The organism is Streptomyces sp. NPDC093252, assembly GCF_040683675.1.
Classification (GTDB): domain Bacteria; phylum Actinomycetota; class Actinomycetes; order Streptomycetales; family Streptomycetaceae; genus Streptomyces.
In genome coordinates, this window is sequence record NZ_JBFBEM010000019.1 from 114,176 (window position 1) to 163,118 (window position 48,943).

Annotated in this window: 44 protein-coding genes (1 of these 44 only partly in view); 24 read left to right on the top strand and 20 right to left on the bottom strand. The window is 73.3% G+C overall.

Annotation, left to right across the window (positions count from 1 at the left end):
• Positions 1 to 728, bottom strand: partial view of a histidine kinase gene (locus tag AB0O01_RS32640; protein ID WP_365319125.1) — the 5' portion only. The gene continues 583 nt to the left of window position 1, outside the view; the window shows 728 of its 1,311 coding nt (coding positions 1-728); it begins with the start codon at positions 726 to 728; its stop codon lies off the left edge, out of view.
• Positions 729 to 908: 180 nt separating this feature from the next.
• On the opposite strand from AB0O01_RS32640, the gene AB0O01_RS32645 reads away from it, so the two are divergent.
• Positions 909 to 1,103, top strand: coding sequence for a hypothetical protein (locus tag AB0O01_RS32645; protein WP_365319127.1), 195 nt, complete (start codon positions 909 to 911; stop codon positions 1,101 to 1,103).
• Between the two features lie 61 nt (positions 1,104 to 1,164).
• Here the strand turns inward: AB0O01_RS32645 and AB0O01_RS32650 are convergent, their stop codons facing one another.
• The 3 genes from AB0O01_RS32650 to allB form a co-directional block, all read right to left on the bottom strand.
• Positions 1,165 to 1,791: a dihydrofolate reductase family protein gene (locus AB0O01_RS32650; RefSeq protein ID WP_365319128.1), complete on the bottom strand. Its 627-nt coding sequence runs from the start codon at positions 1,789 to 1,791 to the stop codon at positions 1,165 to 1,167.
• A gap of 202 nt (positions 1,792 to 1,993) precedes the next feature.
• The gene (alc, locus tag AB0O01_RS32655) at positions 1,994 to 3,130 is read right to left on the bottom strand and encodes an allantoicase (RefSeq protein ID WP_365319130.1); all 1,137 of its coding nucleotides are present in this window, start codon (positions 3,128 to 3,130) and stop codon (positions 1,994 to 1,996) included.
• A 61-nt stretch (positions 3,131 to 3,191) separates the two neighbouring features.
• A complete protein-coding gene (gene allB, locus AB0O01_RS32660) occupies positions 3,192 to 4,571 on the bottom strand; it encodes an allantoinase AllB (RefSeq protein WP_365319132.1) in 1,380 nt (459 codons plus the stop codon).
• Positions 4,572 to 4,832: 261 nt separating this feature from the next.
• Here allB and AB0O01_RS32665 point away from each other — a divergent pair, with 261 nt between their 5' ends.
• Positions 4,833 to 5,627 carry an IclR family transcriptional regulator gene (locus tag AB0O01_RS32665; RefSeq protein WP_365319134.1) on the top strand — a complete coding sequence of 265 codons (795 nt, stop codon included), beginning with the start codon at positions 4,833 to 4,835 and terminating at the stop codon, positions 5,625 to 5,627.
• A 101-nt stretch (positions 5,628 to 5,728) separates the two neighbouring features.
• Here AB0O01_RS32665 and AB0O01_RS32670 read toward each other — a convergent pair whose 3' ends face one another.
• Positions 5,729 to 6,043, bottom strand: a complete 315-nt coding sequence (locus AB0O01_RS32670) for a DUF5955 family protein (RefSeq protein WP_365319136.1) — start codon at positions 6,041 to 6,043, stop codon at positions 5,729 to 5,731.
• Between the two features lie 232 nt (positions 6,044 to 6,275).
• Between AB0O01_RS32670 and AB0O01_RS32675 the strand changes: the two genes are divergently transcribed.
• Entirely contained in the window at positions 6,276 to 6,884 is a 609-nt protein-coding gene (locus AB0O01_RS32675; RefSeq protein WP_365319138.1) for a nucleotidyltransferase family protein, read from the top strand.
• A gap of 279 nt (positions 6,885 to 7,163) precedes the next feature.
• Positions 7,164 to 8,789, top strand: coding sequence for a malate synthase A (gene aceB / locus AB0O01_RS32680; protein ID WP_365319140.1), 1,626 nt, complete (start codon positions 7,164 to 7,166; stop codon positions 8,787 to 8,789).
• Here the strand turns inward: aceB and AB0O01_RS32685 are convergent.
• The 5 genes from AB0O01_RS32685 to AB0O01_RS32705 all read right to left on the bottom strand — a co-directional run bounded on the left by AB0O01_RS32685 (position 8,786) and on the right by AB0O01_RS32705 (position 12,327).
• On the bottom strand, positions 8,786 to 9,064 hold the full coding sequence (locus AB0O01_RS32685; RefSeq protein WP_365319142.1) for a SelT/SelW/SelH family protein: 279 nt from the start codon (positions 9,062 to 9,064) through the stop codon (positions 8,786 to 8,788). The genes aceB and AB0O01_RS32685 overlap by 4 nt on opposite strands.
• Complete coding sequence (locus AB0O01_RS32690; protein WP_365319143.1) at positions 9,061 to 9,975, bottom strand: HipA family kinase; 915 nt, start codon at positions 9,973 to 9,975, stop codon at positions 9,061 to 9,063. The genes AB0O01_RS32685 and AB0O01_RS32690 overlap by 4 nt, the downstream gene beginning before the upstream one ends.
• Before the next feature lie 17 nt (positions 9,976 to 9,992).
• Positions 9,993 to 10,796, bottom strand: a complete 804-nt coding sequence (locus AB0O01_RS32695) for an SDR family NAD(P)-dependent oxidoreductase (protein WP_365319144.1) — start codon at positions 10,794 to 10,796, stop codon at positions 9,993 to 9,995.
• Positions 10,797 to 10,930: 134 nt separating this feature from the next.
• Positions 10,931 to 11,860, bottom strand: a complete 930-nt coding sequence (locus AB0O01_RS32700) for an MBL fold metallo-hydrolase (RefSeq protein ID WP_365319146.1) — start codon at positions 11,858 to 11,860, stop codon at positions 10,931 to 10,933.
• On the bottom strand, positions 11,857 to 12,327 hold the full coding sequence (locus AB0O01_RS32705; RefSeq protein WP_365319147.1) for an SRPBCC family protein: 471 nt from the start codon (positions 12,325 to 12,327) through the stop codon (positions 11,857 to 11,859). The genes AB0O01_RS32700 and AB0O01_RS32705 overlap by 4 nt, the downstream gene beginning before the upstream one ends.
• Positions 12,328 to 12,584: 257 nt before the next feature.
• Between AB0O01_RS32705 and AB0O01_RS32710 the strand changes: the two genes are divergently transcribed.
• Entirely contained in the window at positions 12,585 to 13,862 is a 1,278-nt protein-coding gene (locus tag AB0O01_RS32710) for a beta-ketoacyl-[acyl-carrier-protein] synthase family protein (RefSeq protein ID WP_365319148.1), read from the top strand.
• Entirely contained in the window at positions 13,859 to 15,094 is a 1,236-nt protein-coding gene (locus AB0O01_RS32715; RefSeq protein ID WP_365319149.1) for a beta-ketoacyl synthase N-terminal-like domain-containing protein, read from the top strand. The genes AB0O01_RS32710 and AB0O01_RS32715 overlap by 4 nt, the downstream gene beginning before the upstream one ends.
• A 272-nt stretch (positions 15,095 to 15,366) precedes the next feature.
• On the opposite strand, the gene AB0O01_RS32720 is transcribed toward AB0O01_RS32715, so the two are convergent.
• The 3 genes from AB0O01_RS32720 to AB0O01_RS32730 are packed head-to-tail and all read right to left on the bottom strand — an operon-like array spanning position 15,367 to position 17,768.
• Complete coding sequence (locus AB0O01_RS32720; RefSeq protein ID WP_365319151.1) at positions 15,367 to 15,624, bottom strand: acyl carrier protein; 258 nt, start codon at positions 15,622 to 15,624, stop codon at positions 15,367 to 15,369.
• 57 nt (positions 15,625 to 15,681) lie between these two features.
• Positions 15,682 to 16,647: an aromatase/cyclase gene (locus tag AB0O01_RS32725; RefSeq protein ID WP_365319153.1), complete on the bottom strand. Its 966-nt coding sequence runs from the start codon at positions 16,645 to 16,647 to the stop codon at positions 15,682 to 15,684.
• Positions 16,644 to 17,768, bottom strand: a complete 1,125-nt coding sequence (locus tag AB0O01_RS32730; RefSeq protein ID WP_365319155.1) for an acyltransferase domain-containing protein — start codon at positions 17,766 to 17,768, stop codon at positions 16,644 to 16,646. Before AB0O01_RS32730 ends, AB0O01_RS32725 begins: the two co-directional genes overlap by 4 nt.
• A gap of 164 nt (positions 17,769 to 17,932) precedes the next feature.
• Between AB0O01_RS32730 and AB0O01_RS32735 the strand changes: the two genes are divergently transcribed.
• Genes AB0O01_RS32735 through AB0O01_RS32745 form a run of 3 tightly spaced genes read left to right on the top strand, consistent with a single transcriptional unit; the run spans position 17,933 to position 21,467 of the window.
• On the top strand, positions 17,933 to 19,504 hold the full coding sequence (locus AB0O01_RS32735; protein ID WP_365319157.1) for an alpha/beta fold hydrolase: 1,572 nt from the start codon (positions 17,933 to 17,935) through the stop codon (positions 19,502 to 19,504).
• A complete protein-coding gene (locus AB0O01_RS32740; protein WP_365319158.1) occupies positions 19,501 to 20,733 on the top strand; it encodes an NAD(P)/FAD-dependent oxidoreductase in 1,233 nt (410 codons plus the stop codon). The genes AB0O01_RS32735 and AB0O01_RS32740 overlap by 4 nt, the downstream gene beginning before the upstream one ends.
• Positions 20,730 to 21,467, top strand: coding sequence for a class I SAM-dependent methyltransferase (locus tag AB0O01_RS32745; protein ID WP_365319160.1), 738 nt, complete (start codon positions 20,730 to 20,732; stop codon positions 21,465 to 21,467). The genes AB0O01_RS32740 and AB0O01_RS32745 overlap by 4 nt, the downstream gene beginning before the upstream one ends.
• Before the next feature lie 59 nt (positions 21,468 to 21,526).
• On the opposite strand, the gene AB0O01_RS32750 is transcribed toward AB0O01_RS32745, so the two are convergent.
• The 3 genes from AB0O01_RS32750 to rfbC all read right to left on the bottom strand — a co-directional run bounded on the left by AB0O01_RS32750 (position 21,527) and on the right by rfbC (position 24,598).
• Positions 21,527 to 22,486: an NAD(P)-dependent oxidoreductase gene (locus AB0O01_RS32750; protein WP_365319161.1), complete on the bottom strand. Its 960-nt coding sequence runs from the start codon at positions 22,484 to 22,486 to the stop codon at positions 21,527 to 21,529.
• 124 nt (positions 22,487 to 22,610) lie between these two features.
• Positions 22,611 to 23,795, bottom strand: coding sequence for a nucleotide disphospho-sugar-binding domain-containing protein (locus tag AB0O01_RS32755; protein WP_365319163.1), 1,185 nt, complete (start codon positions 23,793 to 23,795; stop codon positions 22,611 to 22,613).
• Between the two features lie 116 nt (positions 23,796 to 23,911).
• Positions 23,912 to 24,598, bottom strand: a complete 687-nt coding sequence (rfbC, locus tag AB0O01_RS32760; RefSeq protein ID WP_365319165.1) for a dTDP-4-dehydrorhamnose 3,5-epimerase — start codon at positions 24,596 to 24,598, stop codon at positions 23,912 to 23,914.
• A 162-nt stretch (positions 24,599 to 24,760) separates the two neighbouring features.
• Here rfbC and AB0O01_RS32765 point away from each other — a divergent pair, with 162 nt between their 5' ends.
• From AB0O01_RS32765 to AB0O01_RS32775, 3 genes are all read left to right on the top strand, one after another.
• A complete protein-coding gene (locus AB0O01_RS32765) occupies positions 24,761 to 25,852 on the top strand; it encodes a winged helix DNA-binding domain-containing protein (protein ID WP_365319166.1) in 1,092 nt (363 codons plus the stop codon).
• Between the two features lie 301 nt (positions 25,853 to 26,153).
• A complete protein-coding gene (locus AB0O01_RS32770) occupies positions 26,154 to 26,972 on the top strand; it encodes an AfsR/SARP family transcriptional regulator (RefSeq protein ID WP_355747094.1) in 819 nt (272 codons plus the stop codon).
• Positions 26,973 to 27,026: 54 nt separating this feature from the next.
• Positions 27,027 to 27,455: a nuclear transport factor 2 family protein gene (locus AB0O01_RS32775; RefSeq protein ID WP_365319168.1), complete on the top strand. Its 429-nt coding sequence runs from the start codon at positions 27,027 to 27,029 to the stop codon at positions 27,453 to 27,455.
• Between the two features lie 47 nt (positions 27,456 to 27,502).
• Here AB0O01_RS32775 and AB0O01_RS32780 read toward each other — a convergent pair whose 3' ends face one another.
• Positions 27,503 to 28,093 (bottom strand): hypothetical protein, encoded by a 591-nt coding sequence (locus AB0O01_RS32780; protein ID WP_365319169.1) that lies wholly within the window; start codon positions 28,091 to 28,093, stop codon positions 27,503 to 27,505.
• Between the two features lie 393 nt (positions 28,094 to 28,486).
• Here AB0O01_RS32780 and AB0O01_RS32785 point away from each other — a divergent pair, with 393 nt between their 5' ends.
• The 3 genes from AB0O01_RS32785 (at position 28,487) to AB0O01_RS32795 (ending at position 31,507) form a co-directional block, all read left to right on the top strand.
• Positions 28,487 to 29,488: an ATP-binding cassette domain-containing protein gene (locus AB0O01_RS32785; protein ID WP_365319171.1), complete on the top strand. Its 1,002-nt coding sequence runs from the start codon at positions 28,487 to 28,489 to the stop codon at positions 29,486 to 29,488.
• Positions 29,485 to 30,291, top strand: coding sequence for an ABC transporter permease (locus AB0O01_RS32790; RefSeq protein WP_355747082.1), 807 nt, complete (start codon positions 29,485 to 29,487; stop codon positions 30,289 to 30,291). The genes AB0O01_RS32785 and AB0O01_RS32790 overlap by 4 nt, the downstream gene beginning before the upstream one ends.
• Positions 30,292 to 30,361: 70 nt before the next feature.
• The gene (locus tag AB0O01_RS32795) at positions 30,362 to 31,507 is read left to right on the top strand and encodes a glycosyltransferase (RefSeq protein ID WP_365319173.1); all 1,146 of its coding nucleotides are present in this window, start codon (positions 30,362 to 30,364) and stop codon (positions 31,505 to 31,507) included.
• 75 nt (positions 31,508 to 31,582) lie between these two features.
• Here AB0O01_RS32795 and AB0O01_RS32800 read toward each other — a convergent pair whose 3' ends face one another.
• Both AB0O01_RS32800 and AB0O01_RS32805 read right to left on the bottom strand, forming a co-directional pair.
• A complete protein-coding gene (locus tag AB0O01_RS32800) occupies positions 31,583 to 32,701 on the bottom strand; it encodes a DegT/DnrJ/EryC1/StrS family aminotransferase (RefSeq protein WP_365319175.1) in 1,119 nt (372 codons plus the stop codon).
• A 1-nt stretch (position 32,702) separates the two neighbouring features.
• Positions 32,703 to 33,674, bottom strand: a complete 972-nt coding sequence (locus AB0O01_RS32805) for an NAD-dependent epimerase/dehydratase family protein (RefSeq protein ID WP_365319177.1) — start codon at positions 33,672 to 33,674, stop codon at positions 32,703 to 32,705.
• 246 nt (positions 33,675 to 33,920) lie between these two features.
• Between AB0O01_RS32805 and AB0O01_RS32810 the strand changes: the two genes are divergently transcribed.
• Positions 33,921 to 34,634 carry a class I SAM-dependent methyltransferase gene (locus tag AB0O01_RS32810; protein ID WP_365319179.1) on the top strand — a complete coding sequence of 238 codons (714 nt, stop codon included), beginning with the start codon at positions 33,921 to 33,923 and terminating at the stop codon, positions 34,632 to 34,634.
• 172 nt (positions 34,635 to 34,806) lie between these two features.
• Positions 34,807 to 35,463, top strand: a complete 657-nt coding sequence (locus AB0O01_RS32815) for an NAD(P)H-dependent oxidoreductase (protein ID WP_365319181.1) — start codon at positions 34,807 to 34,809, stop codon at positions 35,461 to 35,463.
• A gap of 244 nt (positions 35,464 to 35,707) precedes the next feature.
• On the opposite strand, the gene AB0O01_RS32820 is transcribed toward AB0O01_RS32815, so the two are convergent.
• A complete protein-coding gene (locus tag AB0O01_RS32820) occupies positions 35,708 to 36,673 on the bottom strand; it encodes a WYL domain-containing protein (RefSeq protein WP_365319183.1) in 966 nt (321 codons plus the stop codon).
• Positions 36,674 to 36,755: 82 nt separating this feature from the next.
• Here AB0O01_RS32820 and AB0O01_RS32825 point away from each other — a divergent pair, with 82 nt between their 5' ends.
• From AB0O01_RS32825 to AB0O01_RS32855, 7 genes are all read left to right on the top strand, one after another.
• Complete coding sequence (locus tag AB0O01_RS32825; RefSeq protein ID WP_365319185.1) at positions 36,756 to 37,577, top strand: NmrA family NAD(P)-binding protein; 822 nt, start codon at positions 36,756 to 36,758, stop codon at positions 37,575 to 37,577.
• A gap of 127 nt (positions 37,578 to 37,704) precedes the next feature.
• The gene (locus AB0O01_RS32830) at positions 37,705 to 39,177 is read left to right on the top strand and encodes an NDP-hexose 2,3-dehydratase family protein (protein WP_365319187.1); all 1,473 of its coding nucleotides are present in this window, start codon (positions 37,705 to 37,707) and stop codon (positions 39,175 to 39,177) included.
• 34 nt (positions 39,178 to 39,211) lie between these two features.
• On the top strand, positions 39,212 to 39,556 hold the full coding sequence (locus AB0O01_RS32835) for an antibiotic biosynthesis monooxygenase family protein (protein ID WP_365319189.1): 345 nt from the start codon (positions 39,212 to 39,214) through the stop codon (positions 39,554 to 39,556).
• A complete protein-coding gene (locus AB0O01_RS32840) occupies positions 39,553 to 41,832 on the top strand; it encodes an excinuclease ABC subunit UvrA (RefSeq protein ID WP_365319190.1) in 2,280 nt (759 codons plus the stop codon). Before AB0O01_RS32835 ends, AB0O01_RS32840 begins: the two co-directional genes overlap by 4 nt.
• A 159-nt stretch (positions 41,833 to 41,991) precedes the next feature.
• Complete coding sequence (locus AB0O01_RS32845) at positions 41,992 to 43,206, top strand: cytochrome P450 (RefSeq protein ID WP_365319192.1); 1,215 nt, start codon at positions 41,992 to 41,994, stop codon at positions 43,204 to 43,206.
• A 127-nt stretch (positions 43,207 to 43,333) separates the two neighbouring features.
• A complete protein-coding gene (locus tag AB0O01_RS32850) occupies positions 43,334 to 44,377 on the top strand; it encodes a ketoacyl-ACP synthase III family protein (protein ID WP_365319194.1) in 1,044 nt (347 codons plus the stop codon).
• Between the two features lie 49 nt (positions 44,378 to 44,426).
• The coding region (locus tag AB0O01_RS32855) for a beta-ketoacyl synthase N-terminal-like domain-containing protein (RefSeq protein ID WP_365319196.1) at positions 44,427 to 48,943 on the top strand (4,517 nt) is incomplete at its 3' end.

Genomic DNA, 48,943 nt, shown 5'->3' on the forward strand with positions numbered 1-48,943 from the left:
CCCGCGTGCACGCTGAGCAGGGTGAGCCGGTGGGCCAGTACGTCGTGCATCTCCCGGGCGATGGCCTCGCGGGCCAGGCGCTGGGCGCGGTCGGCGCGCAGTTGGGCCTCGCTCTCGGCGTGCCGGGCGCGGTCGCGCAGGCTGAGCATCAGCTCGCGCTTGGAGCGGGCGAGGCGGCCCCAGCCGATCACCCCGAGCAGCAGCAGCACCGAGAAGCCGATGACCACCAGGTAGGGCATCTCGGGGTCGGGGCGCAGCCAGTAGAAGACGGGGGCCTGGAGCAGGCTGACCCCGCCGATCCAGGCCACGTACCGGAAGGGGCGGTGGACGGCGACGGTGAACAGCGCGACCAGGTACGCGCCGCCCGAGGTGCTGGAGACGAAGCAGACCGCCAGCAGCGCGACGGCCAGGCCGACCGGCCAGCGGCGGCGCAGCCAGACCGCGGCGCAGGCCAGGGCGCCGAGAAGCTGGTCCAGGGCGGCCAGCGCGGGCGACAGGCCGTAGCTGCTCATGCTGTCGGCGTCGAGCAGGCCGATGGTCGCGGCCAGCAGGAACAGGGAGAAGTCCACGATCCAGTCGCGCGCGGTCCGGCGCGGGCGCCCCGACCGGACCGACCGGGGGGCGTCCGGGTCCAGCTCGTGCACGACGGCGGACGGCAGCAGCCATCGGCGGCGCGCGAACGAATACCCGGACGGCGGCTGTGCCGCGTGCTGGACCTGACCTCTCACGGTCGACAAATCTACGCAGTCCCGTGCCCCGGCACCGTGTCGCGCGGGTGATCTCCGACCAAAGTCGCGGTGACCGATACTTTCGGCGCGGCGCGCGCGGCGGGGGCGGGACTTCCGGCGCCCCGGTCCGCGCCCGGCGGCCGATGCCCGCCCGGTGCCGGGCGCGGGAGGGTCGGGGGCATGAAGCGGTTGCTGGAGATTCTCGGGTTCTTCGTCCTGGCGCAGGGTGTGCTGGGGCTGGTGCGGCGGTTCACCGGCTGGGGCGGGGGGCTGGTGCACCGCTTCCTCGCCGACTACGAGGTCTTCGCCAGCGTCGTGCTGATCGTGCTGGCGTTCGCCCTCTTCGCGGCGGCGGAGAGCCGGCGGGGACGCTGACCGGGCGGAACATGGCGACCTGGACGGCCTGGTCAATTGGGTCGATCGGGTCGACCGGTCGTCACGCCTCGTCCGGCAGGGTGAACTCTCCGTAGAGGGGGCGGCCGACGCGCTCGTACGTCTGGATGGAGACGCCCTTGGAGGTGATCCGCCCGCCGCCGTGCCGGAACGCGGTCGGCAGTCCGCCCTCGCCGAAGAGCCGCCGCCCGGCGCCGAGCACCACCGGGAAGGTCAGCAGATGGAGGGTGTCCACCAGGTCCTCGGCGAGCAGCGAGCGCGCCAGCACCGCGCTGCCGTGCACCTGGACCTCGCCGTCGGTGCGGTCCTTCACCTCCTGGACCTCCTTGGCGAGGGCCGGGCCGAGGACGGTGGTGTGCGCCCACGCGGGATCGGTGAGGGTGGTGGAGGCGACGTACTTCGGCAGCGCGTTCAGGGGCGCGGCGACCGGGTTGCGGGGGTCGGTCACCCGGGGCCAGTAGTCGGCGAAGATGTCGTAGGTGCGGCGGCCCAGGAGGAAGGCGCCCACCCGGCCGAAGGCGTCGGCGACGAAGACACTGAAGTCCTCGTCGGCGTAGGGGACGGTCCAGCCGCCCTGGGTGAAGTGGTCGCGGGTGTCCTCGTGCGGCGATCCGGGGCCCTGGTGGACGCCGTCGAGGCTGACGAACGCGGTGAGGACGAGCTTGGACATGGGGGCCGCCTCTCGGGGTGCGGTCGGTGCGCCTGGTGCACTGTCTCGGCGCGCTTGTCTCGGTGCGTTGTGCGAGCGCGCCTGTCTCGGTGCGCGCTGTCAGGGCAGACCCCCGCGACCGCCCGAACTCATCGCCGGTCCCGGGCACCCTCCATTCAACGCCCGCGCCGACCGCATCGCGCGCCGGGATCCGGGGGGCGTGCTAGCCGCCGAGTTCCCGGTGGCGGGTGCGCAGGGCGGCGAGGCCGCGGGCGGTCGGGGTGCCGTGCAGGTGGAGGCGGGAGATGCCGCCGTCGGGGTAGATGTCGATACGGGCGTGGGTGGCCGCCGGGGACGGGGCCGGGAGCGGGAAGCGGTGGGCGGTGTCGGGCTGGAGGCGGGTGCGCGGCAGGATCTCCCGCCACTCCCCCGCGTCGCCGCCCCCGCCGTCCGCCTCGTTGCGGACGGAGACCGAGGCCCAGCCCGCGCTGTTGCCCTTGAGGTAGGCCGTGTCGATGCCGATCGCGCGGATCTCGGACTCGGCGGTGAGCCGGTAGCCGATCCAGTCGTTGCCCCGGTCGCGGCGGCGGCGGGTCTCCCAGCCGTCGTCCATCTTGCGGGAGCGGCCGGGCTGGATGGTGTGGGCGGCGGGTGAGTAGAAGAGGTCGGAGGCGTCCTCGACGCGCCCCCCGTTCTCCAGGGCCACCACGTCGAAGACGGAGAGTGCCGCGAGCCACTCCGGGTCCGGGGCGACCTCGCCGTGGACCCGGAGCCGGGCTATCCCGCCGTCGGGGTACTGGCTGACCCGAAGGTGGGTGAAGCGCCGCTCCGCCGACACCGCGAAGCCGTTCGCCGCGTGGCCGCCGACCGGGGTGCGCGGCACCAGGGTGGTCCACTCAACGCCGTCGGCGAGGAGGTCCTCCGGGGCGGGCGAGCCGTCGGCGGCGGTGCCCTCGACGGACACGGACTGGGGGTAGTTGCCGCGGAAGTGGGCGGTGTCGACGACGATCCCGTGGACGACGCCGGGGGCGCCGAGCCGGATCAGCGCCCAGTCGTGGTCCCCGTCGGCGGGCCAGGGGTGCCCGGCGGAGGCACCGCGGCGGCGCCGGGTCTCCCAGCCGTCCATGACCTTGCCCTTGTGCCCGAAGTGCTCGGGGTCGAAGACGGCCCGGCCGGGCAGCAGCAGATTCTCCCGCTGGGCGAAGAACTCGTCGTTGGCGGCGACGACCGAGGCACCGAGCCGGCGGTCGGCGAGATCGGCGTGGCGGGTGAAGGGGAAGTCGGCGGTGCGGTGGTCCGCGTACGGGTCACCGCCTCCGTAGGGCTGCGCGTCGCCGGTGAAACTCGGAATCGCCGTCACGGTGATCTCTTCTTCCTTTCGGGGACGGGGACGGGGGTGGGGGGGTGCCGGTCGGGGGCGCTCACGCGGGGCGGGTGAGGAGGTGTCCCCGGGGCGGGGTGAACTCGCCGTCCGCGTAGATCCGTTCGCCGCGCAGCCAGGTGGACCGCACGACGCCGGTCAGGGTGCGGCCCGCGTAGGCGGTGACCCGGTTGCGGTGCTGGAGGGCCGCCGGGTCGACGGTGAACGTCTCGTCGGGGGCGAGGACCGCGAAGTCGGCGTCGCGGCCGGGGGCGATGGCGCCCTTGCGGTGGTCCAGTCCGGCCAGGGCGGCGGTGCGGGCGGACATCCAGCGGGCCACGTCCGTGAGGTCGTGGCCCCGGGCGCGGGCGGCCGTCCAGACCGCGGGCAGGGAGAGCTGGAGGCCGGAGATACCGCCCCAGGCGGTGGCGAAGTCGGCGGTCTTGAGGTCGGCGGTGGACGGGGAGTGGTCGGTGACCACGCAGTCGATGGTGCCGTCGGCGAGCGCCGCCCACAGCAGGTCCTGGTTGGCGGCCTCCCGGATGGGCGGGCAGCACTTGAACTCGCTGGCCCCGTCCGGCACTTCCTCCGCCGTGAGGGTCAGATAGTGCGGGCAGGTCTCGACGGTCACCCGGACGCCCTCGGCGCGGGCCGCCGCGATCAGCGGGAGGGCGTCGGAGGAGGACAGGTGCAGGATGTGCACCCGGGCGTCCAGCCGCTTCGCGGCGGCGAGCAGCGCGGCTATGGCGGTGTCCTCGGCGGCGCGGGGGCGGCTGGCGAGGAAGTCGGCGTACCGGGGGCCGCCGTGCTGCGGGGCCCCGGCCAGCCGGTGCGGGTCCTCGGCGTGCACGATGAGCAGCCCGCCGAACCCGGCGATCTCGGTCAGCGCCCGGTCCAGCCCGGCGCGGTCGAGGTGCGGGAACTCGTCCACGCCCGACGGGGACAGGAACGCCTTGAAGCCGAACACCCCGGCGTCGTGCAGCGGGTGCAGGTCCGCGGTGTTGCCGGGCAGGGCGCCGCCCCAGAAGCCGACGTCTACATGGGCCTTGTCGGCGGCGACCGCCTGCTTGACGCGGAGGTTCCCGGCGGTGGTGGTGGGCGGGAGGGAGTTGAGCGGCATGTCGATCAGGGTGGTGACGCCACCGGCCGCCGCCGCGCGGGTCGCGGTCCAGAAGCCCTCCCACTCGGTGCGGCCGGGGTCGTTCACATGCACATGGGTGTCCACCAGCCCCGGCAGCAGCACCTGCGCGCCGAGGTCCACCAGGCGCCCGCCTGCCTCGGCGTCATGGGGCAGGACGGCGGTGATGGTGCCGTCGGTGACGGTGACGGACGCCGGGCGGGTCCCCTCGGGGGTGACGACCCGGGTCGAGCGCAGCACCAGATCGGCCACCCGCGCGGCCACCCGCGCGCTGTCGTCGTCTGCACTGTCGTCGTCGGACACACGCCCCCCTCTCCATTCAACGTTTTGTTGAAGTCGATTCTGCCGCTGGAGTCTTCACTCCCGTCCGGGCCCCGTCAAGAGGCACCCTTCTCCCACAGTGCACCCGACCCGCGCATCTGGACGTTTCCGCAAGGCGGAATTACGCTTCCGATCAATAGAACCCAGAGAGAGCCCGGGGGAACCCGGCTCCGCACCGGCGGGCAGCCGACCGGCCGCCGGGTAGGCTTCTGCCCTTCCTGCCCGCCCCGAAAGGAACGCGCCGTGCCGACGTCGAGCGCCAGCACCACCGACTCCGCCCCCTCCCGGCCCAGCGGTGGCGTCCAGTCCCTTGAGCGCGCCTTCGACCTGCTGGAGCGGATGGCGGACGCGGGCGGCGAGGTCGGCCTCAGCGAACTCTCCGCGAGCAGCGGCCTGCCGCTGCCCACCATCCACCGTCTGATGCGCACCCTGGTCGCCTGCGGGTACGTACGCCAGCAGCCCAACCGGCGCTATGCGCTCGGGCCCCGGCTGATCCGCCTGGGTGAGTCGGCGTCCCGGCTGCTGGGCACCTGGGCCCGCCCCTACCTCGCCCGGCTGGTCGAGGAGACCGGCGAGACCGCGAACATGGCCCTGCTCGACGGCGATGAGATCGTGTACGTGGCGCAGGTGCCGTCCAAGCACTCCATGCGGATGTTCACCGAGGTGGGGCGGCGGGTGCTGCCGCACTCCACCGGGGTCGGCAAGGCGCTGCTCGCCGGGTTCCCGCCGGAGGAGGTGCGGGCGCTGCTGGCCCGGACCGGGATGCCGGCCGCGACGGAGAAGACGATCACCACGGCGGACGGGTTCCTCGCGGCGCTGGAGGACGTACGGCGGGTGGGGTACGCGGTGGACGACAACGAGCAGGAGATCGGGGTGCGGTGCCTCGCGGTGCCGGTGCCGGATTCGCCCACGGCGGCGGCGATCTCCATCTCCGGGCCCGCGGGGCGGGTGACGGAGGAGGCGACCGAGCGGATTGTGCCGGTGCTTCAGGGGGTTGCCCTGGAGTTGTCGGAGGCACTGGCCAGTTCGGGCGCCTGACGGGGGGTGGGGTTCGGCGGGGGGCGGCGGGTGCGGGTTCGTGGTCGCTTCCCGCGCAGTTCCTCCCCCAGAGGGGGTACCCCCAGCGCCCCTGAAACCCCTTAAGTCCTCGGCGTTGCGCCGAACAGTTCCACCGCTCTCCTCACCTCTCCCAAGCCCCTCGACAGGGCGCTGACCGAGCCGATGGCCGCTGCGATGAGGAGGAGGGAGCGGCGCAGGCGCGCGGGCTCCGGTGGGCCGTGGGTGACCATGGCGGCCAGGGCCGCGAGTTCGTCCTCGGCGATGGTGCGGTCCGGGAAGTCGGCGGGATGCGCGGCGAGTTCGCGGCGCAGCCGGGACACCGCGGTCCGTAGCTCCCTCGCCCTCGGATCGTCACCACTGTCCGTCACGGGCTTCTGCCCCAAGCTGTTGAACACAGTTCTCCCCCTGCGCACGCGCCCGTGCGCTGTCCCTGCGTGTTCCCGCCCTGTCGCCCGCCGGAGGTGGTCGGCACCTGCGGACGCGGGTCAGTAAACGCCACCCCGAGCGGCGCGCGCCACCACGCGGGCCGAAATTCAGTCCGCCGTGCGCGCCCCCGGCGCTCCGGGGAACGCGCGGTTGACTCCGCCGCGTGCGCCCCCGGGCGCACGGGTGGGGTAAGCAAGAGCCATGACGGAACGGGAAGAGGGCGCAGGCCCGGTCGCCGGGGTGCTGCTCGCGGCGGGCGGGGGGCGGCGGCTCGGCGGGCGGCCCAAGGCGCTGCTGACGCACCGGGGACGGCCGCTGGTGGAGCACGCCGCGCAGGTGCTGCGGACGGCCGGATGTGAGCGGGTGCATGTGGTGCTGGGGGCCGGTGGGGCGCAGGTGCGGGAGCGGGCGACGCTGGACGGGTGCGTGCTCGTGGACAATCCGGACTGGGCGCGGGGCATGGGGTCCTCGCTGCGTGCGGGGCTGGCCTCGCTGGCGGGGACGGGGGCCGGGGCGGCGCTGGTGCTGCTGGTGGACCAGCCCGGGATCGGCGCGGAGGCGGTCCGCCGGGTGCTGGGGGCGTACACGGGCGGGCGCTCCCTCGTCTCGGCCGCCTACGACGGCGTACGTGGGCATCCGGTGCTGTTCGGGGCGGCGCACTGGGCGGGGATCGCCCGGAGCGCGAGCGGGGACCAGGGGGCACGGGCGTATCTGAGGGCGCACGAGGCGCAGATCGCGCTCGTCGAGTGCGGGGACGTGGCGCGTGCCTACGACATCGACACCGAGGACGATCTCGGCCACCTTGAGTGAGGGGGATGGCACCCTGCGCCACTTTGGCTCGAATCCATGATTCTCGATATCGACAGACCGTTGAACTTCCACCATGAGGAAACTACTATCCACTGTTCAGAAGGGTCGCCCGTCCCTCCCGGGCGGGTGCCGCCCCTTTTGTCTGCCTGGGCACGCGGTGCCACGCATGCCTGTGGCGGTGATGCGCAGGGTTCACCGAAGTAACTCGCTGAAGTAACTCGCTGAAGTAGCTCGCCGAAGTAGCTCGTCGAAGTAGCTCGCTGAAGGAAGTGACAGCTCATGTCCGCACCAGCGCCGTCTCCGCTGGCCATCGTCGACGCCGAGCCCCTGCCCCGGCAGGAGGAGGTCCTCACCGACGCGGCGCTCGCCTTCGTGGCCGAGCTGCACCGCCGGTTCACGCCCCGGCGTGACGGACTCCTCGCCCGCCGGGCCGAGCGCCGCGCCGAGATCGCCCGCACCTCGACCCTCGACTTCCTGCCCGGGACCGCCGCGATCCGCGCCGACGACACCTGGCGCGTCGCCCCCTCCCCCGCCGCGCTGAACGACCGCCGGGTGGAGATCACCGGCCCCACCGACCGCAAGATGACCATCAACGCCCTGAACTCCGGCGCCCGGATCTGGCTCGCCGACTTCGAGGACGCCTCCGCGCCCACCTGGGAGAACGTGATCCTGGGCCAGGTCAACATGCGCGACGCCTACACCCGGAAGATCGACTTCACCGACGCCGCCTCCGGCAAGTCGTACGCCCTGAAGGCGGACGAGGACCTCGCCACCGTCGTGATGCGTCCGCGCGGCTGGCATCTGAACGAGCGCCACCTCGTCGACGCCGACGGCACCCCCGTGCCCGGCGCGCTGGTGGACTTCGGGCTGTACTTCTTCCACAACGCGCAGCGCCTCATCGACCTCGGCAAGGGCCCGTACTTCTACCTCCCGAAGACCGAGTCGCACCTGGAGGCCCGGCTCTGGAACGAGGTGTTCGTCTTCGCGCAGGACTACGTCGGCATCCCGCAGGGCACGGTCCGCGCCACCGTCCTCATCGAGACCATCACCGCCGCCTACGAGATGGAGGAGATCCTCTACGAGCTGCGCGACCACGCCTCCGGGCTGAACGCCGGCCGCTGGGACTACCTCTTCTCCATCGTCAAGAACTTCCGCGACGGCGGCGCCAGGTTCGTCCTGCCGGACCGCAACGCGGTGACGATGACCGCCCCGTTCATGCGGGCGTACACCGAACTCCTGGTCCGCACCTGCCACAAGCGCGGGGCGCACGCGATCGGCGGAATGGCGGCGTTCATCCCGTCCCGCCGGGACCCCGAGGTCAACAAGGTGGCCTTCGAGAAGGTCCGCGCCGACAAGGACCGGGAGGCCGGTGACGGCTTCGACGGCTCCTGGGTCGCCCACCCCGACCTGGTGCCGATCGCCATGGAGTCCTTCGACAAGGTGCTCGGCGACCGGCCGAACCAGAAGGACCGGCTGCGCGAGGACGTCCAGGTCACGGCGGCCGAGCTGATCGCCGTCGACTCCCTGGAGGCCAGGCCGACCTACGCGGGCCTGGTCAACGCGGTGCAGGTGGGCATCCGGTACATCGAGGCATGGCTGCGCGGACTCGGCGCCGTCGCCATCTTCAACCTGATGGAGGACGCGGCCACCGCCGAGATCTCCCGCTCCCAGATCTGGCAGTGGATCAACGCGGGGGTCGTCCTGGACAACGGGGAGCCGGTCACCGCCGAACTGGCCCGCAAGGTCGCCGCCGAGGATCTGGCGGACCTCCGGGCGGAGCTGGGCGAGGAGGCGTTCACCGCCGGACACTGGCAGCAGGCGCACGATCTGCTGCTCGCGGTCTCCCTGGACGCCGACTACGCCGACTTCCTGACCCTCCCGGCATACGAGCAGCTCAAGGGTTAGCCCGGTCCGGTCCGGTCGGAGTGGCCCAGGGTGCGTCCCGGGGCCACCCGGTCGCGGACCAGCCGCTTGACCGCCGTGGGCTCCGGGAAACCCTGCTCACGGCGGTCCCAGACCACCTCGCCGTCCACCCGGACCAGGAACACCCCGCCGGTGCCGGGCTTGAGGGCCAGTTCGGTCAGCTCGGCCTCGAAGGTGGTGAGGAGTTCCTGCGCCAGCCAGGCCGCGCGCGGCAGCCAGCGGCACTGGGTGCAGTACTCGATCTGAACCCGGCTCATCCCGAATGCACCGACCCATCCTGTTCGACCTGCGGTCTGCCGTGCAGGTCGGGGACCTGCCGAAGCCAGGCCGGGCGGCCCTGCCGGGTCCTCGCGGCCCGCTGCTCCTCCTCGGCGGCGATCTCCTCGGGCGTCGGAAAGCCGGTGGGCAGCCAGGCGGCGGAGGACCGCACCCGGGCCAGCAGAAACGCCACGTACGCCGCGCGGGCCGCGTCCGGGGTCGCGAACCCCGGCTCGTCCGCCAGCCAGGCGTCCGGCACCTCGGCGGCGACCGCGCTCAGCAACTCCTCCGTCACCTTCGGCGCCAGCTCCGCGTCGGCGGCCGTGACATCGGGGCCGTAGTGCCCGAGGGCGTGATGACGGAAGTCGTAGCGCTTGGCCGGGTCGGTGGCGTCCCAGCGGTGGTGGAAGACCAGCGCCGCCCCGTGGTCGATCAGCCACAGCCGGGGCGGGACGGTGCCCAGGGTGGGCCAGATCATCAGGTTGGAGCTGTGGATCGTCCGGTCCACATTGACGGTGAGGGCGTCCAGCCAGACGATCCGGCCCGCCTCGGCCGGGTCGACCCGGAACGTCCGCGCGGCCTCGGGGGTGAAGTCCCGGGCGCCCGGCAGATAGTCCATGCCGAGATTGAGCCCCGCGCTGGCCCGGTGCAGCGCCCGCACCTCCGCGTGCGGTTCGCCGTCGGCGATCTCCGGGTCGAAGTGCGCCAGCACCAGTTCCGGGAAGCGCAGCCCGAGCGCCCGCGCCAGCTCCCCGACGATCACCTCGGCGACCAGCGCCTTGCGGCCCTGGGCGGAGCCGGTGAATTTCAGGACATAGGTACCGAGATCATCGGCCTCCACCACACCGGGGACGGAGCCGCCGGAGTGCAGGGGCTCCAGGTAGCGGGTGGCGGTGACCTCTCTGAGCATCCGTCCAGGCTACGCGATCAGTAGTTGCCGAGCCCCCCGCACACGTTCAGCGCCTGCCCCGTGATCGAGGCGGCGGTGTCGGTCACCAGGTAGCCGACCAGGCCCGCCACCTCCTCCGGGGTGGAGTAGCGGCCCAGGGGGATCTTGGCGGTGAAGCGGTCGTGGACGTCCTGCTCGGTGATGCCCCAGTGCCGGGCGTAGCCCTCGCGGACCCGGACGGCCATCGGGGTCTCGACATAGCCGGGGCAGACGGCGTTCACGGTGATGCCGGTCTTGGCGAGTTCGAAGCCGACGGACTTGCTGAAGCCGACGACGCCGTGCTTGGAGGCGGTGTAGGGGGCCGCGTACATCACGCCCTGCTTGCCGCCCGTGGAGGCGATGTTGATGATGCGGCCCCAGCCCGCCGCCCGCATCCCGCCGTGGCGCAGCACCTCGCGGGTGACCCGGAAGACCCCGGTGAGGTTGGTCGCGAGGACCTCCTCCCACAGGTCGTCGCCGAGGTCGGCGGTCTCGCCGCCGCCGTTGCGGCCGGCGCTGTTGACCAGGATGTCGATGGCGCCGAAGCGGTCGACGGCGGCGGACACGGCGGCCGAGACCTCGGCGGCGGAGGTGACGTCGCAGGAGGTGCCGTCCGCCTCGTGGCCCTCGGCCCGCAGGTCCTCCACGACGGCGGCGATGTTCTTGGCGTCCCGGGCGCAGCCGTAGACGGCGATGCCCTGGGCGGCGAGGGCACGGGCGACCGCGAGACCGATGCCGCTGCTGGCGCCGGTGATGAACGCGGTCCTGCGGGGGGTGGTGGGTGATGCGGACGAGGAGGGCATGGGGGCTCCGGGGGTGGTCGTGGCGTACGGAGGGGGCGTGGCGTACGGGGGGGGGTGGCGTACGGGGGGGTGGCGTACGGGGGGTGGCGTACGGGGGGGCAGGCGGCGCAGGGGGGCGTGGCGTACGGGGGTGGTCAGGCGGCGCAGGGGGGCAGGCCGCCGTGGAAGGCGACCATCTCGCGGAAGGCGGTGGCCACATCGATCCGGGCGCCCGGCGCGAGCCCCTCGGCCTCGGCGTAGGCCCGGTGCAGATTGGCGACCAGCCGCTCCGGGTCCTTCAGGCCCGCGAACGGCCCGAGGTCGGCGGCGCGGGCGGTGGCCATGGGGGTGGCGCCGGTGCGCAGGCCGTGCCGGGCGAGGTCGCGCAGCCGCTCCAGATAGGCGGCGGTGGCGTCCAGCACGTCCGGTCCGGCGACGGGCCCGTGCCCGGACACCACCACCTCGGGGTCCAGGGCCCGCAGCACCTCCAGGGCGGCGAGCGAGCCCTCGACCGACCCCATCAGCACGAAGGGCGTGACCCCGGACCAGACCACGTCCCCGGCGAAGAGGACCTTGCGCTCGGGGACCCAGGCGACCACGTCACCGGGGGTGTGCGCGGGACCGGCGTGCAGCAGACGGACCGTCAGGCCCCCGGCGCGCAGGGTCATCTCGTCCGGGAAGGTGACGTCCGGGAGGACGAGGGGGATGTCCCCCCAGTCGACCCCGGGCCACAACTGGCACAGCCCGTGGCCCGCCTCCGCGATGTCCGAGCGGGTCTGGTCATGGGCGACGACGGTGGCCGCCGGGGTGAACTCGACGTTGCCGAAGACATGGTCGCCGTGGAAGTGGGTGTTGACGACGGTGTCCGGGCCGCCCGGCACCACCCGCTCCACGGCCTCGCGCAGCCGCCGGGCACGGGCGCGGGTCGCCGCGGTGTCCACCAGCACGGCCCGGCCCCGGTCCGCGATCAGCCCGGCGTTGTTCATGCACCAGCCGCCGGGCAACTGCTCGTAGGCGTGGACGCCGTCGGCGATCTCCAGGAGGGTGCCCGGGGCGGCCACCTCGCGGGTGCCGGGGACGGTCATCGGGCGACCTCGGCGAACCGCGCGAGGGTCTCGCCGGGGCTCGGTCCGTCCAGCGCCTTGACGATGCGCTCCGCGTCGGCGCCGAGCCGGTCGAGGCGGATGTGGGCCAGCTCCACCCGGGTGCCGCCGCCGGGCTCGGGGGTGAAGAGGACCTCGATCTCGCTGGCCCCCTCGTCGTCGGGGAGCGGCCGGAAGGAACCGTCCACCCGCCAGGTCAGCAGCAGCCGGTGCGGCGGCTCCCAGGTGAGCACCCGCCCCCAGTCGACCTCCTGGCCCTCGGCGTCCCACTCGTAGTAACGCCCCCCGGCGCGCGGCTCCATGGCGAGGCCGGTGCGCGGGGTGGTGAGCAGGACGTGCGACGGCGGCCACCAGTCGGCGAGCCGCTCGGTGAACGCCCGGAAGGCGTCGGCGGGCGGCACCGGGACGACGACCGACTTGCGTACGTCGGGAATGGCCTGCGAGGTCATCGAGGGGTCCTTTCGCGCGGGCCCGGGGTCCGGGCCCGCCGGGTCAGGTGGTGTCGGGTGCTGCGCGGCGCCCGCGCAGACAGACACGGTGCTCGGAGCGGCTCGACCTCCCGTCGAGGGCGACTCGACGCAGGGCTCGAAGGGGGGCTCGAAGGGGGGTCCCGCGGCGGTCGCCGCGTGCCCGGCTCCGACGCGCCTGAAGCGCGAGTCGAGAGGGCGGACGCACCCTGCGTCCAACGATTCCCGAAGGAGGTCCCATGGTCCGAGACACGCCACGAAGGGCCGTGATCACCGGCATCGGCGTGACGGCACCGGGAGGCATCGGGACCGACGCGTTCTGGCGGCGCCTGGTCAGCGGCACCCCCGCGACCCGGACGATCAGCCGGTTCGACGCGAGCGGTCATCGGTGCCGGGTTGCCGCTGAGTGCGACTTCGATCCGCTGGCCCACGGACTGACCCGGCAGCAGATCCGCCGCACCGACCGGATGGTGCAGCTCGCGCTGGCCTCGGCCCGCGAAGCCCTGCTCGACAGTGGCCTCACCCTGGACGGCGAACTCGCCGAGCGGGCCGGGGTGGCGATGGGCAGCGCGGTCGGCGGCACGACCACGATGGAGCAGGAGTACGCGGTGCAGTCCGCCGAGGGCCGCTCCTGGCTGGTCGACGCCCGCTACGCCGGTCCGCATCTGTACGACTACTTCGTCCCGACCTCGCTGGCCGCCGAGGTGGCACTGCTCAGCGGGGCGCTGGGCCCGGCGTCGGTGATCTCCACCGGCTGCACCTCCGGTATCGACGCGGTGGGGTACGCCGCCGAGCTGATCCGGGAGGGCACCGCCGAGGTCATGGTGACGGGCGCTTCCGACGCGCCGATCTCCCCCATCACCCTCACCTGCTTCGACGTCATCAAGGCGACCTCGACCCGCAACGACGACCCGGAGACCGCGTGCCGCCCCTTCGACCGCACCCGCAACGGGCTGGTGCTGGGCGAGGGCGCGAGCGTCCTGGTCCTGGAGGAGTACGAGCACGCCCGGCGGCGCGGGGCGACCATCTACGGGGAGGTCGCCGGGTACGCCTCGCGCTGCAACGCGTACCACATGACCGGGCTGAAGACGGACGGGCTGGAGATGTCCGAGGCGATCGACGCGGCGCTGGACGAGGGCCGGCTGAACCCGGTCGACATCGACTACGTCAACGCGCACGGCTCGGGCACCAAGCAGAACGACCGGCACGAGACGGCCGCGGTCAAGCGGAGTCTGGGCGAGCACGCCTACCGGACGCCGATGAGCGGTATCAAGGCGATCGTGGGGCACTCGCTGGGCGCGATCGGGTCGATCGAGATCGCCGCGTGCGCGCTGTCCCTGAAGCACGACGTGGTGGTGCCGACGGCGAATCTGCACGAGCCGGATCCCGAGTGCGACCTCGACTACGTCCCGCACACCGCGCGCGAGCGGCGACTGGACGCGGTGCTGACGGTCGGCAGCGGATTCGGCGGATTCCAGAGCGCGATGGTGCTCACGACGGCGGGACGGGACCGATGACGGACAGGAGAGACCTCACCCGGGACGCGGTGATCACCGGCATCGGGGTCGCCGCGCCGAACGGTATCGGCGCCGAGCAGTACTGGGCGGCCACCCTCAAGGGGATCTCGGCGGTCCGGCCGACCGGCCGGTTCGACGCCTCGGGCTATCCGGTGCGGCTGTCCGCCGAGGTACCGGCGTCCGGGGCGGAGGTGGCCGTGCCCAAGCGGATGCATCCGCAGACCGACCGGCTGACCCGGCTGGCGCTGCTCGCCTCCGACGAGGCGCTCGCGGACGCCGGGATCATCCCGGCCGAGCTGCCCGGCGAGGCGATGGGCACGGCGGTCACCGGGGTCACCGGGGGGCTGGAGTTCGGTCAGCGGCAGCTCCAGCTCCAGTGGGGCACCGGCTGGGAGTCGGTCAGCCCCTATATGTCGTTCGCCTGGTACTACGCCGTGCACACCGGGCAGATCTCGATCCGGCACGGGATGCGGGGGCCGGGCGGGGTGGTGGTCTCCGAGCAGGCGGGCGGCGTCGACTCGCTGTCCTACGCGCGCCGCAGGGTCCGCTCGGGCACCCCGGTGATGACCGCGGGCGGCTTCGACAGCATGCTCTGCCCGTACGGGGTGTCGGTGCTGTCGGCGGCGGACGGGGTGTGCCGGGACGATGATCCGGCGCGGGCGGGGCTGCCGTTCTGCGGGGCGTCGACCGGCTATGTGCCCGGCGAGGGCGGGGCGGTGCTGATCGTGGAGTCCCGCGCGGGGGCGCTGGAGCGGGGCGCTCCGCACCGGTACGGGGTGATCGCGGGGCACGGGTCGGCGTTCGATCCCGACCCGGCCGGGTCCGGGCGGGGGCTGCTGCGGGCGGCCCGTACGGCGCTGCGGGACGCGGGGCTGGGCCCGGACGACATCGGGGTGGTGTTCGCGGACGCGGTGGGCAGCGGGCCCCTGGACCGGGCGGAGGCGGCGGTGCTGGCGGAGCTGTTCGGGGCCCGGCGGGTGCCGGTGAGCGCGCCGAAGGCGCTGGTGGGGCGGTTGCTGTCGGGCGGGTCGGCGCTGGATGTGGTGGCGGCGCTGCTGGCCCTGCGCGACGGTCTGATCCCGGCGGTGCCGGGGCTCGGACCCGAGGACGTCGATCCCCGGGTCAACCTGGTCGTCGGGTCCGAGCCCCGCGCGGAGCGGGTGGACAGCGCGCTGGTCCTGACGCGCGGGCACGGCGGTTTCGCGTCGGCACTGGTGCTGACCCGGCCGTAGGGCGCGGGCGCGGAAGCGGGCGCCGGGACGCGGAAGCGGGGACGCGGAAGCGGACGCGGGGACGCGGGACGCGGACGAAAGGGCGCGGGCGCGGACGAACGGAGGGGGCACGACGGCAGCGTGGTGTGCCGTCGTGCCCCCTCCGTCATGTCCCGGGGTGCCCTGGAGGGCAGACCCCGTCACGCCCCGGGGTGCCCTGGAGGGCAGACCCCGTCACGCCCCGGGGTGCCCTGAGGGGGCAGGCCCCGTCATGCCCCGTGATGCCCGGAGGGCTAGGCCGCCTCGGCGACCTGGTGGTTGACGAGGGACAGCAGATCGGCCGGGGTCTCCACGTCCGTGGTGGCCTCCTCGGGGAGCTTGACGCCGTAGTGGCGTTCGAGGCGGTTGAGGGTGTCGATGACGGCGAGCGAGTCGAAGCCGAGGTCGACCAGGCGGGTGTCGAGGATGTCGCCGGTGAGGTCGAGGCTCTCGTCCTCGCCCGCCGCGCGCAGCAGGAAGTCCTTCAGTTCGTCCAGAGTCAGTGCGGCCATGAGGGGGTCCCTTTCAACTTCGACGGTGGTGGTGGGAGGGCGGGGGGTTCGGGGGGTTCAGGGGGCCTGCGGGGCGGGCCGGGAGGCCCCGGCGGCCTCGACGAAGGCGCGGGCGCGGGCCATCGTCGCCCGGCTGTTGCCGCCGAGCGCCCCGCGGACGGCGGCACGGGCGGCGTCGAGCGAGGCTGGCGGCTCGGGGAGCGCGGCGATGCCCTCGGGGCTGAGCAGGACCTGATGGCGGGCGGTGACCCGGACCACGCCGGGCGCGGTCTCCTCGAACAGCCACTCCCCGTTGTGGGCCTGGAGGGCCGGGGGCAGGGTGGTCTGCTTGTAGACGATCCGCCGGTCCCGTTCGCAGACCCGCCCGGAGACGGTGGTGTGCACGGAGCCGTCGGGCGCCTTGGTGTCCATCCGCAGGACCTGCAACCCCTCGCTGTCCTCGCGCAGATCGAGGGCGGCGACATGGTCGAGCCGCGCGGGCCACTGGTCGGCGTCGTGGAGGAAGGCGTACACCTCGGGGAGCGGTCCGTGGACGGTCTCGGTGTCGGTGAACTCCAGGAGCAGTTCCGCCTCCTCGCCGGAGCGGAGCACCGCGCGCCGCAGATTCTCCAGCTCGGCGGTGCTGTTGTGCTCGACGGCGCGTTCGATCCGGGCGAGGTGGGCGGGGTCGTCGTCCACGGCCCGGTAGTGGTGGTCGAGGACGACGGTGCAGCCGCCGCCGGGCCGCTCCTCGACGCGCCAGGCGCCGCCCATCTCGGCGACCGGGGGCTTCGGGTGGCTCTGGTGGAAGGCGACGCGGCGCCGTTCGGGGTCGAGCACCCGCCGGGACCGCCAGGTGCGCAGTTCGCCGTCGGCGAGGGCCCAGATCCGCAGATGCTCCTCCCGGCCGTCGAAGGAGAGGCGCTCCGCGCGGACGGTGGGCGGGAAGTACAGCGGCCACAGGGTGACATCGGCGACGATCCGGTAGGCGGCCTCCGCGTCCGAGGGCACGTCGATGCGATGGGTGACTTCGGTGAGCGTCACTGCGGCTCCTTGTGCGACGGGTGGGAGGTGGACGGGGCGGGCGGCGACGCGGGGGCACGGGATGCCGGGGCGGGGGACGCCGGGCCGGGGGACTCCGGGGTGCGGGATGCCGGGGCGCGGGACTCCGGGCCGGGGGACGCCGGGGCCGACGGCCGCAGGGCCGCGTGTGCCCTCGCCGCCGCCTCCCGGTCCGCCCCGTCGCCCCGGTGGCGGTCCGGGAGGAGGGGGAGGACCGCGCTGCGGCCCTCGGTGACCGGGGTGCGGCGGCGGGCCAGCATGGTGAGGGTGTTGCCGGGGCCCGTCTCGACGAGGAGGCAGTCGTGGGCGGCCAGCAGGGCCGTCAGGGTGGGGGCGAAGCGGACCGTGCCGGACGCCTGGGACGCCCAGAACTCCGGGTCCAGGGCCTGGTCCGGGGTGAGGACGGCCTCGGTGTAGGCGGAGTAGAGGGTCAGGCGCGGGGGGTGGAGGCGGACCGAGCGCCAGCCGGGCAGCGACGCCTTGACCGCGCCCTCCACGACGGGGCTGTGGAACGCCTGCCGGGCCGGTACCTCGCGGCAGACCGTGCCGCGGGCGTGCAGGGCGCGGGCCGCCCCGGCGAGCGGGGCGCGCTCACCCGCCAGCAGCACCTGGCGGGAGGCGTTGACCGCGGCGAGGTACACGCCCCCGCGCAGCAGATCGGCGACCTCGTCCGGCGCGGCGGACACGGCGAGCATCCCGCCGGGCGGGGTCCGGGCGAACAGCTCGACCCGCTCGCGCATCATCCGTACGCCGTCCGCGAGGTCGACCACCCCGGCCAGGGTGGCGGCGGCGAACTCACCGACGCTGTGCCCGAGCAGCGCGACCGGCCGCACCCCCCACTCCAGCAGCATCCGGCCCAGGGCGTGGCCGACGGCGTACAGCAGCGGCTGGGCGACGGTGACATCGTCGTGGTCCGGCGAGGGGCGTTCGGCGAGCCAGGCGCGGCGCAGCCGGGGGCCGTCGGCGCCGAGCAGCCGGAACGCCTCGTCCATCCAGTGGGTGAACGCCTCCTCGTGGCCGTAGAGTCCCGCGGCCATCCGCGGGTGCTGGGCGCCCTGGCCGGGCAGCAGCAGCGCCACGTCCTTCGGGGTGGGCACAGTCATGGCCGGGTGCCGCCTCTCTCTCCTGCGTCGCGTCGGTGGTCCGGAACGCAGCCTGCGGCAGGGGTGTCGAGCCGCGCCGGAGGACAGTTGGAGCGGCGCTGCGGAGGGCGGGGGTCGAGTCCTGCTCCACGCCTGTTCGAGGCGTGACGGGCAGGGTCGCCCGTATGACCCGTGACGACCCGCCCCCGACCCCTGCCCTGACCGCGTTCCACGAGCAGCGCCCCGACTGGTCCGCCGTGCCGGAGGCGGCGGACGGGCTGGAGCACGCCACCGTCGAGGTGCCCCTGGATTACGCCGACCCCGCCGCCGGGCGGCTGACGATCGCGCTGAGCCGGCGCCGGGCGACCGACCCGGCCCGCCGCCGGGGTGTGCTGCTGGCCGTCAACGGCGGTCCCGGCGGCTACTTCGGCCTGGGCCGGCGCTTCCCCGACGCGCTGGCGGCCACCCCGCTCGCCGAGGTGTACGACCTGATCGGCTTCGACCCGCGCGGCACCGGCGCCTCCACCCCGCTGCTGGCCCTGACCGCCCCGCGCCGGGTGCCCGTCGACTCGCGTCCGCCGGACGCGGTGTTCGCGGACCTCGCCGAGGAGGCGCGGGAGCGGGAGGACGGCAATCAGCGCGGCGGCGGTGCCGCGCGGGCGCACTTCAGCACCCGCAATGTGGCCCGGGACATGGACGTCGTCCGCGCCGCGCTGGGCGAGGACACCGTCAACTACCTCGGCTACACCTACGGCACCTATGTGGGCGCGGTGTTCGGGACGATGTTCCCGGAGCGGCTGGACCGCAGTGTGCTGGACTCCTGTGTGCACCCGGACTGGACCTGGCGCGAGCAGGGCATGGCGCAGGGCGTCGCGCACCGGGAGAACGTGGAGGTGTGGGCCGCCTGGACGGCCGGCCGGGACCGGCACTTCGGTCTGGGCACCTCACCGGCCGCGGTCCTGGAGGCGGTGGAGGAGACCGCCGCCCGGGTGGGCGCCCTGCCGGACGGGGCGCGGCTGCGGACGCTGCTGGACTCGGCGCTCGGCTGGCGGGCCGCGGACCGCTCCCGCTGGGAGCAACTGGGGCTACTGGTGGGCGAGTTGCGGGCGGCGGACGGTCCGGCGGCGGAGAAGGCGCTCGCCGGGGAGCGGCTGTGGCCGCCGGAGGAGACCGGCGAGGTCCGCGGCGGGGTCCTGGACGCGGTCATCCTGGAGAAGGACTGGCCCTCCGACATCGAGACGTACTTCGCCGATGTGCGCCTGTTCCGCGACCGCTACCCGTACGGCTGCGGGGTGACCCGGGCGCAGCCGCTGCCGGGCGCGTTCCGTGCGTTCACCGCGCCGGAGCCGCCCGTGGAGCTGGTCCGGGACGGCTATCCGGCGGGGCTGGTGGTGCACGCGGACGGCGATCCCGTGGATCACTATCCGGGCGGTGCGGCGCTGGCCGAGCGGCTCGGCCACCGACTGGTGACGGTCGTGGACTGCGGCGGGCACGAGATCTACGCCTTCGCCCGCAATCCCGGGGTGGACGCGGTCGTCGAGGCGTATCTGATCGACGGTGTGCTGCCCGCGAGCGATCCGCGCTGCCCGAGCACGGTCCCCCGGCCGCAGATCCCGGCCGACGACAGCTCCCGCTCCACCTCCCGCCCCGATTCCCGCTCCGGCTCCGATTCCGGCTCCGGCTCCGGCTCCGGCTCCGGCTCCCGCCCCTATTCCGACTCCGATTCCGATTCCGGCTCCGAGAGAAGGCTCGTATGACACGCGTTCTGGTCGTCGGCGGGGGGATCGCGGGCCCGGTGGCCGCCATCGCCCTCCAGAAGGCCGGGTTCGACCCGGTCGTGCACGAGGCGTTCGACTGCACCGCCGACCACGCGGGCAACTTCATGAACATCGCGCCCAACGGCCTGGACGCGCTGGAGTGCGTGGGCCTGGACAAGGCGGTGCGGGCGCTGGGCTTCGTCACCCCGGCCATCGCGTTCTACCGCTCCGACGGGCGGCGGCTGACCCGGGACATCTCCACCGAGGCGCAGGCCGGGCGGGGCGCGATCATCCAGACGCTGCGCCGGGCCGATCTGTACCGGACGCTGCGCGAGGAGGTGGCGGCGCGCGGGATCCCCATCCGGTACGGGAAGCGGCTGACGGACGCGGAGCGGCTGGGCGGCGGGGTGCGGGCCCGGTTCGAGGATGGTACGTACGCCGACGGGGATCTGCTGGTCGGCGCGGACGGGATCCGCTCCCGGGTGCGGTCGGTCATCGACCCGGGCGCGCCGGGGCCCCGCTATCTGGGCACGGTGAACGCGTTCGGGGTGTCGCCGGGGCGCCCGCTGGAGGGGACGCCGGGGGTGCTGCGGATGTACTTCGGGCGGCGGAGCTTCTTCATGTCGGCGCAGCATCCGGACGGTGATGTGTGGTGGTTCGCCAATCCGCCGCGCCCGGCCGAGCCGGACGCCGCCGAGCTGCGCCGCCCGGGGCTCGACTGGCGGGAGGAAATCGTGGAGCTGTTCCGCCGGGACGGGATGCCGGCGCTGGACGTGGTGCGGACGTCGACGCAGATCTCGGTGCCGTCGGCCAACTACGACCTGCCGACGGTGCCGCGCTGGCACCGGGACCGGATGGTCCTGGTCGGCGACGCCGCGCACGCGGTCTCGCCGACGGCCGGGCAGGGCGGTTCGGTGGCTCTGGAGGACGCGGTGATCCTCGCCAAGTGCCTCCGGGACGCGCCGGGTGTCGACGCGGGGCTGGTGACGTACGAGCGGGCGCGGCGCGAGCGGGTGGAGGGGATCGTCGCGCAGGGCAAGCGCAATGTGGACGGCAATCTCGCGGGGCCGGTGGGCCGGATGGTGCGGGACTTCTTCATAAGGCGGGCGTTCCGCGGCATCGAGGCCAAGGGCCCGGAGAACACCCCGGTGTGGATGCTCGGCCACCACATCGACTGGGACACCCGCGAGCCCGCAGGCGGGCGGCGCGGCGTACGGACGGGGCGGTGACGGCGGTGTACGGAGCGGAGTTCGCGGAGATCTACGACCTGGTGTACGGGGCGCGCGGCAAGGACTACGCGGGTGAGTGCGCGGAGGTGGTCCGGCAGGTGCGGGCCCGCCGTCCGGGTGCGTCCTCGCTGCTGGACCTGGCCTGCGGGACGGGCGCCCATCTCGGCCTGCTGCGGGAGCGGTTCGCGCGGGTGGAGGGGCTGGAGCTGTCGGAGGCGATGCTCGCGAGGGCGCGGGAGGCGGTGCCGGAGGTGCCCGTCCACCACGGCGACATGCGCGATTTCGCGCTGGGCCGCACCTTTGACGCGGTGATCTGCATGTTCAGCTCGATCGGGTACGTGGGTTCGGTGGCGAATCTGGGGGCGGCGGTGCGGTCCGCCGCCCGGCATCTGGTGCCGGGGGGTGTGCTGCTGCTGGAGCCCTGGTACTTCCCGGAGGCTTTCACGCCGGAGTACATCGCGCACGACGTGGTCCGCACCGGGGACCGGGTCGCGGTGCGGGTGTCGTACTCGGTGCGGGAGGGTGACGAGGTGCCGATCGTGGTGCACTACATCGACGCGCTGAAGGGGCGGGGGATCCGGCACTTCACCGATGTGCACCGGATGTCGCTGTTCACCCGGGACCAGTACCGGGCGGCGTTCGAGGGGGCGGGCTGTTCGGTGGAGTACGTGGAGGGCGGGCCGTTCCGCTGCGGGCTGTTCGTCGGGGTCCGCAAGGACGGCCCGGCGGAGTGATCCGCGGGCACGGGAAAGGGAGGGGGCGCCGGTCGGCGTCCCCTCCCTCTGTGCTGTCGTCAGGCGGTGGTGGCGAGCCGCCACATGTCGCGCAGGGAGGAGCGGAGGTCGTGGCGGGGCCGCCAGCCGAGCAGGGTGGCGGCGAGCCGGTTGTCGGCGCAGGTCCAGGAGCCGCCGAGGCTGACGGTCTCCCGGCGCCGCTCGCGCAGCGTGGCCGCCGGGAACCCGGCTGCCGCCACGAACAGCCGGGCCACGGCGGCGATGTCGGTGGCGGTGCCGCTGCCGATGTTGACGGCCCGGCCGGTCACCCGGGAGGCGACGGCGAGGGCGACCGCGTCGGCGACATCGCGGACGTCGACGAAGTCCCGCCGGGCGTCGGCCACGTCGATGGTCATGGGCTCCCCGGTGCGCAGGGCCTCGGTGAGCTGGCGCAGGAGTCTGCCGGACAGGCTGACCGGCGAGGGGTGGGGCCCGCACACATTGGTCAGCCGCAGCACCATGGCGTCGACGGCGCCGGTCCGGGCCGCCGCCAGGACGGCGCTGGACCCGGCGAGTTTGCTGCGGGTGTAGTCGGTGGCGGGGCGCGGCGGACGGGTCTCGGCGACGACGGTGCCCCAGGGGGTCTCGCCGTATTCGAGGATGGTGCCCAGATGCACCAGGCGGATCCGCCGGGGCAGTCCGGCCGCGGCGGCGACGAGGCGTTCCACGAGGTCGACGTTGAGCCGGGTCAGCGCGGGTTCCCCGACGGTCCAGCCGTCGGTGGCGTTGGCGGCGTCGGTGGCGTTGACGACGGCGGTGGTCCCGAAGTCCGCGAGCAGGGACCGCAGTTCGGCGGTCGGGGCCCCGGCGAGGTCGAGCGGGACGAAGGGGTGCCCGGCGAGAGAGGGCACGGGCCGCCGGGCGACGACGAGGATCTCGGCGCCCGCCCGGGTCAGTTCCGCGCACACATGCCGGCCCACCCAGCCGGTGCCGCCGAGCACGGCGACCCGCGCGGGCGGCCCCGCCGGGTGACCGGTCACCGGGGTGCCCGGCGCGGTGTGCGGCGGTGCACGCGGCGATGCAGGCCGGGGCTCGTGCACCGGCTCGCGCGGCGGTTCACACGGCGGCCCGTCCACCGGCCCGTGCGCCGGCCCGCGGGGCGGTTCACGCGCCGACTCGCGCGTCGGCTCGGGCGTCGGCTCGGGCGTCGGCTCGGGCGTCGACCAGGTCTTCCAGGACAGCGACCGTCCGCAGCGGCGAGGGCTGGGCGGCGATGTCGTCGCGCACGGCGAGGGCGCGGGCGCGCCGCCCGGGGTCGTCGAGCAGGGTGCGGCACGCCTCGCGCAGGGTGTCGGGGGTGAGGGCGGCGGGCGCCAGCTCGATGGCGCCGCCGTGCTCGGTGAGCCGCCGGATCTCGGTGAGCGGCTTGCCCGGGCCGGGGACGACGACCTGCGGCAGGCCCTGCACGGAGCAGGCCATCATGGTGCCGGGTCCGCCGTGGTGCACGGCGAGGTCGCAGCCGGGCAGGACGGCGGTCAGCGACTGCCATCCGGCGGCGACTACGTTGCCGGGCAACTCCCCGAGCCGCGGCAGCAGATGGTCGGCGACGGCGACGACCAGTTCGACGGGGAGTTCGGCGACCGCCCGCAGCATCCGCCCCAGCGCGGGCAGCCCGCCGATCTGCGGCTGCACGGAGCCCAGCGTCACCAGCACCCGGGGCGCGTCACCGGGGCGCAGCGACCAGGCGGGCACCGCGCCGGGCTCGCCGTAGGGCACGTACCGCAGGGGGACCGCGCCGTCGGCGGCGCCGCCCATCAGGGGCGGGCAGTTGTCGAGGACGAGGTCGGGGGCGGGCAGGACGTCGAGGCCGCACTCCTTGGTCTCCGGGGCGAGTTCCCGGGCCACGGCGTCCACGATCGGCAGATCGCCGGGGCCGACGGTGTGCTTGACCCAGGGCACGCCGTGCTCGGCGGCGGCCAGCGCGGCGGCGCCGAACGAGTACGACTCGGTGACGACCAGGTCGGGCCGCCAGGTGGCGACGAGGGCGCGGGTGCGCTCCAGGGTGCGGGTGGCGAGCCGGGCGAAGCCGGAGCCGATGCCGTCGGCGAGTTCCTCGTCGGTGTCGGGGACCTTCAGCGGGTTGCCGTCGCGGTCGCGGCCCATGACCTCGCCCATGTCGAGGGGGCCGTGGACCGGGGCCATGCGCAGTCCGGCGCCGCGGATCACCGGTTCGAAGCTCTCGGGGGCCGCGACCAGCACCTGGTGCCCGGCCGCGTGCAGCGCCCAGGCGAGCGGGACGACGGGGAAGAAGAGGGGGTGGGCGGGGCCGGTGTTGACCAGGATCTTCATCTGTGTGCACCTCGCTGGGGCTGGCTGGGGGACTCACGGGGAAGGCCGGGGGGACACTCAGCCGCGCGGGGTCCGGTGGGCCGGGCGTACCGCCGGGTGCGCCGGTCCGACGACGCTCAGCCGCGCGCGGGGTCCGGTGGGCCGGGCGTACGGCCGGGTGTGCCCGGGCCGGCGGCGGTCAGCCGCGCGCGGGGTCCGGGGCGGCCGGCGAGGGCCGCCTCCGCCGCCAGGCACCGGTGGTAGTCGGGCAGCAGGCCGCGCGCGCGGGCCTCGGTGAGGGTCGGCGCGATCCGGTCCCGCTCGGACAGCAGCTTCGCCGCGCTGTCGGGCAGCGGCAGCCCCAGCGCGGGATCGAGGACGGACACGGCCAGTTCCTGGGCGGCCACGTACTCGGTGGACATGGTGTAGGCCATGACGGTGTCGTCGGTGAGCGCGGCGAAGGCGTGGCCCACGCCGACCGGGAGGTAGAGGGCGCGGAAGTGCTCGGTGTCCAGGAGCACGCTGTCCCACTGCCCGAAGGTGGGCGAGCCGGTCCGCAGGTCGATCACGAAGTCCCGGGCCCGGCCGCGCGGGCAGTACACGTACTTCGCGGTGCCGGGCGGCACGGTGGTGTAGTGGATGCCGCGGACGACGCCCTCGCGGGAGCTGCTGAAGCTGATCTGGGAGACCGGGAAGAGCCGTCTCCCGGTCGCCTCGGCGAGGACGCTCTCCTGGAACGGCGAGACGAACAGCCCCCGCTCGTCCCGGTACACGGGGGGCGTGAACTCCAGGGCCCCGGCCACTTTCAGTGAACGCGTCTGCATGGCCGCTTCCCTGTTCCTTCCGCCCGGCGCCCGGCAACGCGGACCAGCCTCGGCGCGCCGGCTCGAAGCCGGGTGGACGCGCGGTGGAGGAAGGCACGGAGTATGGCCGATCCCCTGGTATCGCGGCCGGAAGATGACCTCGATCTGGCTAGCCTTCCTCACATGGAGACCACAGTTTCGCTCCGTGCCCTGGGCCGGGCCACCCTGTCACGGCAGTTGCTGCTGGACCGGGCCGGCCGCACCCCGCTCGACGTGATCCACCGGCTGGCGGGCCTCCAGGCGCAGGATCCCGATCCGCCGTACATCGGCCTGTGGAACCGGATACCGGGGTTCCTCCAGGAGGATCTGACCCAACTGCTCCAGGAGCGGCGGGTGGTCCGCTCCACCCTGTACCGGGGCACCCAGCACCTGGTCACCGCCGACGACTACCGGTGGCTGCGCCCGGTGCTCCAGCCGATGCTGGACCGCTGGCAGAAGGGCGCCTGGGGCCGGGTGACCGCCGGTCTGGACCTGGCCGAACTCACCGGCGCGGTGCGGGACCTGCTCGCCGCCGGGCCGCTGACCCGGCCGGAGCTGGCCGCGGCGCTCGGGGAGCGGTGGCCCGACCGGGACGCGGTGGGCCTGGCCCGTTCGGCGCAGGCCCTGCTGGCGATCGTGCATCCGCCGCCGGACGGTGTCTGGGGGCGGCGGGGGACGACGCCGTACACCCTCGCCGAGCGGTGGCTCGGGCGGTCGCTGGAGACGGCGCCGCCGGTGGAGCGGCTGGTGCTGCGGTACCTCGCGGCGTTCGGCCCGGCCACGGTCCGCGATGTCCAGGCGTGGAGCGGGATGACCCGGCTGCGCGAGGTCGTCGAGCGGCTGAGGCCCCACCTGGTGATCCTGAGGGGCGGGTCGGGCCAGGAGCTGTTCGATCTGCCGGACGCGCCGCGCCCCGGCGCGGACCACCCGGCGCCCGTGCGGTTCTTGGCGCTCCTGGACAACGTGCTCCTGGCGTGGGCGGACCGGGACCGGATGCTCGACCCGGACCGCCGGGTCCCGGTCAGTGTGGAACCGGCACTGATCGTGGACGGGCGGGTACACGCCCGGTGGCGGATCCGGCACGACCGGGACGACGGAGCGGCCTTGGTGATCCGGCCGTTCGAGCCGCTGCCGCGCGCCGCCCGGGACGAGATCGGGGAGGAGGGCATGGACCTGTTGAGGTTCGCCGCGCCGAAGGCGGCAACGCACAACATCGAGATTCACCCGATCGAATGAAAGTGAGGTCGAGCCGGAACGGGAACACCTGAAAAGTCGTCGCCCATTCGCCGGTGTCGGCAAACTCCACCGGCAGCGGGTTGCGACCGATAAAGAAACGGCAATGTACACCTTGTCCGCCTGGGTGAACGTATTGAGCCAGACTCAAGCGTCGTGCTTGAGGCTCGCTTGGGGAATCAGCAGGATGATCGTTAGACAACACTGCTCACCTGCGGCGCTTCACCATCATCAGGCGCAAGGCACCACCCGGGATGCCCGAACCACGGGAACATCCAGCAGAAGAATCAACCTGGGGGAAAGCATGCACGTACGACTTCTGGGAGAGCTAAAGACAGTCCTGAACAATACTTCGATCGCTCCCACAGCGGCTAAACCCCGCCAGGTACTGGCGCTATTGGCTCTGAATGCCGGGCATATCGTGTCCGTACAGAACCTCGTCGAGGAACTGTGGGGCCACCACCCCCCGTCCAGCGTCCGTACCACGCTCCAGACGTACATCCTGCAACTGCGCAAGCTGATCGACTCCGCCCTCCCCAAGGGCTCCGCCCGCACCGCCAAGGACATCCTGGTCACCCGGTTCGACGGCTATCTCCTCGACATCCCGCCGGAGAACGTGGATGTGTGCTGTTACGAGCAGCTCGCGAAGGCCGGCCACCAGGCGATGGCCAAGGGCGACCACGAGTCGGTGTCGCAGTTGCTCGCCACCGCGCTCGGCAAGTGGCAGAGCAAGGCCCTGGTCGATGTCCGCATCGGGCCGCTGCTCTCCATCGAGGTGGCCCGGCTGGAGGAGAGCCGGCTCAACGTCCTGGAGAACCGCATCGGCGCGGACATCCAACTGGGCCGCCATCAGGCCGTCCTCAGCGAGCTGACCGTGCTCACCGCCCAGCAGCCCATGCACGAGAACCTGTGCGCGCACTACATGGTGAGCCTCTACCGCTCCGGCCGGCAGTGGCAGGCGCTGCACGCCTACAAGACCCTGCGCAACACGCTCAACAAGGAGCTGGGTGTCGAACCCTCCCTGAGACTGCGCAAGTTGCAGCAGGCGGTGCTGCGTTCGGATCCGCGACTGGAGGAGTTCCTCGAACCCGCCCCGGACCGCCGCCAGTTCAGCCACGCCTGAGCCCGTGCGGTCACCGCTGCCGCCCACGCCCTTGACGACCCCAAGGAGAGACGCATGAGCACGAGGGAAGCGAACGCCGAGGAATACGTCGAGATCCTGCGCTTCTACGCCCGGCAGATGAATCTGCTCGACCGCCTCGATCTCGACGGGTACGCCGGTACGTTCACCCCGGACGGGGTGACCCACCATATGCACCACGGCACCGAGCTGAAGGGCCGCGACGCCCTGCTCGCCCATGCCCGCAAGGCGCTCCCGCGCTACCGCGAGGTGACCGCCCGGCACTGGAACGACCACTATCTGGTGGACGTGGCGCCGGACGGCGTCCTGCACGTCGGCTACACCTCGCTGGTGACGGTCACCGACGCCGAGGGACAGGTCCGCTTCGAGTCGACGTTCGCGGTCACGGACGAACTGGTCCGCCAGGAGGGCCGGCTGCTCACCCGGTCGCGGACGATTCTGCGGGACCGTCCCGCGTCCGGATGACCGGCGGGCCCAACTGACCGGGGCCGCAGGGCCCGACCTCGCCGGCCTCAGCAGGGCTGCGGCTGCGCGCTCACCTTCGTCAGATGGGAGGTGGCCGGCGTGGTCCCCAGTTCGACGCCGTCCGCGTCGTAGTAGGTCCCCTCTCCGGTGGAGGTGAACTCCGAGGCGTTCGGCAGCACCGCGGCGTGCGAGAAGCTCAGAAAGCCGGTGGTGGTGCCGGAGCCATCGAAGAAACGTTCCACTCCTTGGAAGGCGAAGGCCGACGGCCCGGTACGCCACCAGCGTCCCGAGCCGTCGGCACCCCCGCTCGGCCCCGGCGGCTGGGAGGCGCACATCGTGCCGTCCGCGAGGAACGACATGGTGGCCGCGACCTGCGTACCGGCGAAAGTGATGGTTCCGGACCACAGCCCCACGGGCGCGGTCGACCGCGGACGCCGCTCGCCGGAGCCCTCGCCGGACCCCTCGGCCGTGGCCGTGCCCGGCAGGGCCACCGCCAGGGACAGCCCCAGCGCACCGCCCGCCACCGCCCGCGACCAGCGGCGCCGCCCGGCGCCCGCGGCCACCGGCCCGGAGCCCCCCGGCCCCGTACCGGCGGGCCCGCCGCCCGCTCTCCCGCCCGGTCCCCCGCCGCTCCTCATCCCACTTCTCCCCATCAGGGGCACCCCCTCGTCCGTCCATGGCCGGCCCGTGCCGACATTTCCGGACCGACCGGCACGTCCATGCCGTATCGGTCCAGGCGCCCGTCACCCTTGTGCGTCGCGCTCGGAGGAGGCTCGAATTCCCCTGGATCCCTGTGGTCCGGCGCTCTGGACCCGCCGCGCGCGCCCCCAGCTCAGCCGGATCTCGACCGGGCGTCCAGCGCCCGGCGGCAGGCTTCCGGAACCGGCCCGCAACGGCCGTCACCCGTTCGGCGGACCCCCGTCCTCCGGCGGACCGAAGCTGACCGCGACCCCTCGTACGGTGACCGAACCAAAGCGATCACCAACCGTCCACCTGCGGAAATCCCCTGTTCCGCGGGTGATGGAGGAGCAATGACAGACGCAATCCTCGCCGAGGGGCTGACCCGGCGATTCGGCTCCACCCAAGCCTTGGACGGCCTCGATCTGGCCGTCCGCGAGGGGTCCGTGATGAGCCTGCTGGGGCCCAACGGCTCCGGCAAGACCACGACCGTACGGGTCCTGTCGACCCTGCTGCGCCCCGACGGCGGACGCGCGTTCGTGGCCGGTCTGGACGTCCTCAAGGACATGGTGAAACTGCGCCGCAAGATCGGTCTGTCCGGTCAGTACGCCGCCGTGGACGAGGACCTCACCGCGCGCGAGAACCTGCGCATGGTCGGCAAGCTGTACCACCTGGGCGCCCAGGAGGCGACCCGGCGGGCCGATGAGCTGCTGGAGCGGTTCGGCCTCGCCTCGGAGGCGGACCGCCAGGTCAAGGGCTACTCCGGCGGGATGCGCCGCCGGGTGGACCTGGCCTGCGCGGTGATCGCCCGGCCCGAGGTGCTGTTCCTGGACGAACCCACCACCGGCCTCGACATCCGCAGCCGGCAGACCCTGTGGGACGTGATCGTGGAACTGGTCCGCGAGGGCAGCACCCTGCTGCTGACCACCCAGTATCTGGAGGAGGCCGACAGGCTCTCCGACCGGATCACCGTGGTCGACCACGGCCGGATCATCGCCGAGGGCACCCCCGACCAGCTCAAGGCCCGGGTCGGCAGCGAGCGCCTGGAACTCACCCTGGCCAGCGTCGAGGACCTGCACACCGCGCGCCGCCTCCTCGACCGGCTGGCCCGCGGCGAGGTCACCCTCGACGAGGAGCAGCGCCAGCTCGTCGTGCCCGTCGAGGACGGCCCCGAGGCCCTGGTCACCGCGATCCGCACGCTCGACGCGGAGGGCGTCGGACCGGTCGGCGCGGGACTGCGCCAGCCGACCCTGGACGAGGCGTTCCTCGTGCTGACCGAGGGGTCCGCCGCCCCCGCCGCAGCGGAACCCGCCGGTGCCCCCGTCGCCGCGGCCGGTAAGGAGAGCCTGCGATGAGCGCCCTGTCCACCGCGGTGAGCGACGCCCTCACCCTCAGCCACCGCAGCCTGGTCAAGAATCTGCGCAACCCCGATGTCGTGGTGTTCTCCAGCGCCGCTCCCATCGCCTTCGCGCTGCTGTTCGGCTATGTCTTCGGCAGCGCCATCGACCTCGGCGAGGGCTCCAACTACCGGGAGTTCATGGTCGTCGGCATCCTCACCCAGACGATGCTGCTGACCGCCTCCAACACCGGCACCGGTATCGCCTACGACATGAAGCAGGGCCTGGTCGACCGGTTCCGGTCGCTGCCCATCTCGCAGTCCGCGGTGCTGTTCGGCCGCACCAACGGCGACGCGCTCAACAATGTCGTCGTCATGGCGCTGCTGTCGCTCACCGGACTGGCGATGGGCTGGCGCATCCGGGGTTCGTTCGCCGACGCGGCCCTCGCCTATCTGCTGCTCTTCCTGTTCGCCTACGCGGCGAGCTGGATCGCCGCCACCATCGGGCTGAGCGTGCGCTCCCCCGAGGTGCTGGGCAATGTGCTGCTGATGGCGCTGCTGCCGCTGACGTTCGTCTCCAACGCCTTCGTCCCGGCCGATGAACTGCCCGGCCCGATGAAGGTGATCGCCGAGTGGAACCCGGTGTCGACCGTCGTCGGCGCCTGCCGCGAACTGTTCGGGAACATCCCGCCGGGCTGGCCCGAGCCGGACGCCTGGCCCCTTCAGCACCCGGTCGCCGCCTCCTTCCTGTGGGTGGCGGTCATCCTGCTGATCTTCGTACCGCTGGCCATCCGCCGCTACACGCGGGCCGTGAGCCAGTGATCCACGCGGCGCCGGGCCCGGCAAACCCGTGCCCGGCGCCGCATCCCCCTTCGGTCCCTTGGGAGGAACCATGCGTTTCCTGTTCGTCACCGGCGGCGGCTCGGCCCCCGTCCATGCCGGGATCCCGCTGGTGTGGGCGGCGCGCAGCGCCGGGCACGAGGTGCTCGTGGCCTGCCCGCGGGAGAACACCGAGCTGATCGCGGGTCTCGGACTGCCCGCCCATCCGGTGACGGACCTGGGCATGGGTGACGCCATCCTCAAGGACCGCGCGGGCAACTGGCTGCCGATGCCGACCGGCAGCGAGGAGGAGCAGATGGACTTCGCCGGGCGGGGCTTCGCCCGGCTGTCGGCGGCCTGTCTGGAGGGCACCCTGCGGCTCGCCGAGTCCTGGCGGCCCGATGTGATCGTGGGCGGCGAGTACAACCACGCCGCGCACCTGGTGGCGTACCGGCTGGGGATCCCGCTGGTCAGCCACACCTGGGCGATCTACGACCGGACGGACGTCGACTGGCGGGGCGCCACCTCCGAACTGGAGCCGGAGCTGACCGCGATGGGCCTGGACGCCATCCCGGACCCGGCCGTGTTCCTGGACATCACCCCGCCCTCGCTGCGCCCGGCCGGGGCGGTGCCGGCCGAGCCGATGCGCTGGACGCCGGGCAACCAGCAGGTGCCGATCGAGCCGTGGATGTGCGGGCGCGGCGACCGGCCCCGGGTGGTGATCACCTCCGGGTCGCGCAGCATGTTCGTGCCGACGCTGGGGGTGGAGTTCTTCCGGCCGCTGCTGGACAACCCGGCGCTGCGCAAGGGCGACGCGGAGATCGTCGTCGCGACCTCGCCCGCGGTCGCCGGGCAGCTCCGGGAGACCTGGCCGGACGTGCGGGCCGGGTACGTTCCGCTGGACGTGCTGGCGCCGACGACGGACCTGGTGGTCCACCACGGCGGCGGGGTGACCGTGATGACGCTGCTCAACGCGGGGGTGCCGCAGCTCGTGCTGCCGGAGATCCCGGCGTCCGCGATCCCGATGCGCCGGGTCGACGCGTTCGGCGCGTCCGTCACCCTGCCCTCGGCCACCGAGCCCGCCGACACGGTCGCCGCGGCGATCGGCGGGCTGCTGACCGAGCCGTCCTATCGCGAGCGGGCCGGTGAACTCTCCCGGCAGATCGCGGCGATGCCGTCGCCCGCGCGGGTCGTGGAGCAACTGGAGAAGCTGGTCTGACCCGCCGCGAAGCCCCGGAGCGAGGGCCGCCGAATCCCCCGGGCGGCCCTCGCTCCGGCCATGTCCCCGCCCGGTTCAGAGGGCGGGGATCACCTCGCGCAGCGCCGCGACGACCTTGTCCTGGAGGCCGCCGGGCAGGGACGGGTACATGGGCAGCGAGAAGATCTCCCCGGCGAGCCGCTCGGTCACCGGCAGCGCGCCCTCGCGGTAGCCGAGGTGGGCGAAGCCGCTCATGGTGTGCACGGGCCAGGGATAGCTGATGTTGAGGTGGATGCCGTGGTCCTTCATCGCCTCGATGATCCGGTCGCGCTCGGGGTGGCGGACCACATAGACGTAGTACACATGCTCGTTGCCCTCGGCGGTGGACGGCAGGACCAGGCCGTGGGCGGCGAGGTCGCCGAGTTCCTCCTCGTAGCGGCGGGCCACCGCGCGGCGGCCGGCCACATAGGAGTCGAGGCGGCGGAGTTTGCGGCGCAGGATCTCGGCCTGCACCTCGTCGAGGCGGCTGTTGTGGCCGGGGGTGCGGACCACGTAGTAGACCTTGTCCATGCCGTAGTAGCGCAGTTGGCGCAGTCGGGTGTCGACCTCGGGGGAGTCGGTGACGACGGCGCCGCCGTCGCCGTAGGCGCCCAGGACCTTGGTCGGGTAGAAGGAGAAGGCCGCGGCGTCGCCCAGGGTGCCGGCCGGGGCGCCGTGGTGGCGGGCGCCGTGGGCCTGGGCGCAGTCCTCCAGGACGGCCAGGCCGTGGCGGTCGGCGAGGGCGCGGACCGGCGCCATGTCGACGCACTGGCCGTAGAGGTGGACCGGGAGCAGTGCCCTGGTGCGGGGGGTGACGGCGGCGGCGAGCTGGTCGGTGTCCATGAGGTGGTCGTCCTCGCGGATGTCCACGAAGACGGGGGTGGCGCCGGTGCCGTCGATGGCGACGACGGTCGGCGCGGCGGTGTTGGACACCGTGATGACCTCGTCGCCGGGGCCGATGCCGAGGGCCTGGAGGCCGAGCTTGACGGCGTTGGTGCCGTTGTCGACGCCGGTGCAGTGGGCCAGGCCGTGGTAGGCGGCGAACTCCTCCTCGAACCCGGCGACGCTGGCGCCCAGCACCAGTCGCCCGGAGCGGAACACGGTGTCGACGGCGTCGAGCAGATCCTCGCGCTCGGCCTCGTACTCGGGCAGGTAGTCCCAGACATAGGTGGTCATCTCAGAGAACACTCCGTTTTCCGTCGGGCGTGTGCGGTCGCTGTACGAACTCGTGCCAGAAGTCCTCCACGGAGGCGGCCAGGGTGCGCCTCGGGTGCCAGTTGAGGAGCCGTGCGGCGGGCCGGATGTCGACCTTCGACCAGTCCTCCGTGGAGTGCCGGACACCGGTGCCCGGCCGTTCGGTGATCTCGGCGCGGACGCCGCTGCGCTCCACCAGCAGATCGACCAGGGCGCGCACGGGGACGCTCTCGCCGCGTCCCAGGTCGACCAGTTCGCCGGTGAGCGGGGAGGTGGCGGCGGCGATCACCGCGTCGGCGACGTCCCGGACGTCGACGTAGTCCCGGCGGGCGAGCAGCGGGTCCAGTTCGATCCGGGCGACGCCGTCGGGGCCGGGGCGGGCGAGCCGGCCGGCGACCCGGCCGAGGAGGCTGACCTCGGGGCTGCCGGGTCCCGCGAGGTTGGCGACGCGCAGCACCATGCCGGTGAGCCGGCCGGTGCGGGCGCGGTCCAGGACGGCTTCGGTGGCGGCGAGTTTGGCCCGGCCGTAGGCGCTGGTGGGGCGGGCGGTGACGGCGGCGCGCATGGTGGTGCCGGGTGCGACGCGGCCGTACTCCAGGACGGAGCCGAGGTGGACGAGGCGGGGCCGGTGATCCTCCGGGAGGAGGTCGAGGGCGTCGAGCAGCCGGAGGGTGGGGGCGGCGACGGCGTCCCACATCTCGGGGTCGGTGCGGCCCCAGATGGAGCCGACGGCGTTCACGACGACGGCGGGCCGCAGGGCGGCGAGGACGGCAGCGGTCTCCCGGACCGGCTGGGTGCCGAGGTCGAGCCGCTGGAAGCGGCCCGCGAGGGGCGTGTCCGGGGGCCTGCGGGCCGCCGCGACCACCTCGTGGCCGAGATCACCGAGTCCCTCGCACACATGCCGTCCCACGAAACCGGTCCCGCCGAGGACCAGGGCACCGGGACGAGCGGGCATGGATTCCTCCTTCCGTGCGCCGGGGGCGCTCCTGCGCGCCAGCCTGTCGGCCGGCGGTCGGGCATGGCTTGAGAGCGGTTCCGGTGCCCGGGGGGCGGTTCCGGTGCCCGGGGGGGGCGGTTCCGGTGCCCGGGGGCGGTTCCGGTCCCGCCGAGGACCCGGGCGCCTTCTCTAGCCGTCCTCGACACGCCCGCGCGACGCTGGCCCCGGTTCATCGGCAGCAGCCCGGCAGAAAGGCGGTACCCCATGTACGGCGCCGACTCGGCACGGTTCTACGAGGCGCAGCACACCGCACGCGGCAAGGACTACCGGGCCGAGGCCGAGGTGGTCGCCCGTGAGGTGCTGCGGCGCAGGCCCGACGCGTCCTCGGTGCTGGACGTGGCCTGCGGGACCGGGGGGCATCTGGCGGCGTTCGGGGAGCTGATCGGTCCGGCGGAGGGCGTCGATCTGTCGGCGCCGATGCTGGAGATCGCCCGGCGCGACCATCCGGACGTGCCGCTGCACCTCGGGGACATGCGCGCCTTCGACCTGGGCCGGTCCTTCTCCGCGGTGACCTGCCTGTTCGCGTCGATCGGGTATGTGACCGGGGAGCGGGAGCTGCGGGCGGCGGTGGCCTGTTTCGCCCGGCACACCGAGCCGGGCGGGGTGGTGGCGGTGGAGCCGTGGTGGTTCCCGGAGACCTATCTCGACCGCTGGGTGTCGGGCGACGTGGTCCGCTGGGACGGTACGACGGTGGCGCGGGTGGCGCACACCGTGCGCGACGGGGACGCCTCCCGGATGGAGGTGCACTATCTGGAGGCCACCGCGGGCTCCGGGGTGCGGCATCTGACCGAGGTGCACCGGGCGATGCTGTTCACCCGGGCCCAGTACGAGGAGGCGTTCCGACGGGCGGGGCTGGAGCCGGAGTACGTTCCCGAGGTGCTGTCGGGGCGGGGGCTGTTCGTCGGGGTGCGGATCTAGGAGCACGGTGCCCGGCCTGAGGGCTGCCGGTGCCCGGCCTGAGGGCTGCCGGTGGCCTGCCGGAGGGCCGCGGCGCAAGCGGGGCTCTGACGGGTTTCGAGCGGGGCGGGGCAGGGTGGTGCCGCCACGCGGGTACCGGCCGGTGTCCGTGCCCCCCTCGGAAGGTGTCACCATGGCCCGTCTGCTGCACATCGACTCGTCGTCGTCGAAGGATTCGGTCTCCCGCTCGCTGGCGGCCCGCTACCGCGAGGTGTGGGACAAGGAGCACGGGGCGGACTCCGTCACCTACCGCGATCTGGCCGCCGAGCCGGTCCCGCATCTCGACCCGGACGCCGTGGTCACCCTGTGGGCGCCGCCCGCGACGGAGGCACAGCGGGCCACGGCGGCGCTCCAGGAGCGACTGGTGGGGGAGCTGCTGGCGGCGGACGCCCTGCTGATCAGTGTGCCGATGTACAACTGGACGATTCCGTCCGTGCTCAAGGCGTGGCTGGACCAGTCGCTGATCCTGGGGCGGACCCTGCCGTACGACCCGAGCAGCAAGCCGCTCGGCGGGCGGCCGGCGACCGTGCTGGTCGCCTGCGGCGGGTTCTACGGGGAGGGGTCGCCGGACGCGGGGATGGATCACTGCCGGCCGTATCTGCGGACGGTGCTGGGGCAGGTGCTGGGGTATGAGGTGGAGATGATCACTGCGTGGCGGACTCTGGCGGGGGCGGGGGCCGGGTCCCCGGAGGAGGCGGAGTTGGCGGGGGCGTCGTTGAGGGAGGCCAGGGAGTTGGTGGGGGTGCGTGCGGCTGCGTTGCGGGGGGCGCCTGCTGTGGGGGCGGTTTGAGGTGAGGGGGCGGGTGCGGGTCGTGGGGGGGGGCTGGTCGCGCAGTTCCCCGCGCCCCTAAAAGCTCGCTGGTCGCCGTCAGTTGTCATCGCGCCCCTCAAAGCGCACCATGACCGTCTGTTGCCGGCGCGCCCCTCAAGGCGCACCGTCGCCGCCTGTTGCCCGCGGCGCCCCGTATAGCGGCTGCCAGCGCGCCCCCTCGGGGCAGCGCCTCACCCGGGGATTTCCCGTCCCCTTCGACCCTTCACGTCCCCTTTGACGCATCCGCCGCGCGTTGGAGGCGGGCTGTCAGGGTGTGGAGGTGGGCCACCAGTTCGGGGGGTTCCTGGATCTCGAAGTCGAAGCCGAACGCGGCCACCCAGACCGCGAGCTGGTCCAGGCTCTCGGAGCCGATGCGCAGGACGCAGGTGTGGTCGTCGACGGGTTCCACCAGGCCCAGATAGGCCGGGACCTCGTCGGCGACCTCGCGGGCCCCGGCGTGCATGGTGATGACGGCCTGGTAGCGGTGGGCCCGGGTGGTGACCCCGAGGGTGACGTACTGGGCGACGCCCTCGTCGGGCAGCGGGCGCGGGCGGAAGCGGGCCCCGTTGGGGACGCGCAGGTCCATCCGGTCGACGCGGAACGTCCGCCAGTCCTCCCGGGCGGTGTCCCAGGCGAACAGGTACCAGCGGCGTTCGTTGTGGACGAGGCGGTAGGGCTCGACCTCCCGGCGGGAGGCGTCCCGGATGCCGCGGTAGTCGAAGCGGAGCCGTTCGTGGGTGCGGATCGCCGAGGCGATGGCGGTGAGGGTGGCGGGGTCGATGGTGGAGCCGAGGGCGGGCAGGGCGACCAGCGCGGAGTTGATCGAGTTGATCCGGGCGCGCAGCCGGGCGGGCAGCATCTGGTCCAGCTTGGCGAGGGCCCGCGCCGAGGTCTCGGCGATCCCGGTGACCGTGCCCGCGGCGGCGGTGCGCAGCCCGACGGCCACGGCGACGGCCTCCTCGTCGTCCAGCAGCAGCGGCGGCAGACAGGCGCCGGAGCCGAGCTGGTAGCCGCCGCCGACCCCGCCGACGGAGTTGATCGGGTAGCCCAGGGAGCGGAGTTTCTCCACATCGCGGCGGACCGTGCGGGGGGTGACGTCGAGGCAGGCGGCGAGTTCGTTGCCGCCCCAGTCGTGGCGGGTCTGCATGAGGGACAGCAGTCGCAGCAGCCGTGCCGAGGTCTCCAGCATGGGAGCAGTGTCGCACCCTTCGCGGACGGAGGTTGTCCGCGAAGGGTCCTAGCTTGGGCGGCGGAACGGAAGGAGATCTCTCATGACGATTCTTGTCTCCGGCGCGACCGGCAATGTGGGCCGTCCGCTGGTGGAGCAGTTGCTGGCCGGCGGGCACCGGGTGCGGGCCCTGACCCGGAACCCGGCGAAGGCGAACCTCCCGGCGGGCGCGGAGGTCGTGGCCGGCAATCTGGCCGTGACAGCGAGCCTGGACGAGGCGTTCGCGGGGGTGACGGCGGCCCATCTGATCAGCTTCGGCGACGACTACGCCCCGCTGTCCAACGGCCCCGAGATCGCGCAGACCGCGCTGCGGGCCGGGGTGCGCAAGGTGACGATCCTCAAGGGCGACACCGAGAAGACCGGGCTGGACGAGGCCATCGAGGCCAGCGGTCTGGAGTTCACCTATCTGGCGCCGGTGGAGTTCATGTCGAACGCCCTGGAGTGGGCGGAGTCGGTGCAGAAGGAGGGTGTGGTCCGCGAGGGCTTCCCCGAGGTGCCCAGCTCGATGGTGCACGAGGCGGACATCGCCTCGGTCGCCGCGACGGTGCTGACCTCGGACGGCCACGCGGGCAAGGAGTACTGGCTGACCGGCCCCGAGGCGCTGACCGCCCCGCAGAAGGTGGCGGCCATCGCGGAGGTGCTGGGGCGTGAGGTGCGGTTCGTCGAGCTGAGCCGGGACGAGATGGTGGCCCGCTGGCGCGAGCAGGGCTACGGCGACGACGACCTGGAGTTCTTCCTGATGATGCGGACCAATCCGCCGGAGGCGGGCCGTACCGCGCTGCCGACGGTGACCGAGGTGACCGGGCGGCCGGGCCGGACCTTCGCCCAGTGGGTGCGGGAGAACGCGGCGGCCTTCGGCGGGTAGCGCGGCGCGGGGAGGCCGTCGTACGGGTTCGAGTTCGGCTGCACGGACCTTCTAGCAGCCGAGCCGAGCATGACGGCGACAGGTACGGCGGCATACCCCGCGACACGGCATCTTCTGGAGGTGCGCTTTGTCAGCCTTTCCCCCGGCAGCCGCGGTACGGGCACAGGGCGAGCACGGCGACGGACACGCGTCGCTCCCGAGATCGGCGGCGGTGCGGTCGGGTCCGCTGGGCGGGTCCGGGGACATCGGGCGCTGGCTGGCCGGGCAGCGGCGGAGCGCGGTGATGGATGTCCGGCGGGTGCCGCTGGAGGATCTGGCCGGGTGGCGCACCGACCCGGACACCGGGGACCTGGTCCACACCTCGGGGAAGTTCTTCGCCATCGCCGGGCTCGATGTCCTGGTGCCCGGCGCCGCGGTGGAGCGCTGGCAGCAGCCGATCATCGACCAGCCCGAGGTGGGCGTCCTGGGCATCCTCGTACGGGAGTTCGACGGTGTGCTGCACGCGCTGATGCAGGCCAAGGTGGAGCCGGGCAACTGCAACGGCGTCCAGCTCTCCCCCACCGTGCAGGCCACCCGCAGCAACTACACCCGGGTGCACCGGGGCGCGGCGGTGCCGTATCTGGAGTACTTCCAGGACACCGCCCGGCACCGGGTGATCGCCGATGTCCGGCAGTCGGAGCAAGGCTCCTGGTTCCACCGCAAACGGAACCGGAACATGGTCGTCGAGGTCGCCGCCGACGCCCCGGACATCGCGCCGCACCCCGACTTCCACTGGCTGACCCTGGGCCAGCTCCACGACCTGTGCGCCGAGGACAACGCGCTGAACATGGACACCCGTACGGTGCTGTCCTGTCTGCCGTTCGTCGGACCGGCGCTGCCGGAGCTGCTCGGGCCGGGGCGGGACGCGTTCACCGGGGCGCTGCTGCGCTCCTGCTCGGGCACGGCGGGCGGCCGGTACGGCATGACCGAGGTGCTGAGCTGGGTCACGGAGGCCCGGACCCGGGCGCTCAGCGAGGCCCGCCGCATCCCGCTGCGCGAGGTGGCGCACTGGCGGCGCGGGGACGGCCGGATCAGCCATGAGAGCGGGCTGTTCTTCGATGTGATCGGGGTCGCGGTGACGGCCGGGGGCCGGGAGGTCGCGGCCTGGTCGCAGCCGCTGGTGGAGCCCTGCGACGACGGGGTGGTGGCGTTCCTCGCCAAGCCCGTCGACGGGGTGCTGCATCTGCTGGTGCACGCCAAGGCCGAGGCGGGCTTCCTGGACGTGGTGGAGCTGGGTCCGACGGTGCAGTGCACCCCGGCCAACTACACCGCGCTGCCCGCCGCCGCCCGGCCGCCGTTCCTGGACGAGGTGCTGGGCGCCGCCCCGGACCGGATCCGCTTCGACGCCGTCCACTCCGAGGAGGGCGGACGCCTCCACCACGCCCGCAACCGGCATCTGGTCGTGGAGACCGCGGAGGACTTCGAGCCGGACCACCCCGACTACCGCTGGCTCACCCTGGCCCAGCTCTCCCAGCTCCTGCGTCACAGCAACTACCTGAATGTGCAGGCCCGTTCCCTGGTCACCTGTCTGCACAGCATGACGACGACCACCCCCACATGACCCCCTACCCCCCATCTATTCCGAGGAGACGGACATGGAGCGCAGCGGCCCGCCCGCCGGCGTCGTGACGTTCATCAACCGGTTCACCGTGACCGGTGACCCCCAGGAGTTCGAAGCCGCCTTCGCGAAGGTGGCCTCGTTCATGACGGCCCAGCCGGGCATCCTGGGCTACACCCTGTCCCGCCACGCCGAGCAGCCGGGCGGCTATGTCAATGTGGCGCTGTGGGAGAACGCGGGCGCGCTGCGGGCCGCCGCCACGCACCCCGACTTCGGCGCCCATGTGGGCGAGCTGCGCCGACTGGCGACCAGTGAGTCCGATGTGTATGTGGAACGGCAGCGCTACCTCGGCGCCCCGGCTCAGCAGGGCGGGGCGGTGTGACTGCTCCGCACGGCACGGCGGCCGACGGCGACATCAGGATCGTCGGCGCCCGTGAGAACAATCTCAAAGATGTGTCGCTGACCATCCCGAGGAACCGGATCACCGTGTTCACCGGGCTGTCCGGCTCGGGCAAGTCCTCGCTGGCGTTCGGCACGGTCGCGGTGGAGGCGCAGCGGCAGCTCTACGCCACCTTCAACTGGTTCATCCGCAACCAGCTCCCCCGCTACGGCCGCCCGCATGTGACCAGCATCGAGAATCTGACGGCCCCGGTGGTGGTCGACCAGAAACCGGTCGGCGGCAACGCCCGCTCCACCGTCGGCACGATGACGGATCTGCTGTCGACGGTCCGGGTGCTGTTCTCCCGGTGCGCCACCCCGGCGCTGCCGCCCGGCGGATACTCGTTCAACGACCCGCAGGGCATGTGCCCCACCTGCGAGGGCCTGGGGCAGATGCGGCAGGTCGACATCGACCGGGTGCTGGACCGCGCCAAGTCCCTGGCCGAGGGCGCGATCCGGCTCCCCACCCACAAGGTGGGCGGCATCGACTGGCAGCAGTACGCGGGCTCGGGCCACTTCGACACCGCCAAGCCGCTCGCGGACTACACCGACGACGAGTGGCACACCCTGCTGTACGGCAGCGGCGGCACGGTCACCGTGCACTCGGCGAACACCAGCACCACCCTCAAGTACGAGGGCGTGATCGCCCGGTTCGCCCGCACCAACCTCAAGCGTGATCTCAGCACCCTCGGTGAGCGGGCCCGTGCCAATATCGAGCAGTTCATCACGCTGGGCCCGTGCACCGACTGCGGCGGCACCCGCCTCGGCCCGGACGCGCGGGCGTCGGTGATCGACGGCCGGACGGTCGCCGACTACTCCGCCCTGGAGATCAGTGAGCTGATCCAGGTCCTCGCCACCATCGACGACCCGGTGGGCTCGCGGATCGCCGCCGATCTGCGGGAGGCGCTGGGCCGGGTCGAGGCGATCGGCCTGGGCTATCTCTCCCTGGACCGGCCCACCGGGTCGCTGTCCGGCGGCGAGGCGCAGCGGCTGAAGACCGTACGCCATCTCAGCGGCAGTCTGACCGGGATGACGTACATTTTCGACGAGCCCAGTACCGGGCTGCACCCCAAGGACGTGGGGCGGCTCGGGGAGCTGATGCGGGCGCTGCGGGACCGGGGCAACACCCTGATCGTGGTGGAGCACGACCCGGATGTGATCGCGATGGCCGACCATGTCGTGGACCTCGGTCCGCAGGCGGGCCCGCTGGGCGGTGAGATCGTGTTCACCGGCACCTTCGAGGAGCTGCGCGCGGCGGACACGGTGACCGGGACGGCGCTGCGCCGCCGCGGCTCGGTGAAGGACGAGGTGCGCCGCCCGACCGGCAAGCTGTCGGTGGAGGGCGCGGATCTGCACAACCTCAAGGATGTGACGGTGGCGTTCCCGACCGGGGTGCTGACCGCGGTGACCGGGGTCGCCGGGTCGGGCAAGTCCAGCCTGGTCACCGGCGCGTTCCGGCGGGCGCACCCGGACGCGGTGTTCGTCGACCAGTCGCCGGTCAGGGCGTCGGCCCGGTCGACGCCGGTCAGCTATCTGGACGCCATGGACCCGATCCGCAAGCTGTTCGCCAGGGCCAACAAGGTGTCGGCGGGGCTGTTCAGCTTCAACTCGTCGGGCGCGTGCGGGGAGTGCCAGGGCCGGGGCGAGATCGTCACGGAGCTGGCCTACATGGACCCGGTGCGGCTGCGCTGCGAGGCGTGCCGGGGGCGGCGCTTCCACGAGGAGGTGCTGGAGCACCGGGTGCGGGGCGCGTCGATCGCGGATGTGCTGGAGATGACCGCCGGGGACGCGGCCGGGTTCTTCACCGAGCCGGACATCGCCGCCCGGGTCGGCCGGCTGGTCGATGTGGGGCTGTCGTATCTGGCGCTGGGGCGGTCGCTGAGCACCCTGTCCGGCGGTGAGCGGCAGCGGCTGAAGCTGGCGGGCCATCTGGACCGCTCGGAGGGCGTGTACGTGCTGGACGAGCCGACGACGGGCCTGCACATGGCCGATGTCGACGCGCTGGTGGCGCTGCTGGACCGGCTCGTCGAGCAGGGCAACACGGTCATCGTGGTGGAGCACAACCTGGATGTGGTGCGCCGCGCGGACTGGGTGGTGGACCTCGGCCCCGGCGGCGGCCGGCACGGCGGCGAGGTCGTCTTCACCGGCACCCCCCGGGAGTTGCTGGCGGCCCCGGACTCGGCGACCGGGGAGCATCTGCGCCGGTACTGCACGACCTGAGGGCGAGGCCCCGGCGCCCCTCCCAAGTCGCTCCTCTCAAGTTGCCTTCCAGCCAGGGCCGAGAGGGCGCACGAAGACTCGGTGACAGCCCGCGGGGCTGTGGTGTCCCCCGACGCCACAGCCCCGTTCCCGCTGTGACTCGTCTTCGTGGGGGATCCGATGACCACCGGCCACACCGACCCGACCGCCCAGGAGCCCTTTCCCTACGAGCGGCGCTGCCCGTTCGCCCCGCCCGCCCCGTACGACCAGCTCATCGGGAAGCGCCCGGTGTCCAAGGTGGTGCTGGCGACCGGGAGACCGGCCTGGGTGGTGGCGGGGCTGAAGGAGGCCCGGCAGATACTCACCGACAGCCGGATCAGCTCCTCGCGCACCCACACCAACTACCCCTTCTACTTCGACGCGCCGCCCCAGATGCGCACCGACAGCTCCTTCATCGCCTTCGACCCGCCGCGCCACACCGAGGCCCGGCGCAAGGTCGCCGCCTCCTTCACGCACCGCACGGTGCAGAAGCTCCGCACGACCATCGAGCAGACCACCGATGCCCGTATCGACGCCCTGCTCGCCGCCGGACCGCCCGCCGATCTGCACCGACTGGTGTCCCTGCCCGCGCCGATGGCGATGATCTGCGATCTGCTGGGCGTGCCCCCCGGGGACCGGGACTTCCTCCAGCACCACGGCGAGAACCTCTTCGGCGGCACCAGCTCGCAGGCCGAGCGCGAGGCGGCGGTGGTGGAGGTCGGCGCCTATCTGGAGAAGCTGGTCCACCACAAGGACCGCCATCCCGGTGACGATCTGATCAGCCGGGCCATCGCCGCCCACCGCGCCGACGACGGGACGTACGACGTCCGGGACGTGGTGAACACCTGCCGGATGCTCATCAACGGCGGCCACGAGACCACCGCCAACCACATCACCCTCGGGGTGGCGGCCCTCCTGGAGCACCCCGAGCAGCTTGACGCCCTGCGCGCCGACCCGTCGCTGATCGGCCCGGCGGTGGAGGAACTGGTCCGCTATCTCGGGCTCGGCGACCTGGCCGTGCCCCGGGTGGCGCTGGACGACATCGAGATCGGCGGCGAGACCATCCGCGCGGGCGACGGCGTCCTGGTGCTGCTCCAGGCCGCCAACCGCGACCCGCGCGAGTTCGAGGACGCGGATCAACTGATCCTGTCCCGGGGCAGCCGCCGCCACATCGGGTTCGGGCACGGCATCCATCTGTGCATCGGCGCCGATCTGGCCCGCCTCGAACTGGAGATCGTCCTCACCCGGCTGTTCCAGCGCGTCCCCACCCTGAGCCTGGTCACCCCGGTGGACGAACTCCCCACCAAGGAACGGGCGATCGTCTACGGCGTGTGGCGGCTCGACGTCACCTGGTGAACCCGGCGACCGGCCCGGCGGGACGCACGGCAGCCGCCCGGCGGCCCCGCCGGGCCCGTTCCTGTCTCCGCTCTCCGCTCTCCGCTGTCCGCCCGTCCTGTCCGCTTCCGCTCCCCTGGAGGCAGTTGTGAGGTTCGACGACATCTACGTACGGGGCACCGGCACCTGGCTGCCGCCCCGCCTGCGGCTGGACGACGCCGTCGCCGCCGGGGACTGCCCGCCCGTCCTGGCCGACCGCACCGAGGTGGTCTCGGTGACGGTCGCCCAGGGCGACTCCGCGCCCGAGATGGCGGTACGGGCGGCCCGCCGGGCGGTGGAGCGGGCCGGGTCCGGCGCCGGGGACGTGGATCTGGTCCTGCACGCCGACACCTGGTTCCAGGGCCATGACGCCTGGGCCGTGGCCTCGTACGTGCAGCGCGAGACGGTCGCGGGGCAGTGCCCGGCGCTGGAGATCCGGCAGATGTCCAACGGCGGGCTGGCCGCGCTCGATCTCGCCGCGGCCTATCTGACCGCCGCCCCGGCCCGCCGGGACGCCCTGCTCACCACCGGCGACCGCTACGGCCTGCCCGGCTTCGACCGCTGGCGCACCGACCCCGGCACCCCCTACGCCGACGGCGGCGCCGCCCTCGTCCTGTCCCGGCGCGGCGGCTTCGCCCAACTGGTCTCCCTGGCCACCCACGCCGATCCGGAACTGGAACCCCTGCACCGGGGTGAGGACCCCTTCGCGACCGCCCCGCTCGGCCACCGGACCCCGCTGTCGTTCGAGGACGCCACCCGCGCGTTCAATCTGCGGCACGGCATGTCGTACGCGCTGCGCAGGCTCGCCGACGGACAGGCCACCGTGCTCAAGCACGCGCTGTCCGACGCCGGGCTCGAACTGCCCGAGATCGACTGGGTGGTGCTGCCCCACTTCGGCCGGATGCGCCTGGAGTCCCTCTACTACGAACGGTTCGGCATCGACCCGGCCCGCACCACCTGGGACTGGGGCCGCACGGTCGGCCATCTCGGCGCGGGCGACCAGTTCGCGGGCCTGGACCATCTGGTGACGACCGGCCGGGCCGCCCCCGGCGACCGTTGTCTGCTGGTAGGCGTCGGCGCGGGCTACACCTGGGGCTGTGCCGTGCTGAACATCCTCGAACGCCCCTCCTGGACCGGCGCCGAGGCCCTCTGAAGCCCCACTCCCTGCCCCCTTCCTCTCCCCAACCCCTGGAGCCGCACAGATGGATGGCACTGTCTCCCGCCCTGTCCCCACCCCCACCCCCGCGGACGGCGGTACCGGACGGCGGAGCGAGCCGGTCGCCGTCGTCGGCGTCTCCTGCCGCTTCCCCGGGGCGCCGACCCCGGACGCGTTCTGGCGGCTGCTGAGCGAGGGCGGGCAGACCGTACGGCGGGCGCCGAGGGAACGCAGAGCCGACGGGGACGGCGAGTGGGGCTCCTTCCTGGACGGCGTCGACCGGTTCGACGCCCCCTTCTTCCGGATCTCCCCGCGCGAGGCCGCCGCCATGGACCCCCGCCAGCGGCTGGTGCTGGAGCTGGGCTGGGAGGTCCTGGAGGACGCCGGGGTCCTGCCCGCCGAGGTGGCCGGCACCCGGCTCGGCGTCTTCGTCGGCACCCTCTGGGACGACTACGCCCACCTCGCCTACCGCACCGCCCGCACCTCCGCGACCCAGCACACCACCACCGGCGTCCACCGGGGCATCATCGCCAACCGCCTCTCGCACTTCCTGCGGGTGCACGGCCCCAGCATGACCGTGGACACCGGGCAGTCCTCGTCGCTGGTCGCGGTGCATCTGGCCGCCGAGAGCCTGCGCCGGGGCGAGTCGGACGCGGCGGTCGTCGCCGGGGTCAACCTCGCCCTGCTCGCCGAGACCACCCTGCTCTCCGAGCGCTGGGGCGGCCTCTCCCCCGACGGCCGCTGCCACACCTTCGACGCCCGCGCCAACGGCTATGTCCGGGGCGAGGGCGGCGGCGCGGTCCTGCTGAAGCCGCTGAGCCGCGCCCTGGCCGACGGCGACCATGTCTACGGCGTCCTGCTGGGCAGCGCGGTGACCAACGGCTGGGGCGCCACCCTGACCCTGCCCAGCGCCGACGCCCAGGCCGACGCGATCCGTTCGGCCTGCGCCGAGGCGGGGGTGGCCGCGCACGAGGTGCAGTACGTCGAACTGCACGGCACCGGCACCCCGGCCGGCGACCCCGTCGAGGCGAGCGCGCTGGGCGCGGCGCTCGGCTCCACCCGGGCGGCCGGGGACGCGCTGCGGGTCGGCTCGGTGAAGACCAACATCGGCCATCTGGAGGGCGCCGCCGGGATCGCCGGGCTGATCAAGACCCTGCTCTGCCTGGACCGGCGCCGACTGCCGGCCAGCCTCAACTTCGACCGCCCGCACCCCGCCATCGACCTCCCCGGGCTGGGCCTCGCCGTCCAGCGGCGCCTGACGGACTGGCCGCACCCGGACCGGCCGCTGATCGCCGGGGTCAGCTCGTTCGGGATGGGCGGCACCAACTGCCACGTCGTCCTCACCGAGGCCCCGAGGGCCCCGAGGGCCCTGACGGCCCCGGAGCCCGCCCCCGTCACGAACCCCCGGGTGCTGGCCTGGCCGGTGTACGGCCACGGCGGGGCCGCCCTGCGCGCCCAGGCGGGACGGCTCCGGGACCACGTCGCCGCCGGGGCCGCCGAAACCAGCGATAAGGCCCTTGCCTCCGCGTCCCTCGCCCGTGCCCTGGCCACCACCCGCACCCGGTTCGGCGACCGGGCCGTGGTGGTGGGCCGGGACCGGGAGGCGCTGCTCGCCGGACTGGCCGCCGTGGCATCGGGCGCACCCGCGCCGGGCACGGTGACCGGACGCGCCACCGGGGGCGGCCTCGCCGTCCTGTTCTCCGGCCAGGGCAGCATGCGGCCGGGCGCGGGCCGGGAACTGTACGCCGTCCACCCGGCGTTCGCGGACGCCTTCGACGCCGTGTGTGCCGCGCTGGACCCGCTGATCGGCCGGTCCCTCAAGGAGACGGTGTTCACCGACGGCGGCGACGCCATCCGCCGGACCGACCTCGGTCAGGCGGCGCTGTTCGCCGTGCAGACCGCCCTGTACCGGCTGGTCACGGCGCTCGGTGTCCGGCCCGATGTGCTCGCCGGTCACTCGGTGGGCGAGCTGGCGGCGGCCCACGCCGCCGGGATCCTCTCCCTCACCGACGCCTGCGCGCTGGTCGCGGCGCGCGGCCGGCTGATGGCGGCCCTGCCCGAAGGCGGCGCCATGACGGCGGTGTTCGCCCCGGAGGCGGAGGTGCTGCCGCTGCTCGTGGACCGCGAGGGGGAGGTGTCGGTGGCGGCCGTCAACGGCCCCGCTTCCGTGGTCCTCTCCGGTACGGCGTCGGCGCTGGCCGAGGTGACGGAGCTGCTGCACACCCGGGGGCACCGCACCCGTCCGCTCGCGGTGGCCCATGCCTTCCACTCCCCGCTGATGGACCCGGTCCTGGACGAGGTCGCCGAGGTGTGCGCCGGTCTCACCTACCACCCGCCCCGGCTGCCCGTCGTCTCCACGGTGACCGGACGCCTCGCCGAGGGCACGGACCTGCGCTCACCGGAGTACTGGCGCGGCCATGTCCGCCGCCCGGTGCGCTTCCTGGACGCCGTACGGACGGTACGGGAGCGGGGCGCCGACACCTTCCTGGAACTGGGGCCGGACGCGGTGCTGTCGGCGCTGGTGCCGAGGTGTCTGCCGGACGCGGGGCCGGGCCTGTCGGCGGCGGTCCTGCGGCACGGCCGCCCCGAGGAGGAGACCCTTCTGACGGCCCTGGGGCGGATCCACGTACGCGGCGCGGCGGTCGACTGGGCGGCCCTGACGCCGGACGACGACCGGCGCACCCCCCTGCCGACGTACGCCTTCCAGCGTCGGCGCCACTGGCTGACGGAGGCCGGGGAGGTGTCCGAGGTGGCGGGGGTACGGGAGGTGCAGGAGGTGCAGGAGGTGCTGCCGCCCGCCGGTGAGCTGGACGCGCGGGAGCGGCGGCGGACGGTCCTGGACCTGGTCGCCCGGCAGGTCGGCGCGGTCCTCGGCACCCCGGCGGACGAACCGATCGAGGTCACCACCCCGTTCACCGACCTCGGCATGGACTCCATGGCGGCGGTCACCCTCACCGAGAGCCTCTCCACCGCGACCGGAGTCGACCTGCACAGCGGCTCGGTGTACGACTTCCCCACGCCGGAACGACTGGCACACCACCTGGCCGACCTCCTCCAGCCGGAGCAACGCCCCCAGACACGCGCCCCCGCAACCCCCCAACCGAACGACGACGATGACGATCTCATCGCGGTAGTCGGCATCGGCTGCCGCTTCCCCGGCGGCATCACCACCCCCCACGACCTCTGGCAACTCCTCACCAACGGCGAACACGCCATCACCGACTTCCCCACCAACCGAGGCTGGCCCACCAACCTCCACCACCCCGACCCCCACCACCCCGGCACCACCTACACCAACCAAGGCGGCTTCCTCCACGACGCCGACCAATTCGACGCAGAATTCTTCGGCATCTCCCCCCGAGAAGCCCTCGCCATGGACCCCCAACAACGCAGCCTCCTCGAAACCACCTGGCACACCCTCGAACACGCCGGAATCAACCCCACCACCCTCCACAACACCCCCACCGGCGTCTACGTCGGCGCCTCCCCGCTGGAGTACGGGCCGCGTATGCAGGATGCCCCGGCGTCGGTGCAGGGTCATGTGATGACGGGCGTGTCACCGAGTGTGCTGTCGGGCAGGCTGGCCTACCACTTCGGCTTCACCGGCCCCGCACTCACCCTCGACACCGCCTGCTCCTCCTCCCTCGTAGCCATCCACACCGCCGTACAAGCCCTCCGCAACAACGAATGCACCCTCGCCCTCGCCGGCGGCACCACCATCATGTCCACCCCCGGCACCTTCATCGAATTCAGCCGACTCCAAGGACTCTCCCCCGACGGCCACTGCCGCTCCTTCTCCACCCACGCCAACGGCACCGGCTGGTCCGAAGGCACCGCACTCCTCCTCCTCGAACCCCTCACCCAAGCCCGAAAGAACAACCACACCATCCACGCCCTCATCAAAGCCACCGCAACCAACCAGGACGGACCCTCCAACGGACTCACCGCCCCCAACGGCCAAGCCCAACAACACCTCATCACCCACACCCTCACCACCGCCCACCTCACCCCCCACCACATCGACGCCATCGAAGCCCACGGCACCGCCACCCCCCTCGGCGACCCCATCGAGGTACGGGCACTGATGGCGACGTACGGGAAGGACCGGCCGGTGGGGCGGCCCGCGTGGCTGGGGTCGGTCAAGTCGAACATCGGGCACACCCAGGCCGCCGCGGGGGTCGCCGGGGTCATCAAGATGATCGAGGCGATGCGCCACGAGACCCTCCCCCGCACCCTGCACGCCCAGGAACCGACCGAGCATGTGGACTGGGCGTCCAGCGGGTTGAGTCTGCTGACGGAGCCGGTGGCATGGCCGCGCGACCCGGACCGCCCACGCCGCGCCGCCATCTCCTCCTTCGGCATCAGCGGCACCAACGCCCACCTCATCCTCCAAGAACCCCCCACCACACCACCCACCCCCCAACCCACCACACCACCCCTCACCCCCTACATCCTCACCGCCCACACCCCCACCGCCCTCACCACCCACGCCCAACAACTCCACACCCACCTCACCACCCACCACCCCCACCCCACCCACACCGCCCACACCCTCACCACCCG

Bases quoted from the DNA above. Each gene is read 5' to 3' on its own strand.
- AB0O01_RS32645 (WP_365319127.1), top strand. From the start codon at position 909: ATGAAGCGGTTGCTGGAGATTCTCGGGTTCTTCGTCCTGGCGCAGGGT.
- AB0O01_RS32650 (WP_365319128.1), bottom strand. From the start codon at position 1,791: ATGTCCAAGCTCGTCCTCACCGCGTTCGTCAGCCTCGACGGCGTCCAC.
- AB0O01_RS32675 (WP_365319138.1), top strand. From the start codon at position 6,276: ATGACGGAACGGGAAGAGGGCGCAGGCCCGGTCGCCGGGGTGCTGCTC.
- aceB (WP_365319140.1), top strand. From the start codon at position 7,164: ATGTCCGCACCAGCGCCGTCTCCGCTGGCCATCGTCGACGCCGAGCCC.
- AB0O01_RS32685 (WP_365319142.1), bottom strand. From the start codon at position 9,064: ATGAGCCGGGTTCAGATCGAGTACTGCACCCAGTGCCGCTGGCTGCCG.
- AB0O01_RS32690 (WP_365319143.1), bottom strand. From the start codon at position 9,975: ATGCTCAGAGAGGTCACCGCCACCCGCTACCTGGAGCCCCTGCACTCC.
- AB0O01_RS32695 (WP_365319144.1), bottom strand. From the start codon at position 10,796: ATGCCCTCCTCGTCCGCATCACCCACCACCCCCCGCAGGACCGCGTTC.
- AB0O01_RS32700 (WP_365319146.1), bottom strand. From the start codon at position 11,860: ATGACCGTCCCCGGCACCCGCGAGGTGGCCGCCCCGGGCACCCTCCTG.
- AB0O01_RS32705 (WP_365319147.1), bottom strand. From the start codon at position 12,327: ATGACCTCGCAGGCCATTCCCGACGTACGCAAGTCGGTCGTCGTCCCG.
- AB0O01_RS32710 (WP_365319148.1), top strand. From the start codon at position 12,585: ATGGTCCGAGACACGCCACGAAGGGCCGTGATCACCGGCATCGGCGTG.
- AB0O01_RS32715 (WP_365319149.1), top strand. From the start codon at position 13,859: ATGACGGACAGGAGAGACCTCACCCGGGACGCGGTGATCACCGGCATC.
- AB0O01_RS32720 (WP_365319151.1), bottom strand. From the start codon at position 15,624: ATGGCCGCACTGACTCTGGACGAACTGAAGGACTTCCTGCTGCGCGCG.
- AB0O01_RS32730 (WP_365319155.1), bottom strand. From the start codon at position 17,768: ATGACTGTGCCCACCCCGAAGGACGTGGCGCTGCTGCTGCCCGGCCAG.
- AB0O01_RS32735 (WP_365319157.1), top strand. From the start codon at position 17,933: ATGACCCGTGACGACCCGCCCCCGACCCCTGCCCTGACCGCGTTCCAC.
- AB0O01_RS32740 (WP_365319158.1), top strand. From the start codon at position 19,501: ATGACACGCGTTCTGGTCGTCGGCGGGGGGATCGCGGGCCCGGTGGCC.
- AB0O01_RS32755 (WP_365319163.1), bottom strand. From the start codon at position 23,795: ATGAAGATCCTGGTCAACACCGGCCCCGCCCACCCCCTCTTCTTCCCC.
- rfbC (WP_365319165.1), bottom strand. From the start codon at position 24,598: ATGCAGACGCGTTCACTGAAAGTGGCCGGGGCCCTGGAGTTCACGCCC.
- AB0O01_RS32765 (WP_365319166.1), top strand. From the start codon at position 24,761: ATGGAGACCACAGTTTCGCTCCGTGCCCTGGGCCGGGCCACCCTGTCA.
- AB0O01_RS32770 (WP_355747094.1), top strand. From the start codon at position 26,154: ATGCACGTACGACTTCTGGGAGAGCTAAAGACAGTCCTGAACAATACT.
- AB0O01_RS32775 (WP_365319168.1), top strand. From the start codon at position 27,027: ATGAGCACGAGGGAAGCGAACGCCGAGGAATACGTCGAGATCCTGCGC.
- AB0O01_RS32780 (WP_365319169.1), bottom strand. From the start codon at position 28,093: ATGAGGAGCGGCGGGGGACCGGGCGGGAGAGCGGGCGGCGGGCCCGCC.
- AB0O01_RS32785 (WP_365319171.1), top strand. From the start codon at position 28,487: ATGACAGACGCAATCCTCGCCGAGGGGCTGACCCGGCGATTCGGCTCC.
- AB0O01_RS32790 (WP_355747082.1), top strand. From the start codon at position 29,485: ATGAGCGCCCTGTCCACCGCGGTGAGCGACGCCCTCACCCTCAGCCAC.
- AB0O01_RS32795 (WP_365319173.1), top strand. From the start codon at position 30,362: ATGCGTTTCCTGTTCGTCACCGGCGGCGGCTCGGCCCCCGTCCATGCC.
- AB0O01_RS32800 (WP_365319175.1), bottom strand. From the start codon at position 32,701: ATGACCACCTATGTCTGGGACTACCTGCCCGAGTACGAGGCCGAGCGC.
- AB0O01_RS32805 (WP_365319177.1), bottom strand. From the start codon at position 33,674: ATGCCCGCTCGTCCCGGTGCCCTGGTCCTCGGCGGGACCGGTTTCGTG.
- AB0O01_RS32810 (WP_365319179.1), top strand. From the start codon at position 33,921: ATGTACGGCGCCGACTCGGCACGGTTCTACGAGGCGCAGCACACCGCA.
- AB0O01_RS32815 (WP_365319181.1), top strand. From the start codon at position 34,807: ATGGCCCGTCTGCTGCACATCGACTCGTCGTCGTCGAAGGATTCGGTC.
- AB0O01_RS32820 (WP_365319183.1), bottom strand. From the start codon at position 36,673: ATGCTGGAGACCTCGGCACGGCTGCTGCGACTGCTGTCCCTCATGCAG.
- AB0O01_RS32825 (WP_365319185.1), top strand. From the start codon at position 36,756: ATGACGATTCTTGTCTCCGGCGCGACCGGCAATGTGGGCCGTCCGCTG.
- AB0O01_RS32835 (WP_365319189.1), top strand. From the start codon at position 39,212: ATGGAGCGCAGCGGCCCGCCCGCCGGCGTCGTGACGTTCATCAACCGG.
- AB0O01_RS32845 (WP_365319192.1), top strand. From the start codon at position 41,992: ATGACCACCGGCCACACCGACCCGACCGCCCAGGAGCCCTTTCCCTAC.